53 protein-coding genes (1 of these 53 only partly in view) are annotated in these 55110 nt (G+C 74.1%); 25 read left to right on the top strand and 28 right to left on the bottom strand.

Annotated elements, in window-relative coordinates; genetic code table 11:
* Positions 1 to 137 carry the final stretch of an SHOCT domain-containing protein gene (locus tag ACFVYI_RS11210; RefSeq protein ID WP_387883491.1) on the top strand. It extends 265 nt beyond the left edge of the window, so the window shows 137 of its 402 coding nt (coding positions 266-402); its start codon lies beyond the left edge, outside the window; the stop codon is at positions 135 to 137.
* A 156-nt stretch (positions 138 to 293) separates the two neighbouring features.
* On the opposite strand, the gene ACFVYI_RS11205 is transcribed toward ACFVYI_RS11210, so the two are convergent.
* Positions 294 to 548: a LapA family protein gene (locus tag ACFVYI_RS11205; protein WP_387883488.1), complete on the bottom strand. Its 255-nt coding sequence runs from the start codon at positions 546 to 548 to the stop codon at positions 294 to 296.
* Between the two features lie 213 nt (positions 549 to 761).
* Here ACFVYI_RS11205 and ACFVYI_RS11200 point away from each other — a divergent pair, with 213 nt between their 5' ends.
* Positions 762 to 1913 (top strand): DUF2254 family protein, encoded by a 1152-nt coding sequence (locus ACFVYI_RS11200; protein ID WP_387883485.1) that lies wholly within the window; start codon positions 762 to 764, stop codon positions 1911 to 1913.
* 13 nt (positions 1914 to 1926) lie between these two features.
* On the opposite strand, the gene ACFVYI_RS11195 is transcribed toward ACFVYI_RS11200, so the two are convergent.
* Entirely contained in the window at positions 1927 to 3540 is a 1614-nt protein-coding gene (locus ACFVYI_RS11195; protein ID WP_387883482.1) for an amidohydrolase, read from the bottom strand.
* A 687-nt stretch (positions 3541 to 4227) separates the two neighbouring features.
* Here ACFVYI_RS11195 and ACFVYI_RS11190 point away from each other — a divergent pair.
* The 4 genes from ACFVYI_RS11190 (at position 4228) to ACFVYI_RS11175 (ending at position 7072) form a co-directional block, all read left to right on the top strand.
* Entirely contained in the window at positions 4228 to 4611 is a 384-nt protein-coding gene (locus tag ACFVYI_RS11190) for a hypothetical protein (protein WP_387883479.1), read from the top strand.
* Positions 4612 to 4741: 130 nt separating this feature from the next.
* Positions 4742 to 5968 carry a hypothetical protein gene (locus tag ACFVYI_RS11185; RefSeq protein WP_387883477.1) on the top strand — a complete coding sequence of 409 codons (1227 nt, stop codon included), beginning with the start codon at positions 4742 to 4744 and terminating at the stop codon, positions 5966 to 5968.
* A gap of 82 nt (positions 5969 to 6050) precedes the next feature.
* Positions 6051 to 6455, top strand: coding sequence for a roadblock/LC7 domain-containing protein (locus ACFVYI_RS11180; RefSeq protein ID WP_387883474.1), 405 nt, complete (start codon positions 6051 to 6053; stop codon positions 6453 to 6455).
* A gap of 242 nt (positions 6456 to 6697) precedes the next feature.
* Positions 6698 to 7072 carry a hypothetical protein gene (locus tag ACFVYI_RS11175; RefSeq protein WP_387883472.1) on the top strand — a complete coding sequence of 125 codons (375 nt, stop codon included), beginning with the start codon at positions 6698 to 6700 and terminating at the stop codon, positions 7070 to 7072.
* Positions 7073 to 7184: 112 nt separating this feature from the next.
* Here the strand turns inward: ACFVYI_RS11175 and ACFVYI_RS11170 are convergent, their stop codons facing one another.
* From ACFVYI_RS11170 to ACFVYI_RS11145, 6 genes are all read right to left on the bottom strand, one after another.
* Positions 7185 to 7571, bottom strand: a complete 387-nt coding sequence (locus tag ACFVYI_RS11170) for a DUF6188 family protein (protein WP_387883469.1) — start codon at positions 7569 to 7571, stop codon at positions 7185 to 7187.
* A 40-nt stretch (positions 7572 to 7611) separates the two neighbouring features.
* On the bottom strand, positions 7612 to 8736 hold the full coding sequence (locus ACFVYI_RS11165; RefSeq protein WP_387883467.1) for an NUDIX domain-containing protein: 1125 nt from the start codon (positions 8734 to 8736) through the stop codon (positions 7612 to 7614).
* 190 nt (positions 8737 to 8926) lie between these two features.
* Positions 8927 to 9946: an SGNH/GDSL hydrolase family protein gene (locus ACFVYI_RS11160; protein WP_387883465.1), complete on the bottom strand. Its 1020-nt coding sequence runs from the start codon at positions 9944 to 9946 to the stop codon at positions 8927 to 8929.
* Positions 9943 to 11220, bottom strand: coding sequence for a glycosyltransferase (locus ACFVYI_RS11155; protein ID WP_387883462.1), 1278 nt, complete (start codon positions 11218 to 11220; stop codon positions 9943 to 9945). The genes ACFVYI_RS11160 and ACFVYI_RS11155 overlap by 4 nt, the downstream gene beginning before the upstream one ends.
* Positions 11217 to 12461, bottom strand: a complete 1245-nt coding sequence (locus ACFVYI_RS11150; RefSeq protein ID WP_387883460.1) for a glycosyltransferase family 4 protein — start codon at positions 12459 to 12461, stop codon at positions 11217 to 11219. The genes ACFVYI_RS11155 and ACFVYI_RS11150 overlap by 4 nt, the downstream gene beginning before the upstream one ends.
* Before the next feature lie 134 nt (positions 12462 to 12595).
* Complete coding sequence (locus tag ACFVYI_RS11145; RefSeq protein WP_387883458.1) at positions 12596 to 12787, bottom strand: YegP family protein; 192 nt, start codon at positions 12785 to 12787, stop codon at positions 12596 to 12598.
* Positions 12788 to 13268: 481 nt separating this feature from the next.
* On the opposite strand from ACFVYI_RS11145, the gene ACFVYI_RS11140 reads away from it, so the two are divergent.
* On the top strand, positions 13269 to 13880 hold the full coding sequence (locus ACFVYI_RS11140; protein ID WP_387883455.1) for a hypothetical protein: 612 nt from the start codon (positions 13269 to 13271) through the stop codon (positions 13878 to 13880).
* 46 nt (positions 13881 to 13926) lie between these two features.
* Here the strand turns inward: ACFVYI_RS11140 and ACFVYI_RS11135 are convergent, their stop codons facing one another.
* Together ACFVYI_RS11135 and ACFVYI_RS11130 are read right to left on the bottom strand one after the other, a co-directional pair.
* Entirely contained in the window at positions 13927 to 14628 is a 702-nt protein-coding gene (locus ACFVYI_RS11135; RefSeq protein ID WP_387883453.1) for a hypothetical protein, read from the bottom strand.
* Positions 14629 to 14745: 117 nt separating this feature from the next.
* Positions 14746 to 16080: an MFS transporter gene (locus ACFVYI_RS11130; RefSeq protein ID WP_387883450.1), complete on the bottom strand. Its 1335-nt coding sequence runs from the start codon at positions 16078 to 16080 to the stop codon at positions 14746 to 14748.
* Between the two features lie 277 nt (positions 16081 to 16357).
* Here ACFVYI_RS11130 and ACFVYI_RS11125 point away from each other — a divergent pair, with 277 nt between their 5' ends.
* Together ACFVYI_RS11125 and ACFVYI_RS11120 are read left to right on the top strand one after the other, a co-directional pair.
* Positions 16358 to 19567 (top strand): SNF2-related protein, encoded by a 3210-nt coding sequence (locus tag ACFVYI_RS11125; protein WP_387883448.1) that lies wholly within the window; start codon positions 16358 to 16360, stop codon positions 19565 to 19567.
* A 9-nt stretch (positions 19568 to 19576) separates the two neighbouring features.
* Positions 19577 to 19783: a hypothetical protein gene (locus ACFVYI_RS11120; protein WP_387883445.1), complete on the top strand. Its 207-nt coding sequence runs from the start codon at positions 19577 to 19579 to the stop codon at positions 19781 to 19783.
* 163 nt (positions 19784 to 19946) lie between these two features.
* On the opposite strand, the gene sph is transcribed toward ACFVYI_RS11120, so the two are convergent.
* The 3 genes from sph to ACFVYI_RS11105 form a co-directional block, all read right to left on the bottom strand.
* Positions 19947 to 20948, bottom strand: coding sequence for a sphingomyelin phosphodiesterase (gene sph / locus ACFVYI_RS11115; protein ID WP_387883443.1), 1002 nt, complete (start codon positions 20946 to 20948; stop codon positions 19947 to 19949).
* Between the two features lie 72 nt (positions 20949 to 21020).
* Complete coding sequence (locus ACFVYI_RS11110) at positions 21021 to 23117, bottom strand: MMPL family transporter (protein ID WP_387883440.1); 2097 nt, start codon at positions 23115 to 23117, stop codon at positions 21021 to 21023.
* Positions 23118 to 23229: 112 nt separating this feature from the next.
* A complete protein-coding gene (locus tag ACFVYI_RS11105) occupies positions 23230 to 24207 on the bottom strand; it encodes a deoxyribonuclease IV (RefSeq protein ID WP_387883437.1) in 978 nt (325 codons plus the stop codon).
* A gap of 192 nt (positions 24208 to 24399) precedes the next feature.
* Between ACFVYI_RS11105 and ACFVYI_RS11100 the strand changes: the two genes are divergently transcribed.
* The 3 genes from ACFVYI_RS11100 to ACFVYI_RS11090 all read left to right on the top strand — a co-directional run bounded on the left by ACFVYI_RS11100 (position 24400) and on the right by ACFVYI_RS11090 (position 28367).
* Positions 24400 to 25647 carry a cytochrome P450 gene (locus ACFVYI_RS11100; RefSeq protein WP_387883436.1) on the top strand — a complete coding sequence of 416 codons (1248 nt, stop codon included), beginning with the start codon at positions 24400 to 24402 and terminating at the stop codon, positions 25645 to 25647.
* A 471-nt stretch (positions 25648 to 26118) separates the two neighbouring features.
* Complete coding sequence (locus ACFVYI_RS11095) at positions 26119 to 27201, top strand: nitrous oxide reductase family maturation protein NosD (RefSeq protein WP_387883433.1); 1083 nt, start codon at positions 26119 to 26121, stop codon at positions 27199 to 27201.
* A gap of 134 nt (positions 27202 to 27335) precedes the next feature.
* The gene (locus ACFVYI_RS11090) at positions 27336 to 28367 is read left to right on the top strand and encodes a methyltransferase (RefSeq protein ID WP_387883430.1); all 1032 of its coding nucleotides are present in this window, start codon (positions 27336 to 27338) and stop codon (positions 28365 to 28367) included.
* 66 nt (positions 28368 to 28433) lie between these two features.
* Here the strand turns inward: ACFVYI_RS11090 and ACFVYI_RS11085 are convergent, their stop codons facing one another.
* The 4 genes from ACFVYI_RS11085 to ACFVYI_RS11070 all read right to left on the bottom strand — a co-directional run bounded on the left by ACFVYI_RS11085 (position 28434) and on the right by ACFVYI_RS11070 (position 31807).
* A complete protein-coding gene (locus tag ACFVYI_RS11085; RefSeq protein ID WP_387883428.1) occupies positions 28434 to 29120 on the bottom strand; it encodes a class F sortase in 687 nt (228 codons plus the stop codon).
* 221 nt (positions 29121 to 29341) lie between these two features.
* Positions 29342 to 29710 carry a hypothetical protein gene (locus tag ACFVYI_RS11080; RefSeq protein WP_387883425.1) on the bottom strand — a complete coding sequence of 123 codons (369 nt, stop codon included), beginning with the start codon at positions 29708 to 29710 and terminating at the stop codon, positions 29342 to 29344.
* A 305-nt stretch (positions 29711 to 30015) separates the two neighbouring features.
* On the bottom strand, positions 30016 to 30522 hold the full coding sequence (locus ACFVYI_RS11075; RefSeq protein ID WP_387883423.1) for a hypothetical protein: 507 nt from the start codon (positions 30520 to 30522) through the stop codon (positions 30016 to 30018).
* A gap of 1 nt (position 30523) precedes the next feature.
* Positions 30524 to 31807, bottom strand: a complete 1284-nt coding sequence (locus ACFVYI_RS11070) for a tyrosinase family protein (protein WP_387883420.1) — start codon at positions 31805 to 31807, stop codon at positions 30524 to 30526.
* Positions 31808 to 32108: 301 nt separating this feature from the next.
* On the opposite strand from ACFVYI_RS11070, the gene ACFVYI_RS11065 reads away from it, so the two are divergent.
* Positions 32109 to 32756 (top strand): DUF4360 domain-containing protein, encoded by a 648-nt coding sequence (locus ACFVYI_RS11065; RefSeq protein WP_387883689.1) that lies wholly within the window; start codon positions 32109 to 32111, stop codon positions 32754 to 32756.
* 97 nt (positions 32757 to 32853) lie between these two features.
* On the opposite strand, the gene ACFVYI_RS11060 is transcribed toward ACFVYI_RS11065, so the two are convergent.
* Genes ACFVYI_RS11060 through ACFVYI_RS11030 form a run of 7 tightly spaced genes read right to left on the bottom strand, consistent with a single transcriptional unit; the run spans position 32854 to position 38097 of the window.
* Complete coding sequence (locus ACFVYI_RS11060) at positions 32854 to 33186, bottom strand: TcmI family type II polyketide cyclase (RefSeq protein ID WP_387883417.1); 333 nt, start codon at positions 33184 to 33186, stop codon at positions 32854 to 32856.
* Between the two features lie 5 nt (positions 33187 to 33191).
* Positions 33192 to 33647 (bottom strand): SRPBCC family protein, encoded by a 456-nt coding sequence (locus ACFVYI_RS11055; RefSeq protein ID WP_360625621.1) that lies wholly within the window; start codon positions 33645 to 33647, stop codon positions 33192 to 33194.
* Between the two features lies 1 nt (position 33648).
* Positions 33649 to 33909, bottom strand: a complete 261-nt coding sequence (locus ACFVYI_RS11050; protein WP_329490975.1) for an acyl carrier protein — start codon at positions 33907 to 33909, stop codon at positions 33649 to 33651.
* A 40-nt stretch (positions 33910 to 33949) separates the two neighbouring features.
* Positions 33950 to 35191 carry a beta-ketoacyl synthase N-terminal-like domain-containing protein gene (locus tag ACFVYI_RS11045; protein ID WP_387883413.1) on the bottom strand — a complete coding sequence of 414 codons (1242 nt, stop codon included), beginning with the start codon at positions 35189 to 35191 and terminating at the stop codon, positions 33950 to 33952.
* 5 nt (positions 35192 to 35196) lie between these two features.
* The gene (locus ACFVYI_RS11040; RefSeq protein WP_387883410.1) at positions 35197 to 36453 is read right to left on the bottom strand and encodes a beta-ketoacyl-[acyl-carrier-protein] synthase family protein; all 1257 of its coding nucleotides are present in this window, start codon (positions 36451 to 36453) and stop codon (positions 35197 to 35199) included.
* Positions 36450 to 36884 carry a cupin domain-containing protein gene (locus ACFVYI_RS11035; protein WP_360625612.1) on the bottom strand — a complete coding sequence of 145 codons (435 nt, stop codon included), beginning with the start codon at positions 36882 to 36884 and terminating at the stop codon, positions 36450 to 36452. The genes ACFVYI_RS11040 and ACFVYI_RS11035 overlap by 4 nt, the downstream gene beginning before the upstream one ends.
* 46 nt (positions 36885 to 36930) lie before the next feature.
* Positions 36931 to 38097: a SchA/CurD-like domain-containing protein gene (locus ACFVYI_RS11030; RefSeq protein ID WP_387883407.1), complete on the bottom strand. Its 1167-nt coding sequence runs from the start codon at positions 38095 to 38097 to the stop codon at positions 36931 to 36933.
* A gap of 307 nt (positions 38098 to 38404) precedes the next feature.
* Here ACFVYI_RS11030 and ACFVYI_RS11025 point away from each other — a divergent pair, with 307 nt between their 5' ends.
* Complete coding sequence (locus ACFVYI_RS11025) at positions 38405 to 40030, top strand: FAD-dependent oxidoreductase (RefSeq protein ID WP_387883404.1); 1626 nt, start codon at positions 38405 to 38407, stop codon at positions 40028 to 40030.
* A 309-nt stretch (positions 40031 to 40339) separates the two neighbouring features.
* Here the strand turns inward: ACFVYI_RS11025 and ACFVYI_RS11020 are convergent, their stop codons facing one another.
* Positions 40340 to 42004 carry an APC family permease gene (locus tag ACFVYI_RS11020; protein WP_387883403.1) on the bottom strand — a complete coding sequence of 555 codons (1665 nt, stop codon included), beginning with the start codon at positions 42002 to 42004 and terminating at the stop codon, positions 40340 to 40342.
* A 392-nt stretch (positions 42005 to 42396) separates the two neighbouring features.
* On the opposite strand from ACFVYI_RS11020, the gene ACFVYI_RS11015 reads away from it, so the two are divergent.
* The 7 genes from ACFVYI_RS11015 (at position 42397) to ACFVYI_RS10985 (ending at position 48421) form a co-directional block, all read left to right on the top strand.
* Positions 42397 to 42699, top strand: coding sequence for an urease subunit gamma (locus ACFVYI_RS11015; RefSeq protein WP_387883400.1), 303 nt, complete (start codon positions 42397 to 42399; stop codon positions 42697 to 42699).
* 11 nt (positions 42700 to 42710) lie between these two features.
* Complete coding sequence (locus ACFVYI_RS11010; protein ID WP_387883687.1) at positions 42711 to 43022, top strand: urease subunit beta; 312 nt, start codon at positions 42711 to 42713, stop codon at positions 43020 to 43022.
* Positions 43015 to 44751, top strand: a complete 1737-nt coding sequence (locus ACFVYI_RS11005) for an urease subunit alpha (RefSeq protein WP_387883397.1) — start codon at positions 43015 to 43017, stop codon at positions 44749 to 44751. The genes ACFVYI_RS11010 and ACFVYI_RS11005 overlap by 8 nt, the downstream gene beginning before the upstream one ends.
* Complete coding sequence (locus ACFVYI_RS11000; protein WP_387883395.1) at positions 44751 to 45416, top strand: urease accessory protein UreF; 666 nt, start codon at positions 44751 to 44753, stop codon at positions 45414 to 45416. Before ACFVYI_RS11005 ends, ACFVYI_RS11000 begins: the two co-directional genes overlap by 1 nt.
* Positions 45406 to 46149: an urease accessory protein UreG gene (gene ureG / locus ACFVYI_RS10995; protein WP_387883392.1), complete on the top strand. Its 744-nt coding sequence runs from the start codon at positions 45406 to 45408 to the stop codon at positions 46147 to 46149. The genes ACFVYI_RS11000 and ureG overlap by 11 nt, the downstream gene beginning before the upstream one ends.
* A complete protein-coding gene (locus ACFVYI_RS10990) occupies positions 46146 to 46961 on the top strand; it encodes an urease accessory protein UreD (protein ID WP_387883389.1) in 816 nt (271 codons plus the stop codon). The genes ureG and ACFVYI_RS10990 overlap by 4 nt, the downstream gene beginning before the upstream one ends.
* Before the next feature lie 149 nt (positions 46962 to 47110).
* Complete coding sequence (locus ACFVYI_RS10985) at positions 47111 to 48421, top strand: DUF2254 domain-containing protein (protein ID WP_387883387.1); 1311 nt, start codon at positions 47111 to 47113, stop codon at positions 48419 to 48421.
* A gap of 36 nt (positions 48422 to 48457) precedes the next feature.
* On the opposite strand, the gene ACFVYI_RS10980 is transcribed toward ACFVYI_RS10985, so the two are convergent.
* Positions 48458 to 49411, bottom strand: coding sequence for a serine/threonine dehydratase (locus ACFVYI_RS10980; protein ID WP_387883385.1), 954 nt, complete (start codon positions 49409 to 49411; stop codon positions 48458 to 48460).
* Between the two features lie 300 nt (positions 49412 to 49711).
* Here ACFVYI_RS10980 and ACFVYI_RS10975 point away from each other — a divergent pair, with 300 nt between their 5' ends.
* Positions 49712 to 50581: an EamA family transporter gene (locus tag ACFVYI_RS10975; protein ID WP_387883383.1), complete on the top strand. Its 870-nt coding sequence runs from the start codon at positions 49712 to 49714 to the stop codon at positions 50579 to 50581.
* Positions 50582 to 50642: 61 nt separating this feature from the next.
* Here ACFVYI_RS10975 and ACFVYI_RS10970 read toward each other — a convergent pair whose 3' ends face one another.
* Both ACFVYI_RS10970 and ACFVYI_RS10965 read right to left on the bottom strand, forming a co-directional pair.
* Positions 50643 to 50900 (bottom strand): hypothetical protein, encoded by a 258-nt coding sequence (locus tag ACFVYI_RS10970; RefSeq protein ID WP_387883380.1) that lies wholly within the window; start codon positions 50898 to 50900, stop codon positions 50643 to 50645.
* 122 nt (positions 50901 to 51022) lie between these two features.
* Positions 51023 to 51337, bottom strand: coding sequence for an SAV_915 family protein (locus ACFVYI_RS10965; RefSeq protein ID WP_387883377.1), 315 nt, complete (start codon positions 51335 to 51337; stop codon positions 51023 to 51025).
* Positions 51338 to 51601: 264 nt separating this feature from the next.
* Here ACFVYI_RS10965 and ACFVYI_RS10960 point away from each other — a divergent pair, with 264 nt between their 5' ends.
* From ACFVYI_RS10960 to ACFVYI_RS10950, 3 genes are all read left to right on the top strand, one after another.
* Positions 51602 to 52027, top strand: a complete 426-nt coding sequence (locus ACFVYI_RS10960) for a helix-turn-helix domain-containing protein (RefSeq protein WP_387883374.1) — start codon at positions 51602 to 51604, stop codon at positions 52025 to 52027.
* Complete coding sequence (locus ACFVYI_RS10955; protein ID WP_387883371.1) at positions 52020 to 52412, top strand: DUF4180 domain-containing protein; 393 nt, start codon at positions 52020 to 52022, stop codon at positions 52410 to 52412. Before ACFVYI_RS10960 ends, ACFVYI_RS10955 begins: the two co-directional genes overlap by 8 nt.
* A 231-nt stretch (positions 52413 to 52643) precedes the next feature.
* Positions 52644 to 54863 carry an NADP-dependent isocitrate dehydrogenase gene (locus tag ACFVYI_RS10950; RefSeq protein WP_387883369.1) on the top strand — a complete coding sequence of 740 codons (2220 nt, stop codon included), beginning with the start codon at positions 52644 to 52646 and terminating at the stop codon, positions 54861 to 54863.
* Positions 54864 to 55110: the final 247 nt, after the last annotated feature.

Here is a 55110-nt window from a genome sequence, read left to right as displayed (position 1 = left end):
TCAAGGAGGCGGCCGGCACCGAGGGCGGCGGAGCGGGTGGCCACGTCGACGAGCTGGCCAAGCTCGCGGACCTCAAGAACAGCGGTGCGATCTCCGAGGAGGAGTTCCGGAAGGCGAAGGAGAAGCTGCTCGCCTGACGCCGGGCCGCGCCGGCGGGCCGGGGGCCTCTGCCCACGGCCCGCCGAAGGGCATGCCGGGTCGCGTCGAGGGGGCCTCCCAGCTACCGGAGCCGGACCTCCCGGTTCCCCGGGCAGGGGCCGGGGCAGGGGCCGGGGCAGGGGCCGGGGCCGGGGTCAGACCTTGGCCCGCCGGCGGCCGACGAAGTACCCGATGACCAGCCCGGTCGCCAGCGTCACGGTGAGGACCGCCCACAGCGGCAGGGTGACGGTGGCGACCCACAGGGTGATGGAGACCGATCCGGTGTTGGCTGCGATGAACCAGACGGCGAGGACCGCGAGGACGGCGACCCCGATCGTACGCAGCCGCACGTCGCGCCCCTTGACCGTGACGGTCGGCGGACGGTGCGGCGGAGGAGTGTTCTGCGCCATGCTCCCAGTATGGTGCGGCCCGCGGACCGGGGCCCGTTCGGAGCAGTCCGCCTCTCCGGATCCACGTCCGCCCCGGCCGTCCGGGAACACCGCCGGATCGGCGCCCCGAGGGCGAGCCGGTGCCGGCGGGCCGACGTGAGACCCCGGTCCGCGCTGCGCCGCCGGCGTCGGGTGCGCGCGGGCGCCAGCCAACTGTTCGGTCTTCTGGCGGGGTTGGCCCTCGGAGTCGCACTGCCGCGGATCTCCGGCGGGCCGATGGTGCCGGCCGGCCCCGTCACCGAGCTGGTGCTCGCCCTGGGGCTCGGGCTGCTGGGTGCGATCGCCCTGATCTTCTCGCTGCTGTTCCTCGTCGTGCAGTGGGCCGCCACGACCTTCACCCCGCGCCTGACGCTCTTCCGCGACGCCCCGATCGTCTGGCGGACCTTCGCCCTCACCATCGGGCTGGTCGTCTTCTCCCTCACCGCGGTCGTCGCCACCGGCGACCGCACGGAGGTCTCGGCGGCCGTCCTCGTCTGTGAACTCGTCCTACTGCTCATGCTGGCCGTCCTGCTGCGGAACCTCCAGCTCAGGGCCTTCACCGCGATCCAGCTGGCCGAGGTGATCGCCTCGATCGCCGAGCGCGGGCACGCCATCCTCGACGGGTTCTACCCCGACTCCGGTGCGGCGCCCCGCAGGGGGAGGATCTCCACGGCAGGCACGGAGCCCGGCGCCGACGCCCTGCCCGAGCTGCGCTCGACGGTCCGCTGGCCGCACCCGCCGGCAGTGCTCCAGCAGGTCGACATCGACCGGCTGCTCCGGGCCGCCGGCGCCGCCGACGCGGTCGTCGTCCTGCCGCACTCCCCGGGCACCACCCTGCGCCGGGGCGCCGTCGTCGCCCAGGTGCACGGCGGGGAGGTGGCGGCCGGCGCCGTCCTCGACGCCCTGGTCACGGGCAAGGAACGGACCCTGGAACAGGACCCGACCCTGGCGCTCCGGCTGCTCGCCGACATCGCGCTGCGGGCGCTCTCGCCGGCCGTCAACGACCCGGCCACGGCGGTCCAGGTCCTGGAGGTCCTGGAGGACCTCCTGAGTCGGCCCGCCGCCACCCCGGCCGCCGTCGTGCGGGTCCACGACGACGACGGCACGGTGCGGGCGGTCGTCCGGCTGCCCGGCTGGGAGGAGGTCCTGCGCTCCACCGTCGACGACCTCGTGGTGGTCTCCCTCGCGTCCCCGATGGCGCTCGCCCGGATGCGCGCCCTGCTGCGCCACCTCCTGGCACCGGCCCACGAGGACCATCGCGGCGCGATCGCCCTCCGGCTGGGCTGGCTCGACGAGGGGGAGGCCGCCCGCTTCCGCCAGCTGCGACAGGAGCGCGAGGAGCCCTGAGCGCCCCGCGCGGTCAGTGGGTTCGGCGCCCGCCCAGCCAGGTGCCGAGCACCGCGGTGCCGGCCAGCTCGCCGACCGGCACCGCGTACGGGTCGGCGGCGAGGTGCACCAGGTCGGCGCGGAACCCGGGCCGCAGCACGCCCCAGGCGTCCTCCTCGAAGGCCTGGTGCGCGACGCCCGACGAGTACGCCGCGAGTGCCTCGGCCAGGCCGATCCGCTCCTCGGGCAGCCAGCCACCGGACGGCAGCCCCTCGGGGGTCTGCCGGGTGACGGCGGTGGCCAGGCCGGCCAGCGGCTCGTACCGGGTGACCGGCCAGTCGCTGCCGAAGGAGATCCGCGCACCGCTGCGCAGCAGGGCGGCGATCTGGTACTGGCGGGCGCCGCGCTCGGGGCCGATCCGGGGGAGGGTGAGTTCGGTCATCAGCGGGTCGGGCTGCGCCCAGAGCGGCTCGAAGTTGGCGATCACGCCGAGCTCGGCGAACCGCGGCAGGTCGGCCGGGTCGACGAGTTGGACATGGGCGAGCACCGGGCGGCGGTTGCGCGGGCCGTTGCGGCGGGCGGCGGTCTCGACGGCGTCCAGGGCGATCCGGACGCCGTGGTCGCCGATGGCGTGGATGTGCGCCTGGAAGCCGAGGGCGTCGACCGCCGTGACGGCGTCGGCCAGCTCCTGCGCGGTCCAGTTGGCGACGCCGTGCGACTGCGGGCAGTCGGTGTAGGGCTCCAGCAGCGCGGCGGTGCCGGATTCGAGGACGCCGTCGGCGAAGAACTTGACCGCCCGCGCGCTGAGCTGGCCGGCGCCCCCGGCCTCGATCCGCGCCCGGTCGGCGACCAGCACCGGCAGCCGTTCGCGCCAGCCCCCGGGGGCCAGCAGCAGCCCGAGGCCGGCCCGGACGGCGAGGCGGTGGCCGTCCGCGACCGCGGCGAGCCAGATGTCGACCTGCGCGGGCTCGACCCAGGCGTCCTGGACCCAGGTGATCCCCGCGGCGGCGAGCGCGGAGGTGGTCCCGCGCAGCACGGCCACCTGGTCGGCGAGCTCGGGCGGCGGGACCAGGGCCCGGACCGGGTCGAGCGCGCCGAACTCGCGCAGGGTGCCGAGCGGGCTGCCGTCGGGTCGGCGGACGATCTCGCCGCCCACGGGCTCGGGCGTGGCGGCGGTGTAGCCGACCCGGCGCAGTGCCTCGCTGTTGGCCCAGCCGGTGTGGTGGTCCATGGTGCGCAGCAGCACGGGCCGGTCGGGCACGACGGCGTCCAGCAGGGCGGCGTCGAACAGCCCGCCCTCGGCGAGCCAGGGGTCGAAGGCGTCGCCGGTGATCCACTCGGCCTCGGGGTGCTGCTCGGCCCAGACCCGGACGGCCTCGACGACCCCGGCCAGGTCGGTGCAGTCGCGGACGGGGACGCCGCGCAGGCCGATGCCGCCGATCAGCGGGTGGACGTGGCCGTCGCCCCAGGAGGGCAGCAGGGCGCCGCCGGCCAGGTCGACGGTCTCCGTCCGCCCGTCGCGCAGGGCACGGGCGGCGTCGCCGAGGGCGGTGATCCGGTCGCCGGTGACGGCGAGGGCGTCGGTGGCGGGGCTGGCGGGGTCGCCGGTGTGGATCCGGCCCCCGGTGAAGATCGTGTCGGCACGCATGCGGAGGTGCGTCCTCTCGGTGTGTGACCTGTCCGACCGGGATCGTCGCGCCGGCGCGCGCCGAGTCGGTCCGTCCGTGTCCCGCTCCCTCCCGCTCGATTTCTGACCAGGCGTGATGTCCTGCTAGTGTTCTTCCCGTCGAGAGGAAATGATCTCTCGGTCAGGCGTCAGAGGTGCTACTGGAGCACGTCCTACTTTCAGTAGGAAGAGTCCGTTCGACCCGGGCCTGGCGCTCCATCCAAGGCGGCCGCTCCCTATCGGGGGGCGGCCGCCTTGTTCGTTCCCGCCGCCCGGCCGCCTGCTCCGTGTGCGAGGCCGTGGCGGCGAGGCCTGCGGTGGTGCGGTCCGGATCCGGTTGCCGCTGCCGTGGTGCTCGGACGGCTCTATCGCAATCCGCGCCCGAAACCCTCCCTCGTGGCCGACAATCGGCCAAGGTCCCGTTCCAGGTCGGCTGCCGGCCCGTCCGGTGGTGTCCCTCCCGGCCAGCGGATTCACCCGGCGTCACGATCTGACGGTGCGTCACAGGATGGCTGAAAGTGGTCGCACGCAGTGTGAATATGCCATTGGAATGTTCGTCATATCGAATCCGGCAGTAGCCTTCCGTGTCGAAGCCGCCACTGCTCGTGGTGGACCGGTCGGCGCTGTCCGAGCGCGCCCGGCTGTCCCGAACCCTCCGAAGGAGCCCGAGTGCCGGGTATCGACGAATGCCTCTCCGGGGCGATGACGATCGCCGGCGCCCGGGCCGCCAGCCTGATCGACTGGAGCAGCGGGCTCGCCCTGGGCAGCGTCGGGATCAGCCCCAGCGGTGACCACGAAACCTCGGCGGCTGAGGCAACCGACCTGGTACGGGCGGCTGTTGAGAGCCAGACCTTCACCGGGACGGAGGACCGGCAGTCGCCGTTGCAGGACATCATCGTCACTGCGGGCCGCAGTTACCACCTGTTGTGCTTCATTGACACCGTCTTCGACAGCCGGCTCGTCCTGCATCTGTGGCTCGACCGGACCGAGGGCAACCTGGCCACGGCGCGGTACCGCCTCCAGGGTCTGGCCGAGGAGCTGGTGCTCGGATGACGCCCACGATCACGAAGTCGGCGACCTGTGCGATACCGGACGGCGGAACGGGCCTGCCCGCTGCCTGTCCGGCTCCCGCCGTCGTGTTTCGGCCAGCCGGGCGGGAGCCCGTCACCCGTCGGCGGTCGGCATGAGCGGCCCCGCCCTGTCGTCAGCGGGCGTCCTCCTGCCGACGAGGCTCGGGCGGACCCCGGGCGAGGCGGTCGCCAGGCTGGCCGAGGAGCGGGTGACCGGCGTCCTGCACGGACCTGCGGGGGCGGTCTACTTCGCCGACGGCCTGGTGGTGCACGCGGAGTCCGATCGCAGCCCCGACCTGGCCGCGCTGCTCACCGGTTGCGGTCGGATCGCCCCGGAGGCCTGGCAGGACACCGTCCGGACCTTCGGCCCGCACTACCGGGTCGGTGGCGCCCTGGTGGAGCAACGGCGGCTCACGCGCGGTGAGTTGGAGATCTGTCACCTCGGTGTGCTGTTCGATGCCGCGTTCTTCGTCCTGGACGGCGCGGGCGCCGCCGCCTGGACCGCCGCCGCCTGGGCCTCCGGGGTGTCGGAGGCAGCCGAATCCATCGGTGCGGGCGGTGCGGGCGGCGTGGTCGGTGCGGTCGGCGGGCCTCCGGCCGCCGGGTGCTGGGCCTTCGAGCCCGGTGCGCGGCACTGGCTCGGCCCGGTGTCGGCGGTGAGCGCCTTCCGGCTCTGCCGGGAGGTCGATCGCCGTCGGCGGTTGTTGGAACGGATCTGGCCCTGGCCACAGCTCGACACCGCTCCGGTCCGCCCGTTGGCCGGCGGGGCCGCGGAAGCCGCCGATGCCCGCGAGGTCCGGGCGGCGGCCGCCCGGACCGTCCGCCGCCATCCCAGCCGGCACCAGCGGGAGTTGATCGACCATGCGGACGGCCGAAGAACGCCGGCGGAGCTGGCCCGGTTGCTCGGGCGCTCGGCCTTCGCGACCACGGCGGACGTCCGCCGGCTCGCCGCTGCCGGGTTGCTCGCCACCCCGGGACGCGGCGTGCCGCGGCACGCTGCCCAGACACCGGCCACGACCGGCCGCAGCTCCGGCCCGCACGCGTCGGCCGGGCACGTGTCGGCCGGGAGTACGTCGGCCGTGCACGTGCCGGTCGGGAGTGTGCCGGCCGCGCGCTCCGGGGCCGAGCCCGTCGCGGCCGGCCGTACCGGCGGCGGGCTGCACCGTCGCGTCCCCGGTGCCGCGCTGGCCGGGCTCGTACCGGCGGGTGCCGCCCGCTCCGCCCACCCACCGACCCCGGCCCACCCACCGACCCCGGCAGCGGCCCACCCGCTGACCGTTCCAGACCCGGACATCGCGCTGCTGACCCGGGTCCGAACCCTTCTGGAGGCCCGACTTTGAACCACTCTCCGCCCGCGACTCCGTTCTCACGGCCATGAGGCGGGCGCTCAAGCAGCGTGTCGGAAGGAGACAACTGATCGCCTTGGAGACCGAGCTGCTGGCCGAACTCCGCGCCCTCAAGCATCGGGTACCGCATCTCGCGGGTGGGCTGGTGGGCAGCGTGGACGGCCTGCTGGTCGCCCACGACACCCACGGGACCGAGCCGTCGGGCCTGGCGGCGATGACGGCGGCCTCCCTCGGCCTGGCGCAGCGCCTCGCCGACACGACCGGGCAGGGGGACTTCCGGGAGTCGCTGGTGCGCGGCGAGCACGGCTATGTCGCCACCTATGCGGCCGGCGGAAGCTGCGTGCTGACGCTCCTCGCGCACCCGGACGTGAACGTGGGCCGGCTGCACCTGGAGGCCCGACGCTCCGCCCGGCGCATCGCCGACCTCCTCACCGACACCCTCGCGCCCAAGGAGGCCAGCGAGTCCAGGGAGGTGGGCTGACCCGCCCGCCCCGCCACCCGAAGAGCCACCCACCGACCTGTCGACCGATCGACCTGTCAACCGATCGACGGGTCGACCGATCGATGTGTCGACCGATCGATGTGTCGACTTCTGGCCTCGGGCCTTCCGGCCGATCCCCGACCCTTCCGACCGACTTCCGACCTCTGACCTCTGACCTCTGACCTTCCGACTTCTGACCTTCCGACCGATCCCGATCTTCCGAACGAACTGGAGAAACCGACATGACGGACGCAGCAGGCGCGCTCAAGCAGACCATGACCGTGATCGAAGGCGCCATCGGCGCGGCCCTGGTGGACTACAACAGCGGCATGGCGCTCGCCACCCTCGACGGCCCCGGCGGACTGGACCTCAACGTGGCCGCCGCCGGGAACACCGACGTGGTCCGGGCCAAGATGCGGACGATGGACATGCTGGGCCTGCAGGACGGCATCGAGGACATCCTCATCACGCTCAGCAGCCAGTACCACCTGATCCGCCCGCTCACCGGGCGCAGCGGCAAGGGCCTCTTCCTCTACCTCGCGCTGGACAAGAGCCGGGCCAACCTGGCGATGGCCCGGCACCAGTTGACGAAGATCGAGGCCGACATGGAGGTCTGACCCCGGCCCCGGGGTCCGGTTCGCCGGATCCCCCTCGGTGCCCGCCGGTCGACCCGTCCGGGGTACGGACCCCGCGTCGCGCGGCGCGGGGTCCGGCCGGGCGCCGCCCGGCTCAGCGGCCCGGGCCGTCCGCCCACGTCACCTCGCCGCCGGCCAGCCCGGAGCAGACGGCGCCCTCGGGGGTGAACACGCTCCACGGCGCGACCAGGGCGTGCGGCGGGACGGACAGGGCGGCGTCGCCGTCGAAGGCGAGCTCCAGCCCGCCGGCCTGGGTCACCCGGGCGGTTCCGACCGTCCGGCCGACCAGGGCGAGCAGCGGGCCGGTCGGGCGGAACGTCAGCGCCGGGTAGAAGTGCTCCACCCCGGACCGCGCGGTGAGGCGGAACTCGTGCGCCACCCGGACGGTCACCGACCCGTCCAGCGTGATGTCCAGCCGTCCGCCGCCGCTGACCGACTCCACCCGACGGCCGGTCAGGACGTCCGCGATCCCGTTCTCCATGCGTCCAGTGTGGACCAGGAACGCCGGGCGGGGCGGCCGGTCAGTGCACCGGCCGCCCCTCGACCAGTTCGGCCGGCCCGCCGCGCCGGTCGCGGGCGGCGAGTGCGGCGGCAGTCCGCGCCCAGGAGGAGTCGGACAGCAACGCACGTGCCTCGGCCGGGTCGCAGAGCCGCCATTCGACCAGTTCGTCCTCGGGCAGCGCGATCGAGGCGAGGCGCTCGTCCGGCACGGTCCCGCCGTCGAAGAGGTAGACCAGGACGGCGGTGTCCCGGCCGCTCCGCGGGTCCGCGTCCCGGCCGGGCAGCCAGTCGAGGGCCAGCAGCCGGCCCGGCTCGTGCTCCCACCCCAGCTCCTCGCGGATCTCCCGCCGGGCCGCCGCCCGGGGCAGCTCCCGGTCGGCCTCGATCCCGCCGCCGGGCAGCGTCCAGTACGGCTCTTCGCCCCCGGCACCCGACCAGGGCCGCAGACGCACCAGCAGGACCCGCCCGGCCGCGTCGGTGAACACCGTCCGTGCCTTCGCCCGGATCCGTGGCCGGGTGGCGATGTAGGTGGCCCGGTCCAGCGGGGGAGCGGCCGGTTCGGCGTCCGTCCCGGTGGTGTCCTCGGTGAGCGCCAGACCCGCCAACCGGGTGTACTCGGGCGGCGGTTCGGCCGTCAGGTGGTCCAGCGTGTGCCCGACGGGAAAGCTGTCCTCCAGCTCCAGCGGGCCGGCCGAACGCGGCGCCCGCAGACAGGCGGTGACCCGCCGGGAGAGGCGCGGGGGCAGCGCGTGGGCGGCCTGCTCCGGTGTCAGCCAGGTCCACCCGCCGACCTCGTCGGTGTCCGGCCTGAACGCGTCCGCCTGCTCGGGTGTGAGCGGCTCGGCCCAGTAGAGGTGAGCGGCGATCGGCGGGCGGTAGTCGTCGAGCGTCCAGTCGATGCAGGCCAGCGCGCCGAGCACGGGCGTGAATCCGAGCTCCTCGGCGATCTCCCGGACGGCCGTCCGGCGCGGAGACAGGTCCTCCGCCTCCCAGCCCCCGCCGGGGACGGCCACCGGGTGCTTCCGGTCGTACGGCAGCCGCACCACCAGCACCCGGCCGTCGCCGGACGGGAACAGAACCCCGGCAGCGGCCATCAACTCCCGTCCGGAGCGGCTGTGCTGGCTGTCCGTCGATGATGTCGTCACCGATCCGACTCCCTTCACTGGTTCGGGCGCGTCCCGCCCACTGCCCACCACGACTGCCCCGCCCGCTCCAACGGTTCCCGCCGCCACCGGGGAGCGAACCGGGACAGGCCCGTTCGAGGGGCCCGGGCGGAGCCCCCGGGCACCTCACGGTGATCGGGAAGCCGACTCGCCCACGGCGGGCACCACCCGCTCACCCCAGCGCACCCAGGGCTGCGGCCGCCGCCCGGGCCATCTGCTCGTCGTGGCGCCCGGTGGCGCCGCGGAGGCGGGCCCAGCCCTCGACGGCGGCCAGGGCGAGCAGACCGGGGAGCAGGTCCGTACTGCGCTCGGCGAGCCAGCTGGTGCCGCGGGTCGCCATCCACCACAGGTCGGCGACCGCGCCGGGGGGCGGGTCGACGGGATCGGCGGCGGGGGCCGGACCGAGCGGCCGGTCGGCGGCCGCGAGCAGGTCGTGGAAGCCCCGGGCGATCAACCGGTGCCCCTCGGCGCTGGGGTGGAGCCGGTCCACGCTCAGCAGTCCGCGGTGCGCCGTCCAGGGCAGCTCGGCGACGTGCAGATGGACGGCGCGGTGGCGCGCGGAGAGGGCGTGCACCACGGTGTTCACCGCGCGCATCCGGCGCGCCAGCGGTCGGGCCAGCGGTCGTGGCAGCCGCAGCAGCGCGCCCGGGTCGGGCAGGCACGCGGTGAGCAGCAGAGTGCCGCTGCGGGCGAGTTCACCGAGTGTGGTGTCCAACTCCCGGGCGGTGCGGGCGATATCGAACCCCGACCGCAGGGTGTCGTTGCCCCCGACCACCACGGCGGCCAGCCATGGGCGCAGTACCAGCGCGGCGGGCAGCTGCTCCGTCGTCAGATCGGTACTGAGCGCCCCGCTCCGCGCGAGGTTGGTGAACTCGACGCCGACCTCCGGCGGTGCCAGCGAACCCGCGAGCAGCGAGGCCCAGCCCCGCCAGCCGCCGGCGACCGGATCGCCGACGCCCTCGGTGAGCGAGTCGCCGAGAGCCACGAACCGCACCGGCTCGACGGCCCTCCCGACACCCGCGCCCCCCGGCCGGTGCACGCCTCCGGGGACCGCCGCCACCGGGGGTGCTCCGCCGGGGGCCGGAACCACCAGAGGCGTTCCGCCCGGGACCGCCACCGGGGCCGCAACGTCGGAGAGCGCCCCGACCGGGGCCGTCTCGCCGCCCTCGTCCGCCACCACGGCCGTGCTCATCGCGTCTTCTCCACCCTGTCCGAGGGGCAGGCCGCCCGGTCCGGTGTCTGGCTCGGTACCCGGTCCGGCACCACGGGGGCGGCTCGGTCCGGTGCCCGGCCCGGCACGATGGAGGCCGCCTGGTCCGGCAGCGGCTGTGGCGCCCGGTGCGCGGTGAGGAAGGCCGCCACCGCGGCAGGCCAGCCGTACTGCTCCGCCCGGGCGCGAGCGGCGGCGCGGCGCTCCTCCTCGGGGCGCGCGAGCAGGTCACGCACCGCCCCCGCGAAACCCGCGCCGGTGTCCTCGGCCGCCGCACCGGCCGGGCCGACCAGAGCCGGGAGGGCCGAGGAGCGGCTGACCGCGACGGGGGTGCCGCAGGCGAGGGCCTCCAGCGCGGCCAGGCCGAAGGTCTCCACCGGACCGGGGGCGAGCACCACGTCGGCGCAGCCGAGCAACCGGGCCAGCGCGCCCCGCCCGGCCACGTGCCCGAGGAAGTGCACGGGCAGCCGGAGCCGCCCCGCCCGGGCGGCCAGCCTCGCCCGCAGCGGCCCGGTACCGGCCACCACCAGGACGGCCGGCAGCCGGCCCGCGCAGAGGTCGGCGAGGGCTTCGACGGCCCGCTCGGGGTGCTTCTCCGTCGAGAGCCGGGAGCAGAGCACCAGCAGCGCCTGCCCGGGGTCCGCGTACCGCGCCCGCTCGTCCGCCCGCTCGACGGCCGTCAGGGGGCGCATGGCGGTCAGGTCCACGCCCAGTGGTGCCCGGGCGAGGTTGCGGACCCCCAGTCGGCGGAACTCCGCGGCCGCCCAGTCCGTGGTGCAGACCACCGTGTCGTACGCCCGGGCGGTGCGGCCGTTGAGCCGGTCGGCGGCCGCAGCGGCCGCCGGGCCGGGCAGGCCCCAGGTGCGGAGCAGCCCGGTCGCGCTCTCGTGCGACACCATCACCGAGCGGAGCCCGCGGCGGCGTGCCCAGCCGCCGGTCCAACGCAGGGTGGTGCGGTCGGAGACCTCCAGACGGTCCGGCGCCAACCGGGTCAGCTCGTGGGCGACCGCCCGCCGGTCGGTGAGCAGCCGGTAGCCGCCGCTGCCGGGCAGCACCGGCCCGGGCAGGGTGACGACCAGCCCCTGCTCGGTCTCCTCCTCCGTGCGCCGCTCCCCGGGCACGACGAGCACCGGAGTGTGGCCGGCGGCCCGGTAGCCCGCGCCGAGATGACGCAGGGCCGTGCGCAGTCCACCCGAGACCGGGGTGACGAAGTTCGCCACCCGGACGATCCGGAGCGACCCCCCGTGTCCGCTCATGCCGGCAGCTCCTCCACCACCGGGGCGTCCTCGGTCGGCCGTGCGGGACCGGTCGCCGCGGTCGCGGCCATGTCGGTCGCGTCCGTCACCTCGGCCCCCCGGTGCTCGGCCAGCACCTCGGCGTAGTGCCGCAGCAGCAGATCCCCGACCGCCTCCCAGGTGCGGGCCGTCACCTCCGCCCGCCCGGCGCGCCCGTAGGCGGCCCGCAGCCCGGCGTCGCCGGCCAGCGCCGCGACCGCCCGGGCCACCGCCGCGCCGTCCCTCGGCGGCACCAGCAGGCCGGTCCGGCGGTGCGCGACCAGGTCCAGCGGGCCCCCGGCGGCCGGGCCGATCACCGGGACGCCGCTGGCCATCGCCTCCTGGATGGTCTGGCAGAAGGTCTCCAGCGGGCCCGTGTGCACGAACACGTCCAGGGTGGCGAAACAGCGCGCCAGCTCGTCCCCGGTCCGGCGGCCGAGGAACACCGCGCCGGGCATCGAGGCCTTCAGCCCGGGGGCGGACGGCCCGTCGCCGATCACCACCACCCGCACCCCGGGCAGTGCCGAGGCGCTCGCCAGCAGGTCGACCCGCTTCTCGGGCGCGAGCCGCCCGACGTACCCGACCAGCACCTCCCCGCCGGGGGCCAGGGCCCGGTGCAGCGCCTCGTCACGGTGGCGCGGGTGGAAGCGGGCCGAGTCCACCCCGCGCGGCCAGAGCTGCACCCGGGGCACGCCGTGCGCGGTGAGGTCCTGCGCCGCCGGGGTGGACGGCGCGAGCGTGCGGGCGGCGGCGCGGTGGACGGCCCGGATCCGGTGCCAGGCCGCGGCCTCACCGAGCCCGCGGCCCGCCCGGTAGGCGTGCGCGTACCCGGCGAGGTCGGTCTGGTACACGGCCACGGCGGGGACGCCGAGCCGCACGGCGACCTGCATGCCGCGCGCGCCGAGCACGAACGGGCTGGCCAGATGGACGAGGTCGGGCCGGTGCCCGGCGATCGCGGTGGTCAGCTGCCGGCTGGGCAGCGCGATCCGGACCTGCGGGTAGCGGGGCAGCGGGACGGACGGGATGCGGACCACGGGCAGCTCGGCCGATCCCGGCCCGCCCCCGAAGACGTGCGGCGGGCAGTCGGCCCCCCGCGCGGGTGCCGGGGTGATGACGAGCGGCTGGTGGCCCCGGCGGACCAGATGCTCGGCCGTCCGCAGCACGCTGTGGGCGACTCCGTTGACCTCGGGCGGAAAGGATTCGGTGACGATGACGACGCGCATGCCAGAGTTCTGTCCGCACCCGGCGTGCACGCGGCCAAAGGGATCTGTCGAACAAACGAACGCGGGTCGGCGATTTGGGCCACCGGCCCGCGTTCCTGCCCGCACCCCGCCCGCGGCGCGGTGCGTCCGCGTGCTCAGGCCGGACGGGCCGCCGTCTCCTTGAGCTCCGCGTAGGGCGCGAGCTTGCGGATCGACTCGATGCTCCTGATGCAGTCGTCCCGGCTCTCCTGCGGGTCACCCGTCACTACGACGGTCCCGTTGCTCGCCTTGAGCCGGAACCGGTGCATGCCGCTCTCGTCGGTGTACAGCTCGAACTTTCCTGCCATTGGGTCTTCGCCTTTCGCTCCGGTATCCCCCTCGAACGGCAACGTAGGCCCAAAGGGCTTCTGCTGCTTGCCAGATGAGGCATTCGGGTCTCCGCCGAACGGGTCACGGGCGTCTTGGCGGGTCGTCGCGCCGTCCTGCTCCGGAGGGTTTCGGCGGCGATGGGCCGAAGGAGCGGGACGGGCGACCGGGCGGGGTGCTCGGTGCGGGCGTGCTCGGCGGCGCGGCCGGCGGCCGTCTGCGGGTGTCGCCGGGCCGCGGCTGCTCGGTGTGGAGCCTGCGGAGGGGTGCTGTGCGGTCGGGGTCTGTGGTGCCATCATCGTTCCCGAATCACGCGAGGGGGAAGCGATGAGCAACATGCCTGTGTCGGGCGCGAGTTCACCTGGTCAAGACGTTCCTCCGATGCCGGAGCGGCCACCGGGGGTCGGGCGCCGTCCGCGGTCCTGGACGGAGTTCGCCGCCGTCGTCACGGCCCTGACCGGCGTGGCCGGTCTGGCGTTCGGCTTTCTGGGCCTGCCGGCGGTCGTCAATTCGCCCACCGCCACGACGCGGACGGCGACCGTGACCGTCACGGAGACGGTGACCGCCACGGTCACGGCGACCGCCACGGTCACGGCGACGGTGCCGGCCGCGCCGGGTCAGAGTTCGGCCGGATCGTCGCCCACGGGTACGACCGCCGCCGCGCCGACGTCCGGATCGTCGGTGCCGAACGATCCGGGCTGGATCGTGACCTACAACGGCGAGTACGTGCTGGAGGGGGCAGCCGATTTCGACGTGAACAACCCGCAGCCCGGACGCTCCTTCAACCAGGACCTGGTGATCACCGGGGTCACCGGGGGCAAGGCGTACATCCGGCCGGACAACCATGCGGCACTCGCCCGGGTTCCTGACGGAGAACCGGACCCCGGACCGGAGCGTTGCGGGAAGATCGCGACCACGCTCGGTCAACACGACCTGGAACTCCCCAACCCCGGTGACCGGTTCTGCCTGCAGACCGAGAGAGGGTATCCGACGTTCTTCCAGGTCCTCTCCGTGCAGAACAACGTCGACAGGCCGAGCATGCGCCTCAAGGTCCTGGGGTGGGGCGGTCAATAGGTCGGGAGCTCGCTGCTCCGGGGCCTTCAGGTCGGCGGGCGCCCGGCTACTCGCGGGCCAGGACGGCCGTGGCTCGCGACGAGCCCCAGTCGAAGAGGATCGTTCCGTCGCCGCGGAGCTCCAGGACGAAGTCGCCGTTCACACACGTCGTCGCGGTGTTGCGGGTGACCCTCTCGTGGCCGGTCAGCCGCTTCGGGAGGCGCTCGGTCAGCAGCCAGACCGTGGAGCAGCCGAGTGGTGAGTACTCCGCCTCCGCGAACTCCTCGCCGATCTGCGCGTCGCGGATCCGTACGACGACGACGTACTTCTGGCGGCCCTGCGTGACGGTCCCGCGCCAGGTGCCGGCCCAGGCCGCTCCCGGAGGGGAGGCGGCGGGGGTGTCGCTCGGGCGGCCGGTCCCGGTCGACGGTGCCGCAGTGACCGGTGCCGGCGTGGGCGGTGCATTCGTCGCCGGTGCCGAGGCGACGGGCGGCCCGCCGGAGGGCGCCGGCTCCGGAGACGCCCCCGTCAGCTGCCACCAGGTGAGGACGGCGGCGACGCCCGCGAGCAGGGTGCCGACACCGCCGAGGACGGCTGCCCAGGGCCCCAGCCAGGCTCGGACGGCCCGTCGGCGCGGGCCGCCGGGTGGACCGCCGGGTCTGCTGCCCGGGCTGCCCCCTGGACTGCCTGCGCCTGCGCCTGGACCTGCACCTGCTGCGCCGCCCTGGCCGCTTCCCGGCCCGGGGCCGGCACCCCTCGCTGTCGCCATCTCGACCACCCCCGGCGACATCGTTCCCGTCGCCGTTGGCTTGAACCGCCCCCTCGGGGTCGCGGCCCGCGGGGGGCTCCGCTCTCCGAACGCCGGGTGCTCCCCGCCGGGTTGGCCTCAGGACCGCCGTTCCGGTGCCGCGCCGACAGCCTCGCCCGCCGGCCCGGTCGCCGTCCCGTTCGCGGGCCCGGTCGCCGGCCCGGCCATCGCCGCCAACCGCCGCTCGCAGAAGCGGCGTTGCACGACGGAGAGCCCCGCGACGGCCGCTCCGAGCGTCAGCCAGCCCGCCGGGCCGGCGACCATCACCGCGCCGGTCAGCAGCAGCGGTCCGGCGGACTTCTGGACGGACTGGGCCATGCCGGCCACCCCCAGGTAGGAGGCCCGGGCCCGCTCGGGCGCGAGCGAGACCGCCAGCTCCCAGGAGCTCACCGACCGCATCAACTCGGCGGCGGTGACCAGCATCGCGGCGACCAGCAGGGCTGCCGCGGCCGTCCAGGCCCCGCCGCCGGTGCCGATCGCCACGACCACGCAGCCCGCGGACATCGCCGCCCCGTACAGGGTGACGGCGGCCGCCGCGCGGTGCGGCCCCTCGGCGCGTGCGGAGACCCGCAGCTGGAGCACCACCACCAGCACGGTGTTGATCACCAGGAAGGCGGGCACGAAGGCGTGCGGTGCCGAGGTGTGGTTCACCAGCCAGAGCGGCAGCCCGACGTTGAGCACCGAATCGTCCAGGCTCATCGGGATGTCCAGGAGGACGAAGCGCAGATAGCCGCGGTCCCGCCAGGGGCTGGGTGCCGGCGTGCGTTCCGGGGCGCCCGGGGCGTCGGCCCGCGCTGCCACCCGTCCGCCGCCATGTGGCTCCCGGGTGCGCCACACCAGGGCGGCGGTCACCGCGAACGACAGCGCGTTGCTCAGGACCAGCGCCCGGTAGGCGTCCCTGGTGCCCACGGCCAGGCCGATCGCGGCGACGCCGGCGCCCAGTGCGTACCCGGCGTTGGCCGCGCTGCGGGTGAGCGCCTGGTAGGTGGACCGCCGGTCGCCCGTCGCCCGGGTGGCGAAGAGCATCTCCAGCGTCTTGGCCCCCCGCTCGCCGAGGCAGGTGAGCGCCATCACGGGGAGCAGCGCCGCGAAGCCGTTGCACACCAGCAGCAGGCCCATCGTGCCGATCCGCAGCAGGTGGCACCCGATCAGCAGCCCCCGGACGGGGAACCGTTCGGCCAGCTGACCGGCCAGTGGGGAGCCGACGATGCCCGCCACCGCGGCCACGCCCAGCAGCAGGCCCACCTGCTGTGCGTCCAGCCGCGTCACGAAGGTGAAGTACAGCACCGAGGACGCGGCCCACACCCCCGTTCCGGCCCGGTCCAGGAACTGGGCGAGCAGCATGGTCCGTCCGTCCCGCCCGCCCGGTGGCCGGCGCAGTTGCGCCAGCAGTCCGCCCCCGTGCTGTGCCATGGCCTGCCCCTCGCTGGTCCCCGGTGTTCGGGGAGCAGCCTGCCGGACATGAATCTCGACGTCAAGATACTTGATGTCGACAGACCTCCTCGGACCCGCTGGTCGGCGGCGCCCCGGGCCCGCCGCTACCCACTGCCACCCCGGTCCCACTGCCACCCCGGATCCACTGCCCCGGATCCACCACCCGCCGGGGTCGACTGCGGCCGGCCCGCCCTGTCGGACCTCGAAGCTAGGCTGGGAAGCCCGCTGTCCCACCGCCTCCGGAAGGCCCTGACCGATGTACGCCCTGCACGCGCTCTGGCGAGCCGACGGCCGCCTCGCCCTCTGGGCGGAGGACGCCGAGGTGTACCGGACCGGGCGCGCCGCGGCCCACCGGAGCGTGGTGGACGGGGGCGGGGCCGGCCGGGTGGACGGCCTCCGGGTCGGCGCCCATCCGTACGCCTGCGCCGCCGGCGACGTCGCCCGCCTGCTGGGGGCGATCGGGCCGGGCCTCGACTGGCTCGCCGGCCAGGGGGCCGAGCGCTGGACCGGCCTGCTGTTGCCCGCCCTCGGCGGCCGACCGGTCCCCTCGCCCGATCTGCCCGTCGGCGCCGCGCCGCGCGGGGTCGCGCTGAGCCCCTGGCGGGTGCCGACCCTGCTGTTCGACGCGGCCGAGGCGGCCCAACTGCTGGGCGCGCTGCACGACCCGCACTGGCCGGGGGCGACCGTCGAGCTCCCCGGTGGCGGGTCCGTCGAGCTCGCGTACGGCGCCTCGCTGCGCTGGCTGTCCGCCGTCCACGACCTCGCCTGGCGGTTGGTCGGGCGGGGGCGGCTGCTGCCCGTGCTGGAGCAGGAGCGGTCGGGGGAGTGGTACGCGCGCTGGCGGCCCGCTCCCGATGCCGCCGCCCGCCGCGAGCTCGCGGCGCTCGCCGCGGGGTGCCCGCCGGTCTGCCGTGCCGAGCAGCCTCCGTCGGGGCCGCTCCCGCCGTCGGCGTCGCATCCGACGGAACCGCACCCGACGGAATCGCGCCCGCCCGGGCCGGGCACCCCCGGGCCGGGCACCCCCGAGCACGCCCCGGTCGGGCGCTCCGCCGTCGACCTGGCCACGGAACTGCTCGACACCCTGGTCGACCGCGAGGCCCGGGCCGCGCTCGCGGACCTCGAACCACCCGCCGAGCCCTGGCTCGCCGCGCTCCACCGTGCCGACGGCCGGCTCCAGGACGCCCCGCCCGCCGAACTGCCCGAGCGGCTCGCCGCCTGGTACGCGGCCCGGCCGGCGGACAGCCCGGTCAGGCTGAACCTCCGCCTCGGCGAACCGCTCGGCCCGGACCCGGACGACCCCGACGGCGGCGCCGTCGCCGACTCCTGGCGGCTCGACCTGCTCGTGCAGGCCGTCGACCGGCTCTCCCTGGTCGTTCCCGCCGCCGCGCTGTGGGTCGAGGACGAGGCGTACGCGGCCCTGGCCCGCACCGTCCCCGATCCGGCCGGGGCCTACCTGGCCGAGCTCGACCGGGCCGCCCGGATCCACCCGCCGCTGCGCACCGCCCTGCTGACGCCCCGCCCCACCGGCGTCGACCTCGACCGCGACGGCGCTCTGCTCTTCCTGCGCACGGCGGCGCCCGCGCTCACCCGGGCCGGCTTCGGTGTGCTGCTCCCGGCCTGGTGGCAGCGGCGCCCCCGGATCGGGCTCGCCCTCACCGCGGCTCCGGTCGCCACCCCCGGCGCGGTCAAGCGCACCGCGCAGATCGACCGGGACGCCGTGCTGGCCTTCCAGTGGCAGCTCTCGCTCGGCGAACTGACCCTCACCGAGGAGGAGTTGGCCGAGCTTGCGGCCGCACAGCAGGGCCTGGTCCGGCTGCGCGGCCGCTGGATCGAGGTGGATCAGGCTCAACTCGCCGCTGCGGTAAGGTTCCTGGCCGACCACGGCAGCGGCACGATGGCACCGGTCGAACTGCTGCGGCTGGCGGTGGACGACCGCGCCACCGTCGACGGCCTCCCCGTCACGGCCGTCCACGCCGCCGGGCCGATCGGCGAGCTGCTGGCCGGCGGGCCCGGTGACGCGGCCCGGGTTCCGGAGCTGCCCACGGGATTCACCGGCACCCTCCGTCCTTACCAGCGCCGGGGGTTGGCCTGGTTGGACGCGCTCGGCCGGCTCGGCCTGGGTGCCGTGCTCGCCGACGACATGGGCCTCGGCAAGACCGTCCAGACCCTCGCCCTGCTCGCCCTGGAGCAGGAGCGCGGCGCGGTCGGGCCCACCCTGCTGGTCTGCCCGATGTCGCTGGTCGGCAACTGGCAGCGGGAGGCGGCCCGCTTCGCTCCCGGTCTGCGCGTCCACGTCCACCACGGCGGCGACCGCACGGTGCCCGACCCGTCCGCCGATCTGGTGATCACCACGTACGGACTGGTCCAGCGGGACGTCGCCGACCTGCGGCGGATCCGCTGGCGGCGGATCGTCGCCGACGAGGCCCAACACGTCAAGAACCCCGCGGCCCGGCAGTCCAGGGCGCTCGGGTCGCTGCGCTCCGGCCCCCGGATCGCCCTCACCGGAACTCCCGTGGAGAATCGGCTGGCCGACCTGCACGCCGTCCTGGACTTCGCCAACCCCGGCCTGTTCGGCAGCGCGGAGTCGTTCAAGGAGCGTTTCTCGATCCCGGTCGAGCAGTCCGGCAACGCCGAGGTCGCGGCCCGGCTCCGGCGGTTGAGCGGCCCGTTCCTGCTCCGCCGGAGCAAGAGCGACCCGCTGATCGCCCAGGACCTCCCGGCCAAGCAGGAGTTCACCGTCCACTGCGGCCTCACCGCCGAACAGGCCGGTCTCTACCGGGCGGTGGTCGCCGATCTGCTGCAGCGCCTCCAGGGCACCCGGGGCGTGGAGCGCAAGGGCGCGGTGCTGGCGGCGATCGGTCGGCTCAAGCAGGTGTGCAACCATCCGGCCCAACTCCTCCACGACGGGACGGCGGTGGCCGGTCGCTCCGGCAAGGTGGAGCGGCTGGTCGAGGTGCTGGAGGAGGCGTTGGCCGAGGGGGACCGCGCTCTGGTCTTCACCCAGTACGCCGAGTTCGGCACCATGCTCCAGCCGTACCTGAGCGGGCGCCTGGGCGAGGAGGTGCTGTATCTGCACGGCGGGGTGCCCAGGGGGCGGCGGGACGACCTGGTCGAGCGGTTCCGGGCCCCGGACGGGCCGAGGGTCTTCCTGCTCTCGCTCAAGGCCGGCGGCACCGGCCTCAACCTCTCCGCCGCCAATCAGGTGATCCACCTGGACCGTTGGTGGAACCCCGCCGTCGAGGACCAGGCCACCGACCGGGCGCACCGGATCGGCCAGCGCCGTGACGTGCAGGTCCGGCGGCTGGTCTGCGTGGGCACCGTCGAGGAGCGGATCGACGAGCTGATCACCGCGAAGCGGGCGCTGGCCGACGCCGTGGTCGGCGGCGGCGAGCAGTGGCTCGCCGAGCTGTCCACCGAGCGGCTGCGAGAGCTGCTCACCCTGTCCGCCGAAGCGATCGGAGAGTGACCCGCCACCATGCCCGCACCCGGTGACCGCCCGCTGGCGGACTGTCTCGACACCTTCTGGCAGGGCCGCATGCCGCAACCCGTCACGCCGGCCGATGGCGAGCCCGAACCGGCCCCGGCGGTCGATGAGTTGGCCGCCTCCGGCATCACCGTGCGCGGTCGCCCGCTGGAGGCGCTGCTCGCTCCCGCGTACCAGCGCTTCACCGACACCGACTGAGCCGCTGCCTGCACGGCTGTCTAACCGCCGACGGACCCGCCGCCGACCCGCCATCGAACCCGCCCCCGGCCGGCGCCCCCGGAGTACCGGCGGGCGCCGGCCGGGCACGGGCGGACCGACAGGCAGCCCGCCCGCCGGACCAGAACGGAACGGACCGACCGACCTACCGGGCCGTCAGCGGGTAGTGGTCGGAGAGGTCGTTGTAGGTGTAACTCGTGCCCCAACTGCTCACCGTCCACGGCGTGCTGTGGGCGCGGACCACCGTGTTGGTGTAGCTCGCCGGCCGCGCGTGGTCGGCCCGGTAGAGGACGTAGTCCAGGTCCTCCTTGGGCTCACCGGGGTAACGGTAGGCGGCAATCGAGTTGTCGACCGTGTCGAAGGAGTTCGCCCAGCCGTCGCGGGTGTCGGCGGGCGCCACGTTCGCGTTGGCCAGCAGCGAGGGGTACTCGCTGCCGTGCGAGTCGATGTTGAGGTCGCCCGCGATCAGCACCGGCTCGGCGGCCGGGATGTTCTTGCCGTCGATGAACGCCTTCATCGTCTTGAGCTGCGCCGCCCGCACCGCCGCCGGCTGCCCGGTGGAGCAGCCGGTGTCGGTGGACTGCAGGTGCGTGCCGATGACGTGGGTGCGCAGGCCGTTGACGTTCAGCACCGCGTAGACGAAGCCCTTGTTCGACCACCAGTCACTGCCGCAGGCGTCCTTGAAGACGTACTGCTCCTTGCGCAGGATCGGCCACTTGCTCAGCAGCGTCACCCCGCCGTCCTCCGGGGTGGTCGAGCTGAAGCTGCCGCCGGTGGCGTCCCAGCCGCCGGTCGAGCGGCCGACCACGGGCGTGTGGTACGGGTACGCGGCCGAGGCCTGCGAGGTGAGCAGGTCGGACGCGGCGTTGTCGAAGGCCTCCTGGAGCACGACCACGTCGTGGCCCTGGAAGACGTCGGCGGCGGCGATGGCCTTCGCCCGGTAGTCCTGGCCCCAGTTGGGGTAGAGGTTCTTGCTCATCAGGAAGACGTTGTACGTCAGCACGTCGAGCGGCGCGACCGTCGGCGCGGCGGTCGTGGCCGGGGGCGTCGCCGCCCGGGCGGTGGCGCAGGGGGCGAGCAGGGCGGCGGCGACGGCACAGGCGGCGGCCAGTCGCGAGCCGCGGCGAAGGGCGGTGGGAGTTGGCATGTGCGCAGTCAACGCGGCCCCGGCCACGCCCGGCAAGACGTTCGACGATAACCGTATGAACTCGACGGTAACTTAAAGCTGTCTGTCCAACTCGCTCTCCGGCTGGCGAACTTGCCTGGACAACTTCCCCGGCCACCACATGTGCCGGTCCAGATCCATGGTCAGTGCGGTGACCAGCACCGAACGCACCACCAGCGTGTCCAGCAGCACCCCGAGCGCCACCGCGAAGCCGATCTCGGCGAACCCCACCACCGGCAGCGTCCCGAGCACCGCGAAGGTGCTGGCCAGGATCAGCCCGGCGGAGGTGATCACCCCACCGGTCGCGGCCAGCCCGGCCACCGTCCCCTGCCGGGTGCCGAGGTGCGCCGACTCCTCCCGCACCCGGGTCATCAGGAAGATGTTGTAGTCGATGCCGAGCGCGACCAGGAAGACGAAGACGAACAGCGGGAACGCGTTGTCCTGGCCCTCGAAGTGGAAGACGTGCTCGAAGAAGAACGCGCTGATCCCGAGCGCCGCCGCGTACGACAGCACCACGGTGGCGATCAGCACCAGCGGCGCGGTGACCGCCCGCAGCAGCACCGCCAGGATCAGCAGCACCACGCCGAGCACCAGCGGGATGATCGTCCGGTTGTCGTTCGCGGCAGCCCGCCCGGCGTCCAGGATCACCGCCGTGCTCCCGCCCACCTTGGCGTCGGCGTTCGGCACCGCGTGCACGGCGGCCCGCACCCGGTCCACGGTGTCCTTGGCGGCCTGGCTGTCCGGCGGATCGGCGAGCGTGGCCTGGAACAGCGCCTGACCCTCGTTCGTGGTCGGTGCGGACGTCCCGGCGATACCGGGTGTCGCCTGCGCCACCGCGCGGACGGTACCCGCCTCGCCCGCCGTACTGATGACGGTCAGCGGAGCGCCGGTGCCGCCGGGGAAGTGCTGCTCCAGCACCTGTTGGCCGACCACCGAGTCCGGCGTCCCGGTGAAGGAGCCCGCGGTGCTCAGGCCGGTGGCGTTCAGCGAGACCAGCCCGATGCAGCAGGCCCCCAGGGCCAGTGCGGTGCCGATCCACACCTTGCGCGGACGGCGGGCGATCCAGGTGCCGACATGAGCCCACCGGCCGGTCCTGGTGGGCTCCGGCGTCCCGAACGCGGGCTTGACCGGCCAGAACACCCACCGGCCGACGACCACCAGCAGGGCCGGCAGCAGCGTCAGCATCGCGGCCAGGGCCACCAGGACGCCGATCGCGCAGACCGGGCCGAGACCGCTGGTGGAGTTCATCTCGGCGACCAGCAGGCAGAGCATCGAGGCGACCACGGTGGCCGAGGAGGCCAGGATCGCCGGCCCGGCGCGGTGCAGCGCGAACGCCATCGCCTCGTGCCGGTCCTCGTGCCGTCTCAGCTCCTCCCGGTAGCGGGCGGTGAGCAGCAGCGCGTAGTCCGTTCCCGCGCCGAGGACCAGCACGATCAGGATGCCGGCGCTCTGCGCGTTGACGGTGAGCCCGGTGTGCTCGGCGAGCAGGTAGATCACGGCCTGGGCGACGACGAGCGCGCCCGCCGCGGAGATCAGCGGCAGCGCCCAGAGCACCGGGCTGCGGTAGGTGAGCAGCAGCAGGACGATCACCACGCTGATGGTGGCCGCCAGCAGGGTGCCGTCGATGCCCGCGAAGGCCTCGGCCTGGTCGGCGCCGACCCCGGCCGGGCCGGTGACGTGGGTGGTCATGCCCAGGCTGTCGTCGGCGGCGGTCGCGCGCATGCTGTCCACCGCGGGGCGCAGGTCCTGCCAGCCGCCGGTGCCGATGTCGACCGGCACGATCGTCTGCATCGCCTGGCCGTCGGCGGAGAGCACCGGCCCGACCACCGGCCCCAGGACGTGCGGGGCGGTCGCGAAGGCCATCGCGTCGCGGGCGGCCTCCACCCGGTCGGCGGGGGTGATCCCGCCGTCGCGTTGGTACACCACCACGGCCTGCGCGGTGTCCACCGGTTGGAAGGCGCGCTGTTCGGTCAGCACCTGGGTGGACTCCGCATTGCCCGGCAGCCAGCTGGAGGCCTGGTTGTCCTCGGCGTCGGTGAGCTTTCCGGCCAGCGGTCCGGCCACCACCAGCAGCACCAGCCACAGCGCCAGGACCACCCACTTGCTGCGGCGGCCGCACGGCAGCGCAGCCAGATTCCGGGTCGGGCTCATTCGGAAACCCCCAGGGGCCTCGGGCGTCAGTCGTTCCAGACTCCCACCGCCCCCGCGACCCGGCAGCCCGGGTCGACCGGGCGGGTGCGGTCCGTGCGCCGACCCGGCGAGCTCAGCCGGACAGGGCCCGCGCGGGTACGGCGGCCCGCTCGCGCAGCTCCTTCAGCAGCGCGATGTCCATCGCGTGCCCGGTGCCGTCGCCGCCGTGCTTGCGGTCCGGGGTCTCCACCACCAGGGGGACGCCCGCCGTCGCGGGGTGCTCGAACAGCTCGCGGAACGGCTCCGCCCCGATCAGCCCGGCGCCGATGTTGGCGTGCCGGTCCTTGCGAGCGCCGACCGCGTCCTCGGAGTCGTTGGCGTGGATCAGCCGCAGCCGGTCCGGCCCGGCGGCCGCGACCAGCGCGTCCAGCGCCGCGCCGACCCCGCCCGGCACCGCCAGGTCGTGGCCGGCCGCGAAGGCGTGGCAGGTGTCCAGGCAGACCCCGACCATCGGGTGAGCGTCCAGCGCGTCCAGGTACGCGGCCAGGTCCTCCATCCGTGAGCAGAGCGAGCTGCCCTGGCCGGCCGTCGGCTCCAGCAGCAGTAGGGGCGCGCCGTCGCCGAGCGCGTCCAGCTCGTCCAGCAGCGGCCGGACGTCCGCGCGGACCTGGGCCATCGCCTCGGCCCGTCGCGAGCCGCCGCCCGGGGCCGTCCCGACCGCCGAACCGGTGTGCAGCACCACTCCGGCGGCGCCGATCGCGTGGCCGCGCAGCAGGGAGTGCCGCAGCGAGGCGGCCGAGCGCTCGCGGGTCGCCGCGTTGTCCGAGCCGAAGTTGATCAGGTACGGCGCGTGCACGTACGCCGGGATGCCCTGCTCGGCGCAGGCGGTGCGGAACTCCTCGTCCTGCGCGGGGTTGCCCGGGGGAGTGGCCCAGCCGCGCGGGTTGGCGACGAACACCTGGACCGTCTCGGCACCGACCCGCCGTGCGTACGCCAGCCCCGTACCGGCCAGTCCGCGGGCGGCCACCGGAACGTGGGCGCCGATCGGGTTGCGGGCGGGGGCGGCGGGCGGTACGGCCGCGGCGGGCGGCGCGGCGACGGCGGTGTTCATGGCCCCGAGCATGCCACGCGGGCCGGTGGGGCCGGTGCCCAGGCGGCACGGTCCCAGTTTCGTGCACGCACGGCGCGCCCGGAGCAGGCCTCTTTCGTCCCCGATCGAGTGAATCCGGGACTCGAACGCTAGACCGGACGGTCCAGGGTGGGTCACGATCCGTGATGGATCAGCAACCCAGTGGAGGCAGTCATGACCACCGCCGAGCCCGTGGAGACGGTCGACCTGCGCGCCGCACACCTGGTGCGGGACCCTTTCGCGACCTTCTCCCGGATCCGTGAGCGCGCCCCGCTCGCCCGCGGCACCATCCCCGGGGTCGAGCCGGTCTGGATCGCCACCCGCTACGAGGACGTCCGCACCGTCCTCGCCGATCCGCGTTTCGTCAACGACGCCGCCAACGTGCCCGGCGCCGCCCCGGGCCACCGCACCGAGCAGGTCTGGCAGGCCCGCGGGCTGCCGCCCGAGTGCGAGGAGTACCTGCGCGCCGGCGTCTTCGACGCGGACGGCGCCGAGCACCGCCGGCTGCGCGGCCTGGTCCACCCCTCCTTCACCGCCGGCACCGTCGGGCGGCTGCGCCCGCGGATCGAGCAGCTCGCAGAGGAGCACGCCCTCGGCCTGCGCGAGCACGCGGACGAGGACGGCGTGGTCGACCTGATCGCCCACTTCGCCTATCCGCTGCCGGTCACCGTCATCTGCGAGCTGCTCGGCATTCCCGAGAGCGACCGGCCGCAGTGGCGTACGTGGAGTTCCTACCTCGGCCGGGGCGCCGGGCCCGGGCTGGACGACGCGCTGCGCGCCATGATCGCCGCAGCCCGTGAGCTGATCGACCGCCGCCGTGCCGAGCCCGGCGACGACCTGGTCTCCCGGCTCGCCGCCGCCGAGGGCGCCACCCTCGACCCGGTGGAGACCGTCTCGCTGATCCTCAACCTCATCGTGGCCGGCCACGAGATCACCGCCACCCTGATCGGCAACGGGACGGCCGCCCTGCTCGGCCACCCCGAGCAACTGGCCCGGCTCCGCGCCGACCCGGACCTGCTGCCCGCCGCTGTCGACGAGCTGATGCGCTGGTGCGGCCCCACGCTCGGCGCGCTGCCGCGCTACGCCACGGAGGACGTCGTGCTGGCCGGCACGCTCATCCGCAAGGGCGAGGCCGTGATGCCGATCCTCGCCGGGGCCAACCACGACCCCAGGGTCTTCGAGGAGCCCGAGCGCCTCGACGTCTGCCGGGCCGCCGCGCCGCACCACGATGCCCACCTCGGCTTCGGCTACGGGGCCCACCGCTGCATCGGCGCCGCGCTCGCCCATGAGGAGGCCGTCGTCGCCTTCGGCGCCCTGCTGCGCACCTTCCCCGACCTGGAGCTCGCCGTCACCCCCGAGGCGATCGAGCGCGGGCCCAACCCGGCCGCCTGGCACCTGGCCACGCTGCCCGTCCGCCTCTGACGCCTCACCACCGGCCGGTCGGCCCGGCCACCCACCCCGGCCCGCCCGGCCGTTCCTCCGGCGCGCTCGACCGGCCCCGGCGCACCTGACCACGGCTCAGGCCCGCCGACCGCCACGAGGGCCCGCCGGCCGCCGCCGGAGCAGCCGACCACCACCCGGGCCACCGGCCCCGTCCCACCGAACCCAGGCGCACCCGACCGCACCCTCGCGGTCGGGTGCGCCGTCGTGCTGCCCGGCACCGACTCGGGGAGCCCGCGGCCCCCGCGCCCGTCCCGGCCCGCCCCCGCGCCACGCCGACGGGCCCGCCACCTGGCCGACGCCCCGTCAGTCCCGCAGCCCAGCCCTGGTGGCGAGGCCCCTCGCGCGCCCATAGCGTCGGTTCGGCCGACACCCACCGGCCGTCATCCCCCGCACACTCCGTGTCACCGCGCCGGCGTCCCCGCGAGCGCGCAAGAAAGCAGGTCACCACTGATGCCCACGCGACGGGTCCACCACCTCGCCGCGGCCACCGCCGCCGCCACGACCGCCCTCACCACCGCCCTGACCGCACTCGGCGCGGCACCCCCGGCGCACGCCGCCGAGGCCCTGCACCTCGTCCAGCCGGGCGAATCGATTCAGCAGGCCGTCGACGAGGCCCGCCCCGGCGACACCGTCCAGCTGCTCCCCGGCACCTACCTGGGCAGCGTCCGGATCACCACCCCGGGCCTCACCCTGCGCGGCGCCGGCCCGGACAGCGTGATCGCCCCCGGCGACGCCGCCGACGGCGGCGCCTGCGCCACCGCCGGACACGGCCTCTGCGTCGTCGGGGCCGACGGCGCCCCGCTCACCGACGTGACGATCGAGGCCCTCGCCGTCACCGGCTTCCGCAAGAACGGCATCAACGCCTCCGGCACCGACGGCATGACGGTGCGCGCCACCTACGTCCACGACAACGGTCAGCAGGGCATCAGCCAGGAGAAGTCCACCCGGGCCGTGATCACCGGCAACGAGTCGACCCGCAACGGCCAGTCCGGCGTCTTCCTCGCCAACTCCGTGGACAGCGAGGGCGGCGCCGTCACCACCGACGGCACGGTGGTCAGCGGCAACCTGCTCACCGACAACCGGATCGGCGTCACCGTCCGCCGCCTGCGCGACCTGAGCGTGGAGTCGAACGAGATCCACGGCAACTGCGGCGGCGTCTTCATCGTCGGCGACGAGGGGGTCCCCCGGGCCGGGGCACTGACCGTCAGCCGCAACCGGGTCGTCGCCAACAACAGGTACTGCCCGCCCAACCCCCGCCTCGACGCCATCCAGGGCACCGGCATCCTGCTCACCGGCGCGGAGGACACCACGGTGACGGAGAACGAGGTCACCGACAACGTCGGCGCCTCGCCGATGTCCGGCGGCATCGTGCTCTTCCGCAGCGTGGTCGGCGTGGCCAACGCCCGCAACACCGTCGCCGGCAACCACGTGGTCGGCAACGGCCCGGCCGACCTCGCCGACCGCGACACCGGCACGGACAACTCCTTCGCGCGCAACCAGTGCGCGGTCTCCGAGCCGGCCGGCCACTGCTGAGCCGCGACACCACCCGCGGCCCCGGGCACCCCGGCACCTGACCGGCCCGGGGCCCCGGCCCCCGAACACCGAAGCCCCGAACATCGCAGCCCCGAACACCCTGGCCCCACCTCCCACCTGCAGAAAGACGGCACATGACCACCGCACCCGCCACCACCCCGCAGGCCGCGATGCGCCTGCGGGAGCTCGTCTTCGGCGCCGCCTGCGCCGCCGCCGTCCGCGCGGCCGCCCGGCTCGGTGTCGCCGACGCGCTCGGCGACACCCCGACCACCGTCACCGACCTCGCGGCCGCGCTCGACACCGAGCCCAAGCCGCTGCGCCGGCTGATGCGTGCCCTCACCTGCTACGGCATCTTCCACGAGACGGGCGACGACCGTTTCGAGCACACCGAGATGTCCCGCCTGCTGCGCGAGGACGCCCCCAACAGCCTGCGCTACATCTCCCTCTGGTGCACCGAGCCGTGGACGTGGGAGGCCTGGCCGAAGCTGGACGAGGCCGTCCGCTCCGGCCGCAACGTCTTCCCCGAGCTGTTCGGCAAGGAGTTCTTCGACTACCTGCACAGCGAGGGGGGAGACTCGGCCAAGGTCTTCGACAAGGCGATGACCACCTCCAGCCGGCAGTCCGCCGCGGACTTCGCCGAGTACCTCGACCTCACCGGCATCGACTCGGTGGTCGACATCGGCGGCGGCCAGGGCCATGTGCTGGCGAGCCTGCTGGAGAAGCACCCGGCGCTGCACGGCACCCTGCTCGACCTGCCCAAGGTGGTCGCCGGCGCCGACCCCCGGCTCCGGGACGGCGGTGACTTCTCGGCCCGGGCCCGCCTGGTCCCCGGCGACTGCCGGGTGGACATCCCCGTCCACGCCGACCTCTACATCATCAAGAACATCCTGGAGTGGGACGACGAGAGCACCCGTCGCACCCTCGCCAACGTGGTCCTGGCGGCCCGCCCGGGCGCCCGCGTCGTCGTGGTCGAGAACCTGGTCGACGACAGCCCGTCGATGCGCTTCACCACCGCGATGGACCTGATGCTGCTGCTCAACGTCGGCGGTGCGAAGCACTCCAAGGAGAGCCTGGTGCGGCTGATGACGGAGGCCGGCCTGGACGTGGCCGACGTCCGCCCGGTCAATCCGTACCTGCACGCGTTCGAGGCCACCGTGCGTGGCTGACCGCTGCGCCGCGACGAACGACCGCCGGCCCCCGCGACGGGGGCCGGCGGTCGTCGGTGTCCGGGCTCAGGCCTTGCGCGAGGACTCCAGGTGCGCGAAGACCACCACGTTGTCCAGGTAGTCCTTGCGCTTCTTGTCGTAGACGCCGCCGCAGGTGATCAGCCGCAGTTGGGAGTCCGCCGTCTTCCCGTACACCCGCTGGTCGGGGAAGGCGTTCTTGGCGAAGGTCTCCACCGAGTCCACCGAGAAGACGGCGACCGTACCGTCGGCCCGCTGCACCTCGACCTTGTTGCCGGGGACGAGCAGGCTGAGCAGCAGGAAGACCGCCGGGCCCTTGGTGGTGTCCACGTGCCCGGCCACCACGGCGGGGCCGCGTTCGCCGGGCGCGGCGCCGTCGCGGTACCAGCCGACCAGGTTCTTGTCGTCCGGCGGCGGTGCGTTGAGTTCCCCGGCCGGGTTCACGGTCAGCTCGGCGAACGGTGCGTCGACGGCGATCTGCGGAATCCGCAGCCGGGTCGGCTTGGCCCTCTTCAGCACGGGTGCCGCCGGCGTGGTGGGCTTGGCGGCCGCGGCGGCCGGGGCCGCGTCACCGGGGGACGCGCTCGCGGTGGCGGCCGGGGGAGCGGCCTGACCGGGGCCGGGATCGGACGAGGGGGCCACGTCCACCGAGTTGTAGATCAGCAGCAGGCCGACGGCCGCGGCGCCCATACCCGCGCGCAGCAACCGGGACGTTCCAGCGGCCGGACCGGCCATCGTTCCACTCCTAGGTCAGGCCTGTGACGGCCGGGGCGGTGTCGGCGGGACCACCAGGTCGTGCTGCGACCGGTGGCCGCCGGCCCGCGGCCGGCGGGGGAGTCCGTGACAGCGCCGCCCGGCCCGCACCGCACGGTCGGGCACGGCGCCGCACGTGCTCCCGCCGTGGCCGCCGCTCAGCGCGGTGGCCACGGCGGGGAGGCTGCGGGGGCGGCGCCGGGTCAGATCGCGGCGCCGGTGGTCCGGCGCCCGCGGCGCAGCGCGAGCGCGCCGGCACCGAGGCCGCCGAGCAGCAGGACGGCGCCGGAGGCGAGGCCGCCGCCGGACAGGGCCAGGCCGCCGCCACCGGTGTGCACGCCACCGTGCGGGGTCTTCTCCTCGGCCTTGTGCTCCTCACCGGAGGAAGAGGAGGAGCCCTTGTCCTGCTTCTCCTCCCAGGTCTTCTGCCCGTCGGGGCTGGCAGCCTTGTCCTGCTTCTCCTGCCAGGTGAGGTTCTTGTCGGCGGAGCCGTCCGCGTAGGCGGCGGGGGCGGCGACGGTCAGTGCGGCGGCGACGGCCGCTCCGGCGAGCAGCGTGCGTGCAGAACGCATGGGGACGATCCTTCCGGCGCGGGGCCGCGACTGCCGACACGTCGTCGGGCAAGGGGACTCGCGGGGTGCGCCTGAACCACCGTCATTCACCGGGGCGGCCAATGCCACCGGAGGGCGGCGGTCACCGCCGTGGCGGTGCGCCCTTCGAGTGGACTCCCGGGCGTGTTCACCCGAGTGCCCCGGCGATCCGGGTGATTCGGTATCCGGGCGGCCGGGGCACCCGAGCCCGGGCCCGGGCCACGACGAAGCGGCGGCCCCGGGGGGGCACCCCGGGGCCGCCGCAGTACGGCCGGATCGGTGCCGGCTCAGTGCAGTTGCTGCACGCCCGTGCTGTCCCGCACGAACACGGAGCGGGTGTCGGTGTCGGGGTAGCGCTCCTTCAGAGCGAGTGCGGGCGGCACGCCGGGGACGGGCGTGTCCGGGGCCTCGTAGTAGAGGACGTAGGTCTTCGCGGTGTCCGTCTCGTTCTCCAGCTGGAGCCAGCCATGGAATCCGGCGGCAGGAAGGGTGCCGGTTGCGGTGACGTTGTTGGTGGCGCCGGAGTGGCTGAAGGCGAAGGTCGCGGTGCCGAGCTGGAGGCGCTTGTGCCCGCTCTCGTGCCAACGGCGGAACACGGCGACCCACTCCTCCGGCCAGGGCCCGCCGTTCGCATCCGGCGGCATGCCGCCGCCCGTGTCGACTCGGGAGAGGATGTCGTCGGCATTCGCGACCACGGCGTCGTAGTCCCATAGGTCGGCGAAGAAGTCCATGTGGACCCGGTCGGTGGACCGGATCATGGGCCGGATGTGGAGCTCGAAGACGGGTGTGCGCATCTCAGCTGTACACCTCCATCAGGACGTCCTTCAGGGCGACCTCCCCGAGCAGCCCGGGTGCCTCCTGGGGCTGTCCGTAGGGGCCGGGCGACGGGAGGTACTGGAGCGTCAGCACGAGGTCCTCGGGGGCGGCGCCTGACGCGTCGAGGACGGCCGTGATGTCGAAGCGTGCGTTGGACTCGGTCGGGTGGGAGTGCGGCTGGTCGCCGCCGGCCATGTGGTGGGCCTTCCACATCGCGACGTAGCCGACACCGTAGCGGCTCGCGAAGTCCGGGTCGTCGGCACGGAACTCGACGTCGGAGGGGTGGACGTAGGCGCGCAGCACGTAGCTGCCGGCCACCGGGACCTTCAGGTCGTCGAGCCGAACCATGACCTTGCGGGCCTCGGCGGGCGGGGCCGCGAGGCTGAACTCGGCCCGGGAGTTGCTGCGCAGCGAAGCCGTGAGGTTCGGCGCGGAAACCAGGCGCAACGGCTCCGTCGCCAGCAGCTGGCGGATGACCGGCTGCGGGGTCTCCACCGCGAAGTCCGCCTTGAGCCGGTCCGTGTACTCGTAGTCATAACCCAGGGCCACGGTGTCGGCGAAGTCCGCGGTCTTGTGCTTGGTCTGGGCGTCGAAGCCGCGAAGATTGTGGTCGGGCGAGGTGAGGGGAGGCGATCCGTTGCGCCGCTGCCATTCGGCCCAGAGCAGGTCGATGAAGGCGTGGAAGCTGAAGTAGATCGGGTCCAGCGCCGCCTGCGACGCGTCCGCCATCAGGCCGCCGATGAAGTTGGAGTGCATGAAGTTGTGCGGCCCGTTCTCGAGGCGCCCGTGGTCGGCCCCCGGGTGAGCCGACGGAAAGCCGCCGAACAAGCCCTGGTCGGTCTCGGTCGTGACGATCTCCAGGGTGTTGGGCGGCAGCTCCACCGGGTCGGGGTTGCGGTCCAGGACGAGCTCGGGCAGCGAGAACGCGGGCGGGAACTTCCCGTTCGCCTGCGGGTGCAGCCAGTCCCAGTACGGCAGCGTGACGTTCGACGTCCGCGGTGGGTCGGATTCCTGCAGGAGCTTCTCGAAGTGGTACAGGTGCGACCGGTGCCACGGCAGGAACTGGTCGGTGCCGTGCTCGCACGGGCCTACGTTGCGACCGGCGCTGTCGATACCGCCGTTGTGCAGTGCGGCCTGGAAGTCGTAGCCGGTCACGTCCGACGGGTCTGCCGCGGACCGCGCGCGCAGGATCCCGAGGGCGTGGATGTAGTCGTCCAGCTCGGCGGGGCTCAGGGAGTTGATGTCGCGTCGGCTGTTGGTCATGGGTCACCTCCGTTGCGGCACAACGTATGCGCACCGGTTGGCCGCCCTCGGGAGCCGTGCGGTGCGGCGTGCGCTCCGTACAGTCGAGCGGAGTACCGCACGGGCGGGCACCGCCCACCGGTGTGCCCGCCCGGCGCCGGCCGGTCCGCCCCGGCGCTTCGTGATGCGCCGGTCCGCGCCCCTGGCCGCACCGGTCTCGCGGTGGTGACATGTACTCGACAACCCGCTGGATGGCTCGCACGTGGGGGTGCGCGGCCTGGTACCGGCGGGCCGACGGAAGGAAACGCCCGTGACTGTACGCATGATGGCCCTCGGGGGTGCGGCGGCAGCGCTGCTCGGCTCCTCGCTCACCGGTGTCGGCGGTGGATCCGCCTCGACCAGCTGGACCACGCCGCCGCCGGACAAGATCGTCATCGACGTGGCCACCGTCAACGGATCCGGCTGCCCGGCCGGCACGGCCGCCATCGCCGTCTCCCCGGACAACACGGCCTTCACCGTCACCTACAGCGACTACATCGCCCAGGTGGGCGTCGGCTCCAAGCCCACCGACTTCCGGAAGAACTGTCAGCTCAACCTGAACGTCCACGTCCCGCAGGGCTTCACCTACGCGATCGCCGCCGCCGACTACCGGGGCTACGCGCACCTGGAGAAGGGGGCGAGCGCCGTGCAGCAGGCGAACTACTACTTCCAGGGCTCGCCCCAGACCACCAAGCTCAGCCACCGGTTCACCGGGGCGGTCGACGACAGCTGGCAGGCGACCGACAGCGTCGCCGTGGCGGCCCTGGTCTGGGCGCCCTGCGGCGAGCTCCGCAACTTCAACATCAACACCGAACTCCGGGTCAGCGCCGGCACCTCGGACCCGAACCGGACCACCAGCTTCATGACCATGGACTCCACCGACGGCAGCATCAACACCACCTACCACCTCGCCTGGAGGCAGTGCCCCTGACGGTGCCTGCGCACGGGCCGGCGCGCCGCCGCCCGTGCGCAGCGGGCCGCCCCCCGACCTGCGCCGGGGGGGCGGCCCGCTGCGGTGGGTGGCGCGGTCAGCCCGCGCCGCCGCGCTCCCACCGGTAGAACTCGTGCGCCATGGCGTCCTTGGGCCCCCGCCAGGTGGCCGGGTCGTAGGCCTGGACGTAGGCGGTGAGGCGGTCGCTGACGTCCCGGAACTCCGGGTGCCCGACCACCTTGGCGACCGCCGGGCCCGGCGGTCGGTCCGCCTCGATCAGGTGCAGGTAGACGTCGCCGAACTGGAAGAGGCTGCGCCCCGTGACGCCGATCAGGTCCGGCAGCTCGCCCCGGTCGGACTCGGCGAACACCTCGGCGATGCCGTGGGCGGCGTCCGGCTTCATCCGGGCGACGATCAGTGCGCGGTGCATCCGGCTCAGACCTCCCCCGCCTGCTTCTCGACCTTCTCGCGGATCAGCTGCATCTGGACGCGCGAGTTGCGGTTGATGTGGTTCACCATGCCGTCGTCGTCGACCGGCGCGGTGGGCTTCATCGCGAAGTCCTGGACCCAGCGCATCTTCGTGCCGGCCGGGACCTCCGCGTACTCCCAACGGATGTCCATGAACTCGAACGGGCCGGGCTCGACCCGGCGGGCGCGCACCGCGAGCGAGGCCCGGTCGGTGGTGCGCTCGGAGACCCAGCTCCAGATCTGGCCGTTCTCGTCGGGGTGCATGGTGAGCCGGAAGCGCACACTGTCGCCGTCGCGCTCCAGCACCTCGACCGAGGCGTACTCGCTGAACAGCTGCGGCCAGTTCTCCAGGTCGTTGGTGATCTCCCAGACCAGGTCGAGCGGCGCGGCGATGACGATCTCGTTGTCCGTGTGTCCGGGCATCTCAGGCACCGGCCTTCGTGGCGAACGAGGAGTTCACCAGGTCGAGGAACTCGGCCGGCGTCTTCGCCGACTCCGCTCCGTTGGTGACCTTCACGCCGTGCCGGTTCTCCAGCTCGCCGACCACGCCGAGCAGACCGAGGGAGTCCACGCCGAAGTCGTCGAAGCTGGCGCCGGGGCGCTCCAGGTCGAGCGGGTCGATCACCACGCCGGCCCGGGCCTGGATCAGCGCGGCCAACTCGGGGTGGCTGAGTGTGTTGCTCACGGGATGTTCCCTTCAGTTCGTTGCGAAAGCAGTGGTTCGGTCAGGCCTGGTCGCCGCGCCGGAGCACCAGTGCGGCGTTGGAGCCCATCAGCCCGCGGCTGAGCACCAGTGCGGTGCGCAGTTCGGCCGGGCGGGCGCGGCCGGTCACCAGGGCGAGGTCGTGGCAGACCTCGGTGACGTTCGGGGTGGGCGGCACCACGCCGTCCTCCATGGCGAGCACCGCGGCGGCGGTGTCCAGCAGCGGGGCGCCGCAGTAGGCCCGTCCGGTGCCGGCCTTCGGCGCGGTCACCGGTACCCGCTCGGCGTACGGGCCGAGGGCGTCGGCCAGGGCGAGTGCCTCGGCGCGGTCGGCGGCCGGGACGCCGAGGGCGTCGGCGAAGACCACGTCGACCTCCTCCGGGGCGATCCGGGCCTGGTCGAGCGCGATCCGGACGGCGTTGGCCAGCCCTTCGCGGGACTCCTCCCAGCGGGAGGCGCCGGTGAAGGTCGCGCCGTGCCCGGCCAGGTACGCGCGGACGGTGGCACCGCGCCGGCGGGCCGTCTCCTCGTCCTCCAGCAGCAGCATCGCGCCGCCCTCGGCGGGGGCGAAGCCGTTCGCCTCGGCGGAGAACGGGAGGTAGGCCCGGTCCGGCCGGTCGGCGAGGCTGAGCTCGGGATAGCCGAGCTGGCAGACCATCGAGTAGGGCGCCAGCGGGGCCTCGGCCGCCCCGGCCACCACGGCGTCGGTGCCGCGCATGATGGACCGGGCGGCGTGTGCGAGGGCGTCCAGGCCGCCGGCCTCGTCGCTGGCGACCACCCCGCACGGGCCCTTGTAGCCGCCGCGGATCGAGACCTGGCCGGTGCTGGCCGCGTAGAACCAGGCGATGGACTGGTAGGGCCCGACGAACTGCGGTCCCTGTCCCCAGAGTTGCTGCAACTCGCGCTGCCCGAACTCGCCGCCGCCGGAGCCGGCCGCGGTCACCACGCCCACCCCGAACGGCCGGTCGGGATCGGGAACGAACCCGGCGTCCGCCACCGCCAGGTCGGCGGCGGCCATCGCGTAGTGCGTGAAGCGGTCGGTCTGTACCAGGTAGCGGCTGTCGATCGCGGACCTCGGATCGAAGTCCCGTACCTGGCCCGCGATGCGCAGCGGAAGGTCCGCGCAGCCCTCGCGGGATATCCGGTCGAGGACGCTCACGCCCTGCCTGGTGGCCTTCCAGAAGGCGTCGGCCCCCACGCCGTTCGGCGCGACCACGCCGAGGCCGGTGACCACCGCCCGGCGGCCCTGCTGACGTGACGTCATGGATCTCACCCCGTTCTGTTGAGCACGACGGCGGACTGGAATCCGCCGAATCCGCTGCCGACCGACAGAATGTGACGGAGCGGCAGCTCGCGCGCGGTGCGCGGCACGTAGTCGAGGTCGCACTCCGGGTCCGGAGTCTCGTAGTTGGCGGTCGGCGGTACCACGCCGTGGGCGAGTGCGAGGGTGCAGGCGACCACCTCGATCGCGCCGATCGCGCCGAGCGAGTGCCCGACCATCGACTTGATCGAGCTCATCGGCGTCTCGTACGCGTGCTCGCCCAGCGAGCGCTTGACGGCCGCCGTCTCGTGCCGGTCGTTCTGCTTGGTGCCCGAGCCGTGCGCGTTGACGTAGTCGACGTCGGTGCGGTTCACCCGGGCGTGGGCGAGCGCCTCGTCGATCGCCCGGGACATCTCCAGCCCCTCCTGGGTGAGGCCGGTCATGTGGTAGGCGTTGCCGAAGGTGGCGAAGCCGCCGATCTCGCCGTAGATCCGGGCGCCGCGCCGCCGGGCGTGCTCCAGCTCCTCCAGCACCAGGACGGCGCCGCCCTCGCCGAGCACGAAGCCGTCCCGGTGGGCGTCGAAGGGGCGGGAGGCGTGCTCCGGGTCGTCGTTGCGCTCGCTGGTAGCTTTGATGGCGTCGAAGCAGGCGACGGTGATCGGTGAGATCGGCGAGTCGGAGGCGCCGGCGATGCAGATGTCGGCGCGCCCCTCCTCGACCGCCTGGAAGGCGTAGCCGATCGCGTCCAGCCCGGAGGTGCAGCCGGTGGAGATGGTCTGCACCGGGCCGTGCGCACCGGTGCGCTCGGCGACCGCGGAGGCCAGCGTGCTGGGTGCGAAGGCGCGGTGCAGCTGCGGCTCGGCCCGCCGGTGGTCCACGTCCCAGCGTGCGCCGCCGGCGCTCACCAGGGCGTAGTCGTGCTCCAGCCGGGTGGTGCCGCCGACGGCGGTGCCGAGTGAGACGCCGATCCGCCACGGATCCTCCGACGCCAGGTCCAGGCCCGCGTCGGCGAGCGCCTCGTCCGCCGCCACCATCGCGAACTGCACGTAACGATCGGCCCGTTGGACCTCGTCGGGGCTCAGGCCGTGCGCCGCCGGGTCGAAATCGCACTCGGCGGCGATCCGGGACCGGAACCCGGTGGGGTCGAAGAGCGTGATGCCCCTGGTCGCCGTCCGGCCGGAGGTGAGCAGTTGCCAGAAGGCCGGTACGCCCACGCCGCCCGGCGCGACCACACCGATCCCGGTGACGGCGACCCGCCGTGTCACGAAGCCACCTTGGCGTGTTCCGGCGGACCGGAGGTCACGGCTCCGTCGGTTTCCTCGGTGTCGACGTGGCCGAGCTCGGGGCGGGGCGCCAGCGGGCCGAGGTGGAAGACCATCCGGGCCTCGGTGTCGCCGACGTTGCGGAAGCGGTGGCGCATGTCGATCGGGATCATCAGGCCCTGGTCGGGCTTCAGCAGGCGGGTCTCCCCGTCCAGGTCCACCTCCAGGTCGCCGGAGACCACGAAGACGAACTCCTCGGAGTACGGGTGGTAGTGCTCGCCGATCCGCTCGCCCGGCTGCACGATGGCCAGGCCCATGAAACCGCTGGTGGCGCCGCAGGTGGTCGGGGTGAGGATGGCGCGCAGGTCGCCGCCGCGCCGGCGGTTCTCCGGTGCCTCGTCGACGTGCACGATCCGTGGGTACTGCGTGGACATGGTTTCTTCCTTCGGGTGTCGGTGCCGGCGGAGGGCCGATGGTCGGTCAGGTGAGCTGTGAACTGCGGTCGGTGACCGGGCTCATGGCGCGGGCGGCGAGGAGGGCGCTCAGGCCGGCGACGGTGCGCAGGTCGCTCTCGGAGCCGAGGTCGAGCAGGCGGCCGAGGACGGCGGCCTCGCGCTCGCCGGCCACGCCGAGGGCGGCGGCCGGTTCGGCCTCGGCCGGTACCCGCAGGTCCACCAGGCGGACCACGACGTCGTCCCGGTGGAAGACGGTGCTCGCCGCGAGCGGGCCGGTCGGGTCGGCGGTGGCCAGGTTGTCGTGCTCGGCGAGCAGAGCGGCCACCGCCGCGCCGTTGCCCGGCTTGACCGGGTAGAGCACGGCGTGCCGGTGCAGCCGGCCGGAGGCCGGGGAACTGGCGATCGCCTGGTGCTCGGCGGGCAGCGCCGCCCGGGCGAAGAAGGCGCGGGCCGCCTGCGGGTCGCCCAGCTGGCGGGCCTCCTCCAGGTACGGGTTGATCGCCTCCTCGACCGCCCGGACCTCGGGCTGCATCGCCACGTGGCGCAGCGCGTCGCCCAGGCTGCCGATCACCTCGACGGCCCGGACCACCCGGTTGCCGTGCATGAACAGCGAGGTGCGGCGCAGCCGGGTGGTCTCGTCCACCTCGGCCTTGGGGGAGGTGTAGCCGGAGAGGATCCGGGCCACCTCGTGCTCGCTGCCGGGCTTGACGGTGAAGGTCAGGGCGTGCCGGACCACCCCGTCCGGGCCGGGGGCGGCCTGCGGCGGGCCGACGTGTCCGGCGGGCGTGGTGCGCGGCAGGCCGGGCGGCACGTCCACCGGCTTGCGGGTGCCGGTGGCGCCGGCCGCGGAGGTCTCCCGGAGGATGGAGTAGCGCAGCGAGCGGAAGGTGTCGCTGACGCAGCCGTGCATCGGCTTGACCATCTCGCGGTGGGCCGGGCTGTCCACCCACTCCAGGAAGGTCTCCTGGTCCTTCCACTCGCTGGTGATGAGCCACTGCCTCGGGTCGTTGATCGACTGGCAGAGCTGGTCGCTGACGTGGCCGGGGACCGAGGCCACCTGGTGACGCAGCTTCTCGTACACGTCGAGGAAGCGCTGCTGGGCGCCGTCCTTGATCTCCAGCATCAGCATCACGCGGAGCCGGGTGTGGGACTCGGCGTGCTGCTCGGCCTGCGGTTCGGACAGAGTCGTCATGATCCACTTTCTTGCTTCGGGGCTGTCCGCGTCGGGGCGCGCCGGGCGGCTTCGGTCCGGACGGGCCCCGGCGGGGGAGGGCGGTGCGGTGGCGGTCGGCCCGGGCGGGTGGGGGCCAGGCCTGAGGTCGATCGTGCGCGGACCCCACGAGTGGCGCGAGATATGCGGGCCATCCGAGCGAAGAGGCGGCAGAAGGCACCCGCCACGGGGGATGCAAGAGCGGGGCCGATGCGCGCGCAGGCCCCGCCGAGGGCGGCGCCGAGCCCCGCAGCCGGGCCGCGAACCCCCGTACAGGCTGGAGCAATTGATGAATCCGAAGGTTGACGACCGGGTACCGGTCCTGATCGTCGGCGGCTCGCTGGTCGGGCTGTCGGCCTCACTCTTCCTGGGCCGACTGGGTGTCAGACACCTGCTCGTCGAGAAGCACGCCGACACCTCGCGTCACCCGCGTGGCCGAGGCAACAACGTCCGCACGATGGAGCTCTACCGGGGGGCCGGGATCGAGCCGGCGATCCGCGAGGCCGCCTCCGTGCTCGCCGCGAACCACGGCATCCTGCAGGCCCCCTCGCTGACCGGTGAGGAGCAGGAGTGGCTGTTCCGGGAGATCGACCCGGGCGGCCGGCTGGCCCGGTTCAGCCCCAGCTCCTGGTGCCTGTGCAGCCAGAACGACCTGGAGCCGGTCCTGCTGAAGGCCGCCCGCGAGTACGGCGGCGATCTGCGGTTCAGCACCGAACTGGTCTCCTTCGAGCAGGACGGCGAGGGGGTGACGGCGCTGCTGCGCAGCCGGGAGACCGGCGAGGAGCGGTCGGTCCGGGCGCAGTACCTGATCGCGGCGGACGGCCCGCGCAGCCCGGCGCGGGAGGCGCTGGGCATCGGCCAGAGCGGCAAGGGCGAGCTGTTCCACAACGTCAGCATCACGTTCCGGGCCAAGCGGCTGGCCGAGGTGGTGGGCGACCGGCACTTCATCGCCTGCTACCTGACCGACCCGGAGGCCGACGGCGCGCTGCTGCCGGTGGACAACAACGAGGAGTGGGTGTTCCACGCCCCGTGGCACCCCGAGCACGGTGAGCCGCTGGAGGCCTTCACCGACGAGCGGTGCGTCCGGCACATCCGGGCCGCCGTCGGAGTGCCGGACCTCGAAGTCGAGGTCACCGGAAAGGCCCCCTGGCACGCGGCCGAGCGGGTGGCGCAGCAGTACGCCGCCGGGCGGGTCTTCCTGGCCGGGGACGCGGCGCACGAGATGTCGCCGACCGGCGCGTTCGGCTCGAACACCGGCATCCAGGACGCCCACAACCTGGCCTGGAAGCTGGCCGCCGTGCTCTGCGGCTGGGCCGGGCCGGGGCTGCTGGAGACGTACGGGCAGGAGCGCCGCCCGGTGGCGGAGGTCACCAGCGAGCGGGCCTCGGCACGCTCGGCGGAGCACAGCCACCCCGGGTACGCGGTGGTCCCCGGCGTCGGGCGGCAGGCCGGGGTGCTGGCGGTGGCGCTCGGCTACCGCTACCCGGTGGGCGCGGTGGCCGGTACCGACGCGGCCGGCCCGGTGGTGCCCGAGGCGTTCGAGTCGGGCGGCGAACCCGGCAGCCGGGCACCGCACCAGTGGCTGCTGCGGGCGGGCGTCAAGCTCTCCACCCTCGACCTGTACGAGCAGGCGATGGTGCTGCTGACCGGTCCCGAGGGCACGGCCTGGCACCAGGGCGCCCGCCGGGCGGCCGACCGGTTGGCCGTGCCGCTGGACACCTACCGGATCGGCACCGGAGCGGAGGACGACCTGGCACCCGAGGCCGGTGCCGACTTCGGCGAGCTGCACGGCGTCCGGCCGGGCGGTGCGGTGCTGGTCCGCCCGGACGGCTTCGTCGCCTGGCGCAGCGAGGACGCGGTGGCGGACCCGGAGGCGGCGGTGGAGACGGCGCTGCGCACGGTCCTGAAGCTGTAGGCGCCGTCACACCCCGCGGCGAAGGGCCGGCCCCGGGCCCCCGGGGCCGGTGCCCCGCCGGCACTGAGCTGCACCCCCGTCCGTCTTGAGCTCCGCCCCGCGCCGAACCCGCCCCGAGCCGAAGGGCCGCGCCGGTGCCGAAAGGGAGAAGGGACGGAGCGACGCAGGAGCGAGGGAGCGCCGACCGTCGGCGCCGGGTCAAGCGGCCCGGAGGCGAGCGGGCGACGGAACAGCCCGGAGGCGAGCGGGCGACGGAACGGGCCCGCCGGTGCACACCGGCGGGCCCGTTCCGTGTCGTGCGGCGAGGGGTCAGTGACCGCCCGCGTCGACCACCTCGATGTCCTCGATGTTCTGCTCGATCGCCTCGGCCGGCAGCGCGACCCGGATCGCCCAGAAGTAGACGGCGAGGGCGAAGACGGCGACCACGCCCATGTCCCACCACATCGGGATGTTGCCCCGGCCCTCGCCGAAGCCGCCCTGCCAGGAGATCAGGCCGAGGCCCACCAGGTAGACCGGCAGCCACTGGGCGGCCCGCCAGTCCAGGCGCGGGGCGTTCGGCAGGCCCTTGCGGATCGCGTACGCGGCGTAGCTGCCGAGCAGGACGTAGCCGAGGACGATCGCGATGCCCAGGCGGGACAGGGTGTGCCAGCCGGCCCAGTAGATGATCAGGCTGGCGACCACGAAGGCCAGCGGGGAGATCACGCCGCCGAGCGGGAGCCGGTAGGAGCGCTCGCGGGCGGGCAGGCGGCGGCGCAGGGCGCCGAAGGCCAGCGGGGCGCCGGCGTACATCAGCACGCTGGCGGAGGTGATGAAGCCGACCAGCTCCTGCCAGCTCGGGAAGGGCAGGAAGCAGACGACACCGGTGACGAAGGAGAGGATCAGACCGAACCACGGCACGCCGCGGCTGTCCAGCTGCTCGAACTTCTGCGGCGCGTAGCCGTTCTTGCTCAGGCCGTAGGAGATCCGGGAGGTGGAGGTGGTGTAGATCAGGCCGGTGCCGCCGGGGGAGACGATGGCGTCGAAGTAGAGCACCCAGGCCAGCCAGCCGAGGCCGACCAGGGTGGCGAGGCCGGCGAACGGGCCTTCGATGCCGGGGAAGTCGAGCTTGTCCCAGCCGTTGGCGAAGGAGCTGACCGGCAGCGCACCGATGAAGACGACCTGGAGCAGGACGTAGATCAGGGTGCCGATGGCCACCGAGCCGAGCACGGCGCGCGGGATGTCGCGCTTGGGGTTGCGGCTCTCACCGGAGATCTGGATGGCCTGCTCGAAGCCGAGCAGCGCGAAGATGATGCCGCTGGAGCTGATCGCGGCGAGCACGCCCTTGATGCCGAACGGGGCGAAGCCGTGCGAGGTGAAGTTCGAGCCGTGGAAGTTGGTCAGCGCCAGCACGAAGATCGCGAGCAGCGGGACGAAGATCTTCAGCCAGGTGGCGACCGAGTTGGTGCGGGCCAGCACCCGCACACCGAGGAAGTTGACCGCGACGAAGACGCCCATCAGCAGCACGGCGACGATGAAGCCGCTGGTGGTGAGGGTGCCGTTGTCGTTCAGGAAGCTCTTGGCGAACTCCCAGTGGCCGGCGTAGCCGATCATGGCCTCGACCTCGATCGGTGCCACGGTCGCGGCCTGCAGCCAGGAGAACCAGCCGAAGGACATGCCCGCGAGACCGCCGAAGGCGTAGTGCGGGTAGCGGGCGGTGCCGCCGGCGACGGGGAAGAGCCCGCCGAGTTCGGCGTGCACCAGGGCGAGCAGCACGATGGCGACGGCGCCGATGCCCCAGGAGATGAGCGCGGCCGGACCGGCGACCATGACCGCGTTCTTGGCGCCGAACAGCCAGCCGGAGCCGATGATCGAACCCACCGAGGCCCACAGCAGGCCGATCAGGCCGACCTCGCGGCGGAGCGACCGGTGGGTGGGTGTCCCGGAGTCGGGAGAAGTGCCGGTGCTCGGCGGGGACAGCTGGTTGAGGGATGCCATGCGAAATCTCTCTGTGGTGTGGGGGCCCCGGCGGAGGGAGCGCGGAGAGTTGCCACACAGTAGGCGTATTCATAGGCCTATGCACAGATTTCATTACTGAATGTTTACCTACTTCGCGGGATATTCCCGCTGGTAGGGGGTCCTCTGTTCATGTGCGTGTTACGTGACTCGCCAGTAGGTCCAGCATTTGAGCGGGAATTGAGCTTCCGCACAAGATCAGGCAATATTGACGGCAATTAGGGTTATAGAAATAGTGCGGACCGTATAGGGATACCGGGCGGAATCGGTGAGGTGGCCTGCCGTCCGGGTGGTTCGTCCGCTACGGTATGCGCCACCACCGCGGCACAGCGTCGTGTCCGCGCGCTCTGAACCCCCTCCTGAGGTGCGCGCAGATGAAACTCACCCCCCACGAGCAGGAACGCCTGCTCATCCACGTGGCCGCCGACGTGGCCCGCTCCCGCCGGGCGCGGGGCCTGCGGCTCAACCACCCCGAGTCGGTCGCCCTGATCACCTCGCACGTCCTGGAGGGTGCCCGGGACGGCCGGACCGTCGCCGAACTGATGGACTCCGGCCGCAAGGTGCTCACCCGGGCCGACGTCATGGACGGCATCGCCGAGATGGTCCCGGACGTCCAGGTGGAGGCGACCTTCCCGGACGGGACCAAGCTGGTCACCGTGCACGGGCCGATCCAGTGAGCGCCGAGCGGCTGATTCCGGGTCAGATCCTGTACGGGGAGGGTGCGATCGGCCTCAACGCCGGTCTGGCCGTCACCCGGCTGACCGTCGTCAACGGCGCCGACCGGCCCGTCCAGGTGGGTTCGCACTACCACTTCGGGGAGGCCAACCCCGGGCTGGACTTCGACCGGGCGGCCGCCCGCGGCCTGCGGCTGAACATCCCCGCCGGCACCGCCGTCCGCTTCGAACCGGGCATCCCGGTGGAGGTCGAACTCGTCCCGATCGGAGGCCGGCGCGAAGTCCTGGGCCTGCGCGGCGAGACGGGTGGGGCGCTCGATGACTGACCGGCCCGCCCTCTGGCTGACCCGCGAACGCTACGCCGACCTGTACGGGCCGACCACCGGCGACCGCATCCGGCTCGGTGACACCAATCTGCTGATCGAGGTCGAGGAGGACCGCAGTCGCGGCGGCGACGAGGCCGTCTTCGGCGGCGGCAAGGTGATCCGGGAGTCGATGGGCCAGGCCCGGACCAGCCGGGCCGAGGGCGCCGCGGACACCGTCATCACCGGCGCCGTGGTGCTCGACCACTGGGGCGTCGTCAAGGCCGACATCGGAATCCGGGACGGCCGGATCACCGCGCTCGGCAAGGCCGGCAATCCCGAGACCATGGACGGCGTCCACCCCGGGCTGGTGATCGGCCCGGAGACCGAGGTGATCTCCGGCAACGGCCGGATCGCCACCGCCGGGGCCGTCGACGCACACGTCCACTTCATCTGCCCGCAGTTGGTGGACGAGGCGCTGGCCTCCGGCGTCACCACCCTGGTCGGCGGCGGCACCGGGCCGGCCGAGGGCACCAAGGCGACCACGATCACCCCGGGCGCCTGGCACCTCGGCCGGGTCTTCGCGGCGCTGGACGGCCTGCCGGTCAACATCGGCCTGCTCGGCAAGGGCAACACCGTCAACCGGGCCTCGATGCACGACCAGCTGCGGGCCGGCGCACTCGGCTTCAAGATCCACGAGGACTGGGGCGCCACCCCGGCGGCGATCGACGCCTGCCTCCGGGTCTGTGACGAGACCGGCGCCCAACTGGCCATCCACACCGATACGTTGAACGAGGCCGGGTTCGTCGGCGACACCCTCGCGGCGATCGCCGGGCGAGGCGTCCACGCCTACCACACCGAGGGCGCCGGCGGCGGGCACGCGCCGGACATCATCACCGTGGTCGGCGCCGCGAACGTGCTGCCCAGCTCCACCAACCCGACCAGGCCGCACACCGTCAACACCGTCGACGAGCACCTCGACATGCTGATGGTCTGCCACCACCTCAGCCCGCACGTCCCGGAGGACCTCGCCTTCGCCGAGTCCAGGATCCGGCCGTCCACCATCGCCGCCGAGGACGTCCTGCACGACCTCGGCGCCATCTCCATCATCAGCTCCGACTCCCAGGCCATGGGCCGGATCGGGGAGGTGGTCCTGCGCACCTGGCAGACCGCCCACGTGATGAAGGCCCGGCGCGGCCCGCTCGCCGGTGACGGCCGGGCCGACAACCACCGAGCCCGGCGCTACGTCGCCAAGTACACCATCAACCCGGCCGTCGCCCAGGGCCTGGACGGCGAGATCGGATCGGTCGAACCGGGCAAGCTCGCCGACCTGGTGCTCTGGTCGCCCGCCTTCTTCGGCGCCAAACCGGACGTCGTGGTCAAGGGCGGCCAGATCGCCTGGGCGCAGATGGGCGACGCCAACGCGTCCATCCCGACGCCCCAACCGGTGCTGCCCCGGCCGATGTTCGGCGCCACCGGGCGCTCGGCGGCGGCCAATTCGCTCAACTTGACGGCGGCGGCGGCGATCGAGGACGGCCTGCCCGAGCGGCTCGCCGAACAGCTCGGCGTGGCCAAGGAGTTCACCGCGATCCGGAACACCCGCGGCGTCACCAAGGAGCAGATGGTCAACAACAGCGCCCGCCCGGACGTCCGGGTCGAGCCCGACACCTTCACCGTCACCATCGACGGGGAACTCGTCACCCCCGAACCGGCCGCCGAACTGCCGCTCGCCCAGCGGTACTTCCTCTTCTGATGGGCCTCTCCGCGCTGCTGCTGCTCGCCGACGGCCGGTTCCCCGCCGGCGGGCACGCCCACTCCGGCGGCGCCGAGGCGGCGGTCCGGGCCGGGCGGGTGAGGGACACCGCGAGCATGACGGCCTTCCTCACCGGGCGGCTGCACACCACCGGCCTGGTGTCCGCCGCCCTGGCCGCGGCGGCCGCCGCCGGGCAGGACGCCGCCCGGCTCGACGCGGCCGCCGAGGCCCGCACCCCCTCACCCGCCCTGCGCGCCACCAGCCGCCGACTCGGCCGCCAACTGCTCCGGGCGGCCCGCGCGGCCTGGCCGCACCCCGGACTCGACCGGCTGGCGGCCGAGTTCCCGCGCGGCGCGCACCAGAGCGTCGTCCTCGGTACCGCCGCCCTGGCCGCCGCTCTCGCCCCCGCCCAGGCCGCGACCGCCGCCGCCCACGAGAGCGTCAACGGCCCGGCCACCGCCTGTGTGCGGCTCCTGGGCCTCGATCCGTACGAGGTCGCGGCCGCGCTGGCCCGCCTCGCCCCCCAGCTCGACGCCGTGGCCGAGGCCGCCGTCGCCGCCGCCCTGTGCGGCGACCCGGACGCGCTGCCCGCCGCCTCCGCGCCGCTGCTCGACGTCTACGCCGAGCAGCACCACTCCTGGAAGGTCCGCCTCTTTGCATCGTGACCACGCCGACCCCGTCGACGCCCCCGTCCGCCACACCTACACCTCCGCCGCCTCCGCCGCCTCCGCGTCCACCGCCTCCGCGTCCACCGCCTCCGCGTCCACCGTCGGTGGTACCCGTCGGCGCGCCCTGCGGATCGGCCTCGGCGGGCCGGTCGGCTCCGGCAAGACCGCCACCGTCGCCGCGCTCTGCCGCCTGCTGCGCGCGGAGCTGTCGTTGGCCGTCGTCACCAACGACATCTACACCACCGAGGACGCGGAGTTCCTGCTCCGAAACGCCGTCCTGCCGCCCGAGCGGATCGCCGCCGTCGAGACCGGGTGCTGCCCGCACACCGCGATTCGCGACGACATCTCCGCCAACCTGGAGGCCGTCGAGGAGTTGGAGGAGGCGGTCGGACCGCTCGATCTCGTCCTGGTCGAGTCCGGCGGCGACAACCTCACCGCCACCTTCAGCCGGGGCCTGGTCGACCACCAGATCTTCGTCATCGACGTCTCCGGCGGCGACAAGATCCCGCGCAAGGGCGGGCCCGGGGTCTCCACCTCGGACCTGTTGGTGATCAACAAGACCGACCTGGCCCCGCTGGTCGGCGCCGACCTCGACGTGATGGCCCGGGACGCCGCCGCACAGCGGGGCCCGCTGCCGACCGTGTTCTGCGCGCTCACCTCGCCCGACGGCGTGGCACCCGTCGCCGCCTGGGTCCGGGAGCGGCTGGCCGACTGGCGCGCCCGGCCGTGACGGTCCGCACGGGAACGGCCCCGGACGGGGTGGTGCCGGCCGCGGCGACCCCGTCCCGGGCGGCCCCGGCCCCGCCGGCCCGGGCCGCGCTGGTGGCCCGGGCCCGGATCCGCGCAGAGCCCGACGGGTGGGGCACCACCGCCCTGCCCGTCCTGTCCGGCGCCGGACCGCTCGCCCCGCGCCGCACCCGGGACACGGACGGCGGAGCCCATGTGGTGATCGTCGGCTCGATGGCCGCGCCGCTCGGTGGCGACCGGCTGGCACTCGCGGTCGAGGTGGCCGACGGCGCGGCCCTCACCGTCACCAGTGCGGCCGCCACCATCAGCCTGCCCGGCCCGGGCCCGGCCCGGTACGACGTCGAACTGGTGGTGGGGGAGGGTGCCCGGCTCGACTGGCGCCCCGAACCCGTGGTCGCCGCCGCCGGCAGCCACCTCGTGCTGCACACCCGGATCACCCTCGCCGCCGGCGCCCGGCTGCGCTACCGCGAGGAGCAGATCCTCGGTCGCCACCACGACTGGGCCCGCGGCGCCGGCCCCGGCCGGCTCACCTCCCGCCTCACCGTCCGCCGCGCCGGCCGGATCCTGCTCGACCAGCAGACCGACCTGGGGCCCGGCGCGCCCGGGTGGGACGGCCCCGCCGTCCTCGGTGACCACCGCGCCATCGGTCAGGTGCTCACCGTCGGTCACCCGGCGCCCGCACCGCCCGTGAGCGGTGACACCGTCCTGTTCACCCTGCCCGACCCCGACGCCCGTCTGCTCACCGCCGCCGCCCCCGACGCGCTCGCCCTCGGGCGGGCGCTCGGCGGGCACTGAGCCGGGGCCGCTCCTACGGGGCGGCCCCGCCGGCCCGCTTCCCGCCGACCGGCCCGGCCGGATACGCCATGGGGGTACCTCCCGGCCGGAGGCCGGGGAGCCGCGCGCTGCTCCGCCAAGATCGACCGGACAAGGCCTAGCCTGGGGCGATGACCGATCGTCGGCCCGTCCGCTACCGCCCGCTGTCCCCGCTGCGCGAGCACCTGCGGGAGTCCTTCTGGTTCGCCCCGCTGATCACCTGCATCGCCGCGGTGCTGCTCTCCGGCGTGACGGCCTGGCTGGACGAGGCCGTGGTCACCGCCACCGTCGCCGAGACCGGCTCCGCGGACGAGCTGATGCGGTTCACCAGTGCGGCCAAGAGCGTGGTCTCGACGGTGAGTTCGGCGATGCTGACGTTCATCGGCGTGGTCTTCTCGATCTCGCTGGTCGCCCTGCAGATGGCCGCCAGCCAGTTCTCCCCGCGCGTGCTGCGGCTGTACGTGCGCAGCCGGCTCACCAAGGCCACCTTCTCGGTCTGCCTGGCCACCTTCCTGTTCGCCCTGCTCGTCCAGCTCAGCTACGACGACGCCACCGACCCGGCCAAGGTCACCTCGGTGCCGATCTTCTCCGGCCTGGGGTCCCTGCTGCTGGTCCTGCTCAGCCTGGCCCTGTTCGTGCTCTACGTGCAGTCCACGATGCGGCTGCTGCGGGTGCCGCACGTCATCGACCGGGTCGCGAACGAGTCGGTGGCCGTGATCCTCCAGTACCGGCTGATGCCGCCCGACGCGCAGCCGCCGGGCGTCCCCGACCGGGCGCTCACCCTGCTGCACGAGGGGCGTTCGGGAGTGCTGCGCGACGTCAACATCGGCCGTCTGGTGCGGATCGCCCGCAAGCACGACGTGGTGCTCCATCTCGTGCCCAGGATCGGCGACTTCATCACGCCCGGCACCCCGATCGTCCGGGTGACCGGCGCCGTCGACCGCCCGCCGCGCCCGCGCGGGATCGCCCTGGCGCTCAACGTCGGCGTCGACCGCACCATGCACCAGGACCTCAGCTTCGGCTTCCGGCAGCTGGTCGACATCGCGATCCGCGCCCTCTCGCCCGCCGTCAACGACCCGACCACCGCCGTGCAGGCGATCGACCGGATCCACCAACTGCTCGGGATGCTCGTCCACGAGAGCTTCGGGGACCTCTGCTTCCGCGACCGGGCCGGCGCCGTCCGGCTGGTCGAGCCGGTACCGGACTGGCAGTCCGTGGTCGACCTCGCGTTCACCGAGATCCGGTTGTGCGGCTCCGGTCACCCGCAGGTGACCCGCCGGCTGGCCGCCGCGCTGGACGACCTGCTGCGGATCGCCCCCGAGCAGCGCCGACCCCAACTCATCGATCAGCGGCGGCTGTTGGACCGTTCGGTGGTCGAGCAGCTGACCGACCCCGAGGTCCGCACGTTCGCCCTGGTGCCGGACCGGCAGGGCATCGGCTGAGCCGGCCCCGGGCCGCCCCGGGGCCGTCCGGGCCGGTCAGCCGGCCGCCACCAGGTCGGAGGGATCGGTGTTGGCGCCGCAGAGCAGTACGGCGATCCGCTCACCGTCCGTACCGGCCGCGCCGTCCGCGCCCTCCGGGCCCGCCACCGCGGCGAGCGCGGTGGCGGCCGCGTGCTCGACGGCGATCCGGCGCTCGTCCCAAAGCTCCTGCCGGGCCCGGACGATGGCGGTGTCCGGCACCAGCACCGTACGGACGCCGTCCTGTCGGGCGGCGTGCACGGCGAGTGCGGTGGCCCGGCGGGCCCCCAGCGAATCCGCGGCCACCGACTCCACGGGGACGTCCACCGGCCGGCCGGCCGCCAGTGCCGCGTCCAGCGCCCGGCTCCCCGCCGGCTCCACCGCCACCACCCGGATGCCGTGCGCGCGCGCCGCGGCGGCCACTCCGGCGAACAGCCCGCCGCCGCCCACCGACACCACCACCGTGTCGAGGCCGGGCAGTTGGGCTCGGATCTCGTCCAGCACCGTCCCGGCCCCGGCCGCGATCAGCGGGTGGTCGTACGCGTGCGAGGCGAGCGCGCCGCTGCCCGCCGCGAACTCCTCGCAGGCGGCCAGCGCTTCGGCGTACTCGCGGCCCGCCAGCCGCACCTCGGCCCCGTAGGAGCGCAGCCGGGCGACCTTGACCGCGGGCGCGGTCTCCGGCAGGAAGACGGTGGCCCGCACGCCGAGCTCGCGGGCCGCCCAGGCGCAGGCCAGGCCCGCGTTCCCGCCCGAGGCGATGGTCACTCCGGCGGCCGGCAGGGTGCCCGCCTCGGTGTGCGCGAGCAGGAAGTTCTGCGCCCCGCGCGCCTTGAAGCTGCCGGTGTGCTGGAGGTACTCCAGGGCCAGCCAGACCCGCCCGGCGTCGTCCCCGGGCGCCACGACCACGGGTCGCACCCGCCCCGCGATCCGCCGTCCGGCCGCCTCGACCTCGCCGTACGTCAGGTGCTCCACGCTGCTGTTCCTCTCGGCCCGGGGGTGGAAGCCGACTTCCACCGCGCCACCGCCGACGGTACGTCGCGGCGGTCCGCAAGCAGAAGATCACGAGCGCCCGGCCCCGGTCGCGGAGGGGTCGGCCCCGGCCGGCCGCGTAGGCTGATCCTCATGCGTTCCGTGATCCTGCCGCCGCCCGTCCGCTAGCGGGCGGCTCACTCCACGATTCCCGGCCGGGCGGCGTCCTCGCCACCGGGCCGATGGATGCCGCCCGCGCCCACCGCGGACCTCACCCGGCTCACCATCGTGGAGAACCAACGCATGTCCACTCATGCCGCCGTGCCGCTCCGGCACGGCCTGCTGTCCATCTCGGCCGCCGCCGTCGCCTGGGGCGTGGGCGGGGCCGTCGCCGCGCTGCTGCTGCGCACCACCGGACTCGGCCCGGTGGCCGTCTGCTTCTGGCGCTTCGCCGTCGCGGCCGGCTGCCTGGCCCTCGTCCCCACCGGCCGGCGGCGTGCCGGTGCCGGAGCGCGCGGTTCGGCCGTGCTCACCGGGCTCGGGCTGGCGATCAGCCAGTGCGCCTACTTCGGTTCGGTGCAGTTCGCGGGTCTCGGACTCGGCACCTTGATCACCATCGGCGCGGGGCCGGTGCTGACCAGCCTCGGCGCCCGGCTGCTGCTCGGCGAGCGGCTCGGCGCGCGGGCGACGGCCGCGATCGTGCTCGCACTGGGGGGCCTCGCGCTGCTGGTCGCCGCCCCGGCGGCCGGCCCGCGTCCGGTGCTGGGCGTCGCGCTCGCCGTGCTGGCGGGCGCCGGGCAGAGCGGCCTCACCCTCTGGGCGCGTGGCGGCGGTTCGGCCCGGGCGAGCGGGGGTGCCTTCACCACGGGCATGCTCTGCCTGCTGCCCCTGGCCGCGGTCGAGGGGGTGCTGCCGACCGCGGGCGGCCCGGTGCTGACGGCGGGCGGGCTGCTCTTCCTGGGGACCGTCCCCACCCTGCTCGCCTACCGCTGGTACTTCTCCGGCCTGACGGTCGTACCGGGTGCCACGGCCGCCGTGCTCGTGCTGCTGGAGCCGGCGGCCGCCGCACTGATCGCCGTCCTCTGCTTCGGTGAACCGGTGACTTCGGCCCTGCTGGCCGGTTCCGCCCTGCTGCTGGCCGCCATCGCGGTGCTCACCCGCGAGACCGGCTGACCCGAGTGGGCCCCGGCGCCCTCACCGTCGTGACACGACGGTGAGGGCACCGGCGGGCCGGCTACGGAACCGGCCGCAGGGTCGGCGGACCGGGCATCAGGGTGCGCAGGACGAGATCGACCTGCACCCGTACGGCGCCGGCGCGGATCAGCGCGGTGGAGATCGCGCGCAACTCCTCCGGGCCGGTGCAGGCGAGGCGCAGTTCGAGGTCGGCGCCGCCGGCCAGTGCGAATCCGCTCCGGACCGCCGGGAACTCGGCGGACAGCCGGTCGAAGTCGAGCGGTACCGGGCCGAAGCCGACCCGGACCAGGGCGTGCAAGGGCCGCCCGCCCGCGGTGCGCGGGGCCTCCCCGGGCCCGGCGGCCGGAGCGGGTCGGCGTACCGGCTCGGGTCGGCGTACCGGTCCGGGGGGCCGGGCGCCGGGGACGAGCCGCAGCGCCGTCACCGGTGCTGGAGCTGGGGCCGGGCGGCCGGTGCGGCGGGCTCGGCGGTTGCGGGCCCCCGGGCGGGCCTGGCGGGCGGCGCGACCAGGCGCGGGTCCAGCACCAGGGCGTCCACGCCCAGCGGCGCGGTGAGCGCGCGAAGTGCCGGCTCGGCGAGTTCGGTGAAGGCCTGGTCCGGCCCGAGGAGGGCGGTCAGCGCCTCGGTGGTGGCGAAGCCCACCGCGCAGCGGCGGCCGTCGCGCAGGCGGAAGAGCCGGAGGGCGGTGGTGGATCCGGTGACGGTGACCGGGACGTGCCAGACGACGCGGGCCATGCGGTGCTCCCGAGGAGTGGTGGGGCCTGCCGGAACTGCTGACTTCGACGCTAGGGGGGTTCCGGCCTGTCGGGCGCTCTCCTGACGCGGCGTTGACCGAATGCGGTGCTGTGTTGACGGAGTCCTGACGGTCCTCGGGCTTCTCCTCTGCCGGTCCTACCCTTCCCTTCGCCGGCCCGATCCTTTCCTTCCCTATCCGACCTATCTGTCCCATCCTCATGGTAGTTTGCGTAATGATAGGGAAGCCTGAAGGAAGGACGCCTGGTGGCGCAGTACTACTCGGTGGAGCAGGTGGCCGAGCTGCTCGGTCTGCACGTGCGCACCGTGCGCGGCTACGTCCGGGACGGCCGCCTCCGGGCGACCAGGATCGGCAAGCAGTACCGGATCGCCGCCGGGGACCTCGCGGAGTTCACCGGTGCACCGGCGCCCGTGCCGGCCGCGGTGCGGCGCCATGCCGAGGCCTCGGCCATCGTGCAGATCGACGCGATCGACACCGCGGAGGCCGCCCGGCTGGCCAACACCCTGATGGCGGCGGTCGCCGGCCCCCGCGAGGGCAGCCCGCTGCGCATCCAGACCCTGCACGACGAGCAGCGCTCGACGCTCAAGGTGGTCATCCTCGGCGAGCTGGCCGACACGGCCGAGCTGCTCGTCATCGTCAACGCACTGATCAAGGAGAACGCAGATGCCTGAGCCCGCCGTCACCGTCCTGCGCCTGGCCGCCGACGGCCCGCCGGTGCGCGACGAGCGGGACGCCACCGATCTGATCGGCGACGCGTTCGGGGCCGGCGCCGCCTGGGTCGTGGTGCCCGTGGAGCGCTTCGAGGACGACTTCTTCCGGCTGAGCACCCGGGTCGCCGGCGGGATCGTGCAGAAGTTCGCGACCTACCGGGTCGGTCTGGCCGTCGTCGGCGACATCTCGCGCCACATCGCCGACAGCGACTCCCTGCGGGACTTCGTCCGGGAGAGCAACCGGGGCGGCCAGCTCTGGTTCGTGGCCGACGAGGCCGCGTTCGACGCCCGGCTCGACGCCCCGCCCGGCATCCGGCCCCAGGCCCGGCCCGGGGCCCGCCGGTGACGGCGTCGGCCCGCATCCGCGCCGCCCGCCGGTGACGGCACCGCGCCTCCGGGGCGGCCGCCCGCCACACCGCTCCGCTTGCCCGGCGCCCGCCCCGGGACGACGGTGGAGCTGACCGCCGCCGGCCCGCCCGGGCGCCGGCGCGCACTCCGGGGCGGGGGGAGGTGGAGCGAAGGGGCGAACACGAGATATCTTGACATCAAGACGTTGGAGACGCGAAGCGGAGTACCGATGACTGACTCGACCATCATCTATACGCACACCGACGAGGCGCCGGCCCTGGCAACGTACTCGTTCCTGCCCGTGGTGCAGGCTTACGCCTCGACGGCGGGTGTGCGGGTGGAGACCCGCGACATCTCCCTCGCCGGGCGGATCATCGCGAGCTTCCCGGAGCGTCTGGAGGAGGGCCAGCGGATCGAGGACGCCCTCGCCGAGCTGGGCGAACTCGCCAAGACCCCGGGCGCCAACATCATCAAGCTGCCGAACATCTCGGCCTCCATCCCGCAGCTGAAGGCGGCCGTCGCCGAGCTCCAGGCGCAGGGCTACGCGCTGCCGGACTACCCGGACGACCCGCAGACGGACGAGGACAAGGACGTCCGGGCCCGCTACGACAAGGTCAAGGGCAGCGCGGTCAACCCCGTCCTGCGCGAGGGCAACTCGGACCGCCGCGCCCCCGCGTCGGTCAAGAACTACGCCAAGACGCACCCGCACCGCATGGGCGCCTGGACGGCCGACTCCAAGACCAACGTCGCGACCATGGGCCAGAACGACTTCCGTTCCACCGAGAAGTCCGCGGTGATCTCCTCCGCCGGCTCGCTGCGCATCGAGCTGGTCGCCGAGGACGGCACCACCACCGTGCTGCGTCCGTCCGTTCCGGTGCTGGCCGGCGAGGTCGTCGACGCCTCGGTGCTGCGCGTCGCCGCGCTGCGCGAGTTCCTGGCGGCCCAGGTCGCCCGCGCCAAGGCCGAGGGCGTGCTGTTCTCGGTGCACCTCAAGGCCACCATGATGAAGGTCTCCGACCCGATCATCTTCGGCCACGTGGTCCGCGCCTTCTTCCCGAAGACCTTCGCCGCGTACGGCGACGCGCTGGTCGCCGCCGGCCTGAACCCGAACAACGGCCTCGGCGGCATCCTGGGCGGTCTCGACAAGCTGGCGAACGGCGCCGAGATCAAGGCCTCCTTCGAGGCCGAGCTGGCCGACGGCCCGGCCCTGGCCATGGTCGACTCCGACAAGGGCATCACCAACCTGCACGTGCCGAGCGACGTCATCGTCGACGCCTCGATGCCGGCCATGATCCGCACCTCCGGCCACATGTGGGGCCCGGACGGCAACGAGGCCGACACCCTGGCCGTGCTGCCGGACAGCAGCTACTCCGGCGTGTACCAGGCCGTCCTCGACGACTGCCGCGCCAACGGCGCCCTCGACCCGGCCACCATCGGCTCGGTGCCGAACGTCGGCCTGATGGCCCAGGCGGCCGAGGAGTACGGCAGCCACGACAAGACCTTCGAGATCGCCGCCGCCGGCACCGTCCGGCTCGTCGACGCCGAGGGCGACGTCGTCCTGGAGCAGGCCGTCCAGGCCGGCGACATCTTCCGCGCCTGCCAGACCAAGGACCTGCCGATCCAGGACTGGGTCAAGCTGGCCGTCACCCGTGCCCGCGCCACCGGCGACCCGGCCGTCTTCTGGCTGGACGAGGGCCGCGCGCACGACGCCGTGCTGATCGAGAAGATCAAGACCTACCTGCCGGAGCACGACACGGCCGGCCTGCAGATCGAGATCAAGACCCCGGTCGAGGCCACCAAGTTCTCGCTGGAGCGCATCCGTCGTGGCGAGAACACCATCTCGGTCACCGGCAACGTGCTGCGCGACTACCTGACCGACCTCTTCCCGATCCTGGAGCTGGGCACCAGCGCCAAGATGCTGTCGGTCGTCCCGCTGATGAACGGCGGCGGCCTGTTCGAGACCGGCGCCGGCGGCTCCGCCCCGAAGCACGTCCAGCAGCTGGTCAAGGAGAACTACCTGCGCTGGGACAGCCTGGGCGAGTTCTTCGCGCTGGCCGCCAGCTTCGAGCACCTGGCCCAGACCGCCGACAACGCCCGCGCCCAGGTGCTGGCCGACACGCTGGACCGCGCCACCGGTACCTTCCTCAACGAGGACAAGTCGCCGAGCCGCCGCCTCGGCGGCATCGACAACCGCGGCAGCCACTTCTACCTGGCCCTGTACTGGGCCCAGGAGCTGGCCCAGCAGACCGCCGACACCGAGCTGGCCCAGGCGTTCGCCGGTCTGGCCAAGGCGCTGGCCGACCAGGAGCAGGCCATCGTCGAGGAGCTCATCGCGGTTCAGGGCTCGCCGGTCGACATCGGCGGCTACTACCAGCCCGACCCGGCCAAGGCCGCGGCCGTGATGCGCCCGTCGAAGACCTTCAACGAGGCGCTGGCCAACCTCGGCTGACCATGGCCGGGGGTCGGCGACGCGCCGACACCGAGGTGTACCGGGAGGCCCCCGGGTCCGTTCGCGACCCGGGGGCCTCCCCGTGTCCGGGCGGGGCCGGGGCGGTGGCCGGGGGGGGGGGGGGCCGCAACCCCCCCCCCCCCGGCGCCGCCGGCCCCCCCCGCCCCCCCCGCGCCCGGGGCCGAAGCCCCGGCCGGCCGGGATCCCCAAGCCCGGTCCGCGCCGCCCGGAGCCCGCCGCACCGCAG

The sequence above is a fragment of the Kitasatospora sp. NPDC058218 genome, assembly GCF_042882445.1.
Lineage (GTDB): Bacteria > Actinomycetota > Actinomycetes > Streptomycetales > Streptomycetaceae > Kitasatospora.
This window is presented reverse-complemented; position numbering and strand designations above follow the sequence as displayed.

Excerpts from the sequence above, each read along its gene's own strand:
- ACFVYI_RS11205 (WP_387883488.1), bottom strand. The coding sequence starts at position 548 with ATGGCGCAGAACACTCCTCCGCCGCACCGTCCGCCGACCGTCACGGTC.
- ACFVYI_RS11195 (WP_387883482.1), bottom strand. The coding sequence starts at position 3,540 with ATGCGTGCCGACACGATCTTCACCGGGGGCCGGATCCACACCGGCGAC.
- ACFVYI_RS11185 (WP_387883477.1), top strand. The coding sequence starts at position 4,742 with ATGAGCGGCCCCGCCCTGTCGTCAGCGGGCGTCCTCCTGCCGACGAGG.
- ACFVYI_RS11175 (WP_387883472.1), top strand. The coding sequence starts at position 6,698 with ATGACGGACGCAGCAGGCGCGCTCAAGCAGACCATGACCGTGATCGAA.
- ACFVYI_RS11170 (WP_387883469.1), bottom strand. The coding sequence starts at position 7,571 with ATGGAGAACGGGATCGCGGACGTCCTGACCGGCCGTCGGGTGGAGTCG.
- ACFVYI_RS11160 (WP_387883465.1), bottom strand. The coding sequence starts at position 9,946 with ATGAGCACGGCCGTGGTGGCGGACGAGGGCGGCGAGACGGCCCCGGTC.
- ACFVYI_RS11155 (WP_387883462.1), bottom strand. The coding sequence starts at position 11,220 with ATGAGCGGACACGGGGGGTCGCTCCGGATCGTCCGGGTGGCGAACTTC.
- ACFVYI_RS11150 (WP_387883460.1), bottom strand. The coding sequence starts at position 12,461 with ATGCGCGTCGTCATCGTCACCGAATCCTTTCCGCCCGAGGTCAACGGA.
- ACFVYI_RS11145 (WP_387883458.1), bottom strand. The coding sequence starts at position 12,787 with ATGGCAGGAAAGTTCGAGCTGTACACCGACGAGAGCGGCATGCACCGG.
- ACFVYI_RS11135 (WP_387883453.1), bottom strand. The coding sequence starts at position 14,628 with ATGGCGACAGCGAGGGGTGCCGGCCCCGGGCCGGGAAGCGGCCAGGGC.
- ACFVYI_RS11130 (WP_387883450.1), bottom strand. The coding sequence starts at position 16,080 with ATGGCACAGCACGGGGGCGGACTGCTGGCGCAACTGCGCCGGCCACCG.
- ACFVYI_RS11125 (WP_387883448.1), top strand. The coding sequence starts at position 16,358 with ATGTACGCCCTGCACGCGCTCTGGCGAGCCGACGGCCGCCTCGCCCTC.
- ACFVYI_RS11120 (WP_387883445.1), top strand. The coding sequence starts at position 19,577 with ATGCCCGCACCCGGTGACCGCCCGCTGGCGGACTGTCTCGACACCTTC.
- sph (WP_387883443.1), bottom strand. The coding sequence starts at position 20,948 with ATGCCAACTCCCACCGCCCTTCGCCGCGGCTCGCGACTGGCCGCCGCC.
- ACFVYI_RS11110 (WP_387883440.1), bottom strand. The coding sequence starts at position 23,117 with ATGAGCCCGACCCGGAATCTGGCTGCGCTGCCGTGCGGCCGCCGCAGC.
- ACFVYI_RS11105 (WP_387883437.1), bottom strand. The coding sequence starts at position 24,207 with ATGAACACCGCCGTCGCCGCGCCGCCCGCCGCGGCCGTACCGCCCGCC.
- ACFVYI_RS11100 (WP_387883436.1), top strand. The coding sequence starts at position 24,400 with ATGACCACCGCCGAGCCCGTGGAGACGGTCGACCTGCGCGCCGCACAC.
- ACFVYI_RS11095 (WP_387883433.1), top strand. The coding sequence starts at position 26,119 with ATGCCCACGCGACGGGTCCACCACCTCGCCGCGGCCACCGCCGCCGCC.
- ACFVYI_RS11090 (WP_387883430.1), top strand. The coding sequence starts at position 27,336 with ATGACCACCGCACCCGCCACCACCCCGCAGGCCGCGATGCGCCTGCGG.
- ACFVYI_RS11085 (WP_387883428.1), bottom strand. The coding sequence starts at position 29,120 with ATGGCCGGTCCGGCCGCTGGAACGTCCCGGTTGCTGCGCGCGGGTATG.
- ACFVYI_RS11080 (WP_387883425.1), bottom strand. The coding sequence starts at position 29,710 with ATGCGTTCTGCACGCACGCTGCTCGCCGGAGCGGCCGTCGCCGCCGCA.
- ACFVYI_RS11075 (WP_387883423.1), bottom strand. The coding sequence starts at position 30,522 with ATGCGCACACCCGTCTTCGAGCTCCACATCCGGCCCATGATCCGGTCC.
- ACFVYI_RS11070 (WP_387883420.1), bottom strand. The coding sequence starts at position 31,807 with ATGACCAACAGCCGACGCGACATCAACTCCCTGAGCCCCGCCGAGCTG.
- ACFVYI_RS11065 (WP_387883689.1), top strand. The coding sequence starts at position 32,109 with ATGATGGCCCTCGGGGGTGCGGCGGCAGCGCTGCTCGGCTCCTCGCTC.
- ACFVYI_RS11060 (WP_387883417.1), bottom strand. The coding sequence starts at position 33,186 with ATGCACCGCGCACTGATCGTCGCCCGGATGAAGCCGGACGCCGCCCAC.
- ACFVYI_RS11055 (WP_360625621.1), bottom strand. The coding sequence starts at position 33,647 with ATGCCCGGACACACGGACAACGAGATCGTCATCGCCGCGCCGCTCGAC.
- ACFVYI_RS11045 (WP_387883413.1), bottom strand. The coding sequence starts at position 35,191 with ATGACGTCACGTCAGCAGGGCCGCCGGGCGGTGGTCACCGGCCTCGGC.
- ACFVYI_RS11035 (WP_360625612.1), bottom strand. The coding sequence starts at position 36,884 with ATGTCCACGCAGTACCCACGGATCGTGCACGTCGACGAGGCACCGGAG.
- ACFVYI_RS11030 (WP_387883407.1), bottom strand. The coding sequence starts at position 38,097 with ATGACGACTCTGTCCGAACCGCAGGCCGAGCAGCACGCCGAGTCCCAC.
- ACFVYI_RS11025 (WP_387883404.1), top strand. The coding sequence starts at position 38,405 with ATGAATCCGAAGGTTGACGACCGGGTACCGGTCCTGATCGTCGGCGGC.
- ACFVYI_RS11020 (WP_387883403.1), bottom strand. The coding sequence starts at position 42,004 with ATGGCATCCCTCAACCAGCTGTCCCCGCCGAGCACCGGCACTTCTCCC.
- ACFVYI_RS11015 (WP_387883400.1), top strand. The coding sequence starts at position 42,397 with ATGAAACTCACCCCCCACGAGCAGGAACGCCTGCTCATCCACGTGGCC.
- ACFVYI_RS11005 (WP_387883397.1), top strand. The coding sequence starts at position 43,015 with ATGACTGACCGGCCCGCCCTCTGGCTGACCCGCGAACGCTACGCCGAC.
- ACFVYI_RS11000 (WP_387883395.1), top strand. The coding sequence starts at position 44,751 with ATGGGCCTCTCCGCGCTGCTGCTGCTCGCCGACGGCCGGTTCCCCGCC.
- ACFVYI_RS10985 (WP_387883387.1), top strand. The coding sequence starts at position 47,111 with ATGACCGATCGTCGGCCCGTCCGCTACCGCCCGCTGTCCCCGCTGCGC.
- ACFVYI_RS10975 (WP_387883383.1), top strand. The coding sequence starts at position 49,712 with ATGTCCACTCATGCCGCCGTGCCGCTCCGGCACGGCCTGCTGTCCATC.
- ACFVYI_RS10965 (WP_387883377.1), bottom strand. The coding sequence starts at position 51,337 with ATGGCCCGCGTCGTCTGGCACGTCCCGGTCACCGTCACCGGATCCACC.
- ACFVYI_RS10955 (WP_387883371.1), top strand. The coding sequence starts at position 52,020 with ATGCCTGAGCCCGCCGTCACCGTCCTGCGCCTGGCCGCCGACGGCCCG.
- ACFVYI_RS10950 (WP_387883369.1), top strand. The coding sequence starts at position 52,644 with ATGACTGACTCGACCATCATCTATACGCACACCGACGAGGCGCCGGCC.